The sequence below is a fragment of the Kitasatospora sp. NPDC101157 genome (genome assembly GCF_044768255.1).
GTDB lineage: Bacteria > Actinomycetota > Actinomycetes > Streptomycetales > Streptomycetaceae > Kitasatospora.
In genome coordinates this window covers 77311-129972 of sequence record NZ_JBIWPL010000009.1, presented here as the reverse complement: position 1 = coordinate 129972, position 52662 = coordinate 77311, and the positions used below count along the sequence as shown (strand labels likewise).

Here is a 52662-nt window from a genome sequence, read left to right as displayed (position 1 = left end):
GTCCCCTCTCGCTGTTCTCCCTCCGGGGGGGCCGGGGGGGGGGGGGTGGGGGGGGGGGGGGGGGGGGGCGCGGCCCCCCGCCCCCCCCCCCCCCCCGCGCGGTGACGGTGACACAGTGGGCCTCGCGCCGGGTCACAGCGCCCGGACGACATCCACGGCGGTGTCGCCGAAGGCGCGGACGCGGGCCGTGGCTCCGCCCGTGTGCCAGACCAGTCCCCACTCGACCGGCTCGGCGTCCGTGAGGCGCACGTAGGCGACATCGGGCCGGGCGAAGTACCGCCGGGCGTGCGCCCCGACGGTGAGGACGCCCTCGCCGGCGCCCACGAGTGTGAGCGCCTCGTTGAACGTCATCGTCTCCGCCCGCAGGACGGCCACCCGGGCCAGGTCCGTCACGGACACGGCCTCGCGGTGGGCGAACGGGTGCCCGGCCGGTACGGCGAGCATCCGGGCCTCGCGCACCAGTACCGGTCCCACCACGAGGTCCTCCGCCCGCAGCGGGTGGCAGGTCAGCGCGAGGTCCACCGTTCCGCTGCGCAACCACGGCAGGACGTCCGGCATTTGGGCCTCCCGGAGCTGGACGTCGCAGTCGGGGTGCCGGTCCCGGAACGCCTGTGCGACGCCGACCAGCAGCTGGCCCGCCGCGGGGTCGGTGAAGGCGACCCGCAGTCGTCCACTGAGACCGCGCCCGGCCTCGACGGCCCGGGCGACCGCGGTGGTGATGCGGGTCCACGCGGGCCGGAGCTCCTCGTACAGGTCCCGCCCCACCGGGGACAACTCCACCCGGCGGCTGGTGCGGTGGAACAGCGGGACACCGATCCGGCGCTCCAGCTTGGCGATCGTCTGGCTGATCCTGGCCGTGGAGACGTGCAGTCGTTCCGCGGTGCGCCCGAAGTGCAGTTCCTCGGTGAGCGTGAGGAAGGCCTCCAGCTCGTGCCGCTCCAGCATCCGGCTCCTTCCCCCGTCCACTTCCGATCGTCAACTGTGGCTTCACGATCGTGGCACAGACGCGCATTGATGATCCACACCGCCCACAGCATGATCAGAGCTGTCGGAAACACAGCCCCCCGGAGGAGTCCATCGTGTATGTCACCCGCGACCGCGCCCTGACCGCCCCGGCCCACGACACCGCCGCGGTCGTCGAGGAACTCCGGGACCGCGCCGAGATCGTCGACGCCCTCTACCGCTTCGGCCTCGGCCAGGACCTCAAGGACAAGGAGCTCTTCGCCTCGGCCTTCGCCGCCGACGCCGAGCTGGACTTCCGCCCGGCCGCGGCGAAGTGGGGCGCCGAGCCGCCGGTGATGTCCGGACGGGACACCATCGTCAGCACCATCCTGGCCATGTTCACCGGCCGGATCGACACCACCCACCAGGTCACCAACCCCCGGATCACGATCGACGGCGACACCGCCCACCTCACCGCCCTCGTGGAGGCGCAGCACCTGCTGATCGCCGACCCCGCCACCCACGCCCTGCTGAAGAACCCCTACGACGTCGAGCTCGTCCGCGACGGCGACCGCTGGGTCATCCGGCGGATGAGCATCGACAACACCTGGTTCACCGGCGACCCCGCCGCCATCTTCGGCTGACCGGATCGTTCCGCATCCGGCCCCGATGGTGTCTTCGGCCGAGGGCCCCGGGCCCGCCAGGATCGGGGCATGAACAGAGCACTCCTCGTCATCGACGTCCAGGAATCCTTCCGCCGGCAGGAGAACTGGGCGGCCGTCTCCAACCCCGATATCGTCACCCAGGTGAACAAGCTGGTCGCACACGCCCGCGCGGAGGGGGACCTGGTCGTCTGGGTCCTGCACGCCGAAGCGGGCAGCGGGACGGTCTTCGACCCCGCCCTGGGGTACGTGCGGATGATCGACGGGCTGGTGCCCGCCGAGGGCGAGCCCGTCCTCACCAAGACCTCCCACAACGCCTTCACCACCACCAACCTCCAGCAGCAGCTGACCGAGCGCGGCATCCGTGACCTGACCGTCAGCGGCATCCGCACCGAGCAGTGCTGCGAGACCACCACCCGGGTCGCCGCCGACCTCGGCTACGACGTCACCTTCGTCACCGACGCCACCGCGACCCACCCGATCGAGCACCGGGACGCGCCGCCCGGGCGCAGCCTCGCCGAGATCCTCGCGGACCCGCGCACGCTCTCCACGGAGGAGATCACGGCCCGCACCGAGTACGCCCTCGCGGGCCGCTTCGCCCGGGTCGCCACCGTCCGGGAGCTGACCGGATCGTGACCCGCGTCGTCTTCCTGCTCGTCCCGCAGCTGCACCTGCTGGACCTCGCCGGGCCCGCCCAGGTGTTCTCGACCGCGGCCGACCTGGGCCTCGGGTACCAGATCGGCTACGTGGCCGAGCAGGAGGACGTCCCGACGGCGCAGGGCCTGCCGCTGCGGGCCGCCACCGAGTGGCCGCCGCTGTCGGCCGGGGACCTGGTCGTCGTCCCCGGCTGGCGCGAACCCCGCTCGCCGGGCGGCGGCGGTTCCGGTGGCGGCCCCGGTGGCGCTTCCCACGGACCGTCCCCGGCGTCGCTGGAGCGGCTGGCCGCCCACCACGCGGCGGGCGGGACGGTCGCCAGCATCTGCACCGGCGCGACCGCCCTCGGCCGGGCCGGACTGCTGGACGGCCGCCGCTGCACCACCCACCACGACGCCCAGGACGAGCTCGCCCGCCGCCACCCGTCGGCGTGCGTGGTCCGCGACGTGCTGTACGTGGTGGACGGCCGGGTGGTCACCTCGGCGGGCATCGCCAGCGGCATCGACCTCGCGCTGCACCTGGTCGCCGGCCGCCACGGACCCGCGGCCGCCGCCCGGATCGCCCGCGAGATGGTCGTCTACGCCCGGCGCAACGGGGACGAGCAGCAGACCAGCGCGATGCTCAGGCACCGGGCCCACCTCGTCGACGCCGTCCACCACGTCCAGGACCTGATCGACGCCGGGTACACCACCCGGCTGCGCCTGGCGGAGCTCGCCGCCGCCTCCGGCGTCAGCGAACGCACCCTCACCCGCCACTTCACCGAGGCCACCGGCCGCACCCCGCTGCGCTACCAGCAGGAACTGCGGCTCGAACGGGCCGAACACCTCATCTCCCACGGCGCCACCGTCGAGGCCGCGGCTCGGGCTGTGGGCTTCCAGGACGCCCGGATGCTGCGCCGCCTGCGCGCGGGCGCGCCCGCGCGTCGACCTGACCGGGTCCGAGCTGCCCAGCCCCCGGCCTCCCGTCCCCCGACTCCGTAGGAAACAGGGAGAACCACTGCTATGAGCCCCGACCCCGCCGTGTTCACCACCGAGCGCCTGACCGTACGCCCCTGGGAGCGGGCCGACCGGGAGCGGGCGTTCGACCTGTACTCCCGCTGGGAGGTCGCCCGCCGGCTGGGCAGCAGCCCGGCCGTGCTGGACAGCCTCGACGCGGCCGACGCCAGGATCGAGCGTTTCCGCTCCTCCTCGGCCGATCCCCGCTTCGGCATCTGGGCGGTCCAGCGCAAGGACACCGGCGTGGTCGCCGGAACGGTGCTGCTGGTGCCCATCCCGGGCGGCGACGGCGAGGTCGAGGTCGGCTGGCACCTCCATCCCGACAGCTGGGGCCGGGGCTTCGCCACCGAAGCCGCCCGGGGCGCCGTCGCCAGGGGCTTCGCCGGCGGCCTCCCGGAGATCCACGCGGTGGTCCGGCCCGACAACGAGCCCTCCATGGCCGTCTGCCGACGGCTCGGCATGACGCCGCAGGGCCGGACCACCCGCTGGTACGGCACGGAACTGGAGTGCTTCCACCTGCCCCGCCCGTTGACCGGGCCGGCCGACGAGGGCATTCGCGCGTACGGGGCGTGAGCTGCGCCACAGTGGGCGGGTTCGGCATGCACCTGACATGAGCGTTCATATGATCGTAACGCTCCGCACAGCTTCGATTGATTGTGTGGCGCACGCAGCTGCCCGGAAACACGAGATCCGGGCAACGTAGAGGAAAGGCATCACGAATGCGACGCATCACCATGACGGTCGCCGGTCTGCTCGCGACCGGCGCGGCCTCGGCGATCCTGATGGCCGGCACCGCCCAGGCCGCTACCACGGGCACCACCCTGCTCGGCTCGGTTCACCTGACCAAGACCGATTCGACGGGCGCCACGACCTCGGCCGACCTGTCCTGTGCCGCCGTCCAGGACGGCTCCGGCTTAACCTCCGTCGTCGGCACGGGCACCGTCACCAACCCCGACGCGGCCTGCAGTGAACTGGCCCGCGTCAACGGCGACTTCAGCAAGCTGCTGGTGCACCCCACCTGGATGGTCATGGCTCTCCAGGCGCCGGTCACCGCCACGGCGCAGGGCAACTGGGGCGCGACCGGCGTCAACTGGTCGCACACCTACGTCAACGGCAGCGAGCTGACCAAGTACACGGGTGACGTCTTCGGCTTCTGAGTTCCGGTTCTGAGTTCCGGTTCTGATTTCTGAGCTCCGGTTCTGAGTTCCGAGTTCGCCGGTGTCCCTGCAGTGACGGCGTGGCCGCTCCCGGTTCGGGAGCGGCCACGCTCGTTTCGGCGCCCTCCGCGCTTCACGCGGCCGTCTTGCCGCAGAACTCCGCCTCCAGCTCCTTGGTGAAGACCGAGATCGGGCCCCACTGCTCGCCGTCGGCCCAGTCGCCGTTGACCTCGGTGGAGAGCAGGTGGCGGCCGTCGCGGGTGCCGAAGGTGTAGGACCACGAGCCGTTGATCGCGCCGCCCATGCCCCACACCTGGCCGCACGAGAGGGTGAGGGAGGCGACGCCCAGGCCGTAGCGGGAATCGGGGATCCACGCGTTGCCCGGGTCCTGCACGGTGACCATCTCGGCGGTCTGGGCGGGCGGCAGCAGGCGGCCCGCCAGGAGCGCCCGGAAGAAGGTGCTCAGGTCGCCCGTGGTGGAGATGAGGTCGCCGGAGCCGTACCCCCAGGACGGGTTGAGCTCGGTGACGTCGTACTGGGGAAGGGTGGGGGCGTTCATCGGGCCGAGCTTGGAGTAGAAGCGGCCGTGCGGGCCGTGGACGGCGGTGTCGTCGCCGGTCGGCTCGTAGGTGCTCTTCAGGTGCAGTGGCTTCACGAAGCGGTCGGTGATCTCCTGCGCGAGGTGGTGCCCGGTGGCCTGCTCGATGACCAGGCCGGCCAGCACGTAGTTGGTGTCGGAGTACCGCCAGCCGGTGCCGGGGGCGAAGTCGGGCTTCACGCTGATCCCGAGCCGGACCAGCTGGCGCGGGGTGAAGCTGTCGAAGCGGTGCTGGAGGAAGGGCTCCCCCTGGAAGTCCTTGCTGACCTGGTCGGCCACCGCGAAGTTGGCGATTCCGCTGGTGTGGTTGAGCAACTGGCGGAGGGTGATCCTCGACCCGTCGTAGCCGTTGCCGTCCACCAGGCCGGGCAGCCACCGTTCGACGCTGTCGTCCAGGCTCAGCCGGTGCTCGGCCTCCAGCTGGAGCAGCACGGTGGCCACGAAGGTCTTGGTGGTGCTGCCGATCCGGAACCGGTCCTGCGGGCGCAGCGGCCGGCCGGTGTTCCGGTCGGCGGTGCCCGCCTGCCCGAACCAGGTCGAGTCGCCGTCGTGCACCTCGGCCATCGCGCCCGGCAGGCCGGCCGTGGTGACCGCCTGGTCGAGGACGGTCTGCAGGCCCCGGTGGCCGCCGATGGAGGCGGAGTGGGAGATGGGGGCGGAGGAGGCGGCCGGGGCGGCGGTCAGCAGGGTGCAGGCCGCAACGGTGGCGGCGGTGGCGCGGGCGATGTTCTTCATGGTGGGTCCCCCTGGGTCTGTCGGGCTTTCGTCGTCGGTGAAGAACGTACGGCCGGATTCGGGATTCCCTCAACATGCGATCGCGCAAATCCGCTGAAAACCGCAGGTCAGTGACGGTCAATCATTGCAATGCGCTTGTCGGCGAATGCAATCGTGGTTGCAACCGTCCCCGGCGCCCGGATACTCGTCTGCAGGCCCGAGATCCGAGGTCCGAGATCCGAGGTTCGAGGCCCGACGAAAGGAGCCACCCGTGCCAGGCGCCAGGCTGAGCCAGCAGGACCGTGTCACGATCGCCAGCGGCCTCGCCGAAGGGCTCGACTACGCCGCGATCGCCCGGCTGATCGCCCGCCCCACCTCCACGGTGACCAGGGAGATCGCCCGCAACGGCGGCCCCGGCCGCTACCACGCGCACGCCGCCCAGCGCGCCACCGCCCGCCGGGCCCGCCGCCGACCGGGCGCGGCCCGGCCCGTCGGGGGCACCGCGACGGTGCCGGACGGCCGCGACCCGGCCGCCGTCACCGAGTTCGCCGACCGCTTCGCAGCCCTGCTGGTGCAACTCGGCCTGCCGCGCATGGTGGCCCGGGTCCTCGGCTGTCTGTACGTCACCGACAGCGGTACCCTGAGCGCCGCCGAGCTGGTGCAGCGGCTCGGCGTGAGCCCGGCCTCGGTCTCCAAGGCGGTCGGCTACCTGGAGGACCAGGAGCTGATCCGCCGCGAACGGGACGGCCACGGCCGCCGCGAGCAGTACACGATCGACTCCGACGTCTGGTACCGATCGATGCTCGCCAGCGCCCGACGCAACGCCCTGCTGGCCGAGTTCGCCCGCGACGGGGCCGACCTTCTCGGCGCGGCCACGCCCGCCGGGCAGCGGCTCGACACGGCCGCGTCCTTCCTCGCGGAGATCGGCACCGACCTGGTCCGGGCGGTCGAGCGGCGCCGGTCCGGCAACGGAATGCTCTGACCGATCGGCCTCAGGAACGTCCTCCGGGGAAGCCCCGAGGGGATCTGCGGGGCGGAACGGGATCTTCCCCGATGGTGGGGGCCGAAGCAGTCCTGACTCTTGGTCGCCCGGGCCGGTGGACGGGCCCGTCCGCATCAGCGCCGCGGTGCTCACGGGCGGCGTGGCGCACCCGCGGCGGCCACCGGAGGGGGCGAGGGCGAACGCAGGGGCACGGCTGACTCCGGGCGGCTCGGGGAACGGGCCGCCCACCAAGTCGAGCCGACACCCCCGGGCCGCCGGCCGTACCGGGCCGTACCGGGCCGTACCGGGCCGTACCGGGCCGTACCGGGCCGTACCGGGAACCCGAATCCACCGTTCGGGCCGACGGCTCAGGCGGCGGGGCGCAGCACCGCCGGGGTGGGGCCGTCGGGGCGGACGGTGATGCTGAAGGCTTCGCCGGTGGGGCGGGAGAGGAACTCCAAGCGGCCGAGGGGGAGCAGGAGGTCGAGCAGCGCGGTGGTCTCGCGGAGGGCGAACTGGGTGCCGAGGCAGGCGCGGGCGCCCAGGCCGAAGGGGAGGTAGGCGCCGAGGTGGGCGGGGCGGGTGGCGCCGGGCGTGAAGCGGGTGGGGTCGAAGCGTTCCGGGTCGGGCCACAGGGCCGGGTCGCGGTGGGTGAGGTACGGGCAGACCAGCACGTCGGTGCCGGCGGCGATGCGGTGGCCGGCGATCACGTCGTCCTCGACGGCGTGCCGGGGGAGCATCCAGGCCGAGGGGTAGAGCCGGAGGGTCTCGCCGACCAGGGCGTGCGGGTCCGCCCCGCGCGCGCCGGGGTTGCGGTCGAGCAGCAGGAACAGCCAGGTGAGGGTGGTGGCGGTGGTCTCGTGGCCGGCGACCAGCAGGGTGACCAGCTCGTCGCGGATCAACCGGTCGGTGCATTCGGGGTGTTGGTCAGCGGCGTCGACCAGGACGCGGAGCACCCCGGGTTCCGCGGTGTCCGCGGTGCGGGCCGCCTCGATCGCGGCTCGGGCGACGGCGTCGATCCGGGCGAGGTCCTCGGCGACGGCGTCCCGGGCGTCGGAGGCGTTGGTCGGCAGGGTCGGCATCGCGGCCACCACCCGTTCCACCGCCCGCAGTTCGGTGTCCGTCCGGTCGTCCAGCTCCAGTCCGGTGAGCGCCCGCCAGACGGTGTCCAGGGCGAAGCCGCGCATCTCCTCGCCGACGTCGAAGGTCTCCCCGCTGCGCCGGTACCCCTCCCAGCGCTGCGCCGTCCGGCGCGCGGCGGCGGCGATCCGCTGCTCGTAGCGGCGCATGCCCGGGCCGGTGAACTGGGACTGCAGAAGGCGCCGTTGGCGTTTCCAGGCGTCCCCGGTGGCGGACAGCACGCCGTCGCCGACCAGCATCCGGGCCCGGTGGGAGCGCTTGACGTACCGGTCGGGGTGGCGGCCCAGCACGTGCTGCACCGCGGCCGGGTCGGTGACCAGCACGGTCGGCGTCGGGCCGAGCCGGAAGGCGGCGATGCCGCCGATCCCGCGCTGCGCCCGAGCGAGCAGCTGGACCAGCTCGGCCTCCTCGGCGCGCCACTGTTCGACGGCCTCGGGGGCCAGTTCGGGTACCGGGATGGCGTCCGTGGTCACGGTGCCTCTTCCTCTCGGAGTCTCTGACGCGTCGTCCGCCCCGACTCTAGTGCCGGACGGACGCGGGCCGCGGGGGCAGAAGGGGGAGGCCGACGCGGTCTGGCTCTCCCGCAACCTCTACCCCGGCCCGCCGTTCGGCTCGACGCTCCGGAGCGGCTGTCCGTGGACTGGGCCGGGGTGCGGGAGACTGCGCTGCCGAATGCGGTGGCGGGGGCGCGCTACCGGTACCGCTACGAGGGCCTGCGGCTGTTGGCGCAGTCCGGCGACCGGATGTTCCTGATCCCGCAGTCCTGGACGGGGGACACCGGCAACGCGCCGGTCGTCCCGGTCGGCGTGGACGTCCGGGTGGTCTTCCACCCCGGATGAGCCCCCCGCCCGCACACGGCTGCGCCGCGGTCCGTCCCCCTCGACGGGCCGCGGCGCAGCGGTTCAACGGGTGTCGGTCAGTCGGTCAGTCGGTCAGTCCGTCAACGGATCCGTCGGTCGGCCGGCCGGCCGGGCAGCCGATCGGTCGGTCACACCGCCTCCCAGAGCGCCGGGACGATCGGCGGCTCCCAGCCGACCTGGGCGGTGTGGCCCTGGACGCAGCGGTAGCTGACGCCGTTGTAGGTGACGACGTCGCCCGCCTGGTAGGTGGTGCCCGGGGTCCAGGCGTTGCCGGGGTTGGGGTTCCCGCTGCCCACGACCAGGGTGAAGCTGGTGGTGTGGGTGGCGGTGCCGGTGCCGGTGACGGTGATGCCGTAGGTGCCCGGGGCGGTGGACGCCGCGGTGGCGACGGTCATCGTGGCCGAGGCGCCGGACTGCACCGAGGACGGGCTGAAGGAGACCGTCACCCCGGCGGGGGCACCGGTGGCGGTCAGGTTGACCGTCTGGGCCGAGCCGGAGGTGGTGGCGGTGCCGACGGTCGCGGTGGTGGAAGTGCCGGGTTTGACGGTGGCGGTGGCCGGGTTCACCGAGAGGGAGAAGTCGTTGGCGGGGGTGCTGCCGCCGACCGAGGTCTTCCAGATGGTGGAGGCCACGCCGTTGGCGTTGCGCTTGAGCACGGTGGCGTCGACGTTGCTCGTGGTGTCGCAGGACTGGTGGTAGCAGGAGTCGTACGACTGGCCCGCCGTGCCGCCCCACTTGGCGGCCTGCGCCGAGGTCTTGACGGCGCTGGCGCCGGCCGCGTAGCCCGAGGTCGGGATGCCGGCCTGCTGGAAGGAGTAGTCGTCGGAGCGGCCCTGGCCCTCGACGTTCTCCTCCGGCTGGAGGTTGAGCGAGTCCCAGTAGGCCTTCATCGGCGCGGAGGCCGCGGAGGTGAGGTTGTTGATGAAGTAGCCGGCGTTGGGCGAGCCGACCATGTCGAAGTTGTAGTAGGCCTTGATCGCCGAGCGCTGGGCGGAGCTCAGCTGGCCGACGTAGTACTGGGAGCCCTGGAGGCCCTGCTCCTCACCGGTCCACCAGGCGAACCGGACGTGCCGGGTCAGGGTGGGGTTCTGCTGGGCGAGCGCGAGGGCGTTCTCCAGCAGGACGGCGGAGCCGGAGCCGTTGTCGTTGATGCCGGGTCCGGCCGAGACGCTGTCCAGGTGGGCGCCGAGCACGGTGACCTGGTCGGACGGGCCGCCGGGCCAGTCGGCGATCAGGTTGTTGGACTGGTAGGTGCAGGAGGTGCAGGTCTGCTCGCTGACGGTGAAGCCGGCCGCCTGGAGCTTGCCCTTGACGTACGCCACGGACTGGCTGTGCCCGGCGCTGCCGGCCCGGCGGTTGCCGCCGTTCTGGTTGGCGATGGTGTTCAGCTGGGCCAGGTCGGCCTGGATCCTGGCGACGTCGATGTCGGGGGCGGGCCCGCCGGGCGTGCCGCCGCCGACGGTCAGGGTGTACTGGGCGGTGTGGGTGGCCGCGCCGGCGGTGCCGGTCACGGTGATCACGTACGTGCCGGCCGGGGCGCCGGAGGAGGCGGACAGGGTGAGCGTCGCGGACGAACCCGTCTGCACGGAGGAGGGGTTGACCGTCGCGGTGACTCCGGTGGGGGCGCCGGTGGCGGTCAGGCTGACGGTCTGCGCGGTGCCGGAGGTGACGGCGGTGGAGACGGTCGCGGTGGTCGACGAGCCGGGCTGGACGGAGCCGGAGGCCGGGCCGAGCGTCAGCGAGAAGTCGTTGTTGCCGGACGGCGTGCAGCTCGGGTCGCCGCTCTGCGCGGGCACGCTGACGGCGTCCCAGGCGGCCTTGGTCCGGTTGTAGAAGGTGCAGCTCGGGTCGAGGTTCTTGGCCGCGGTCAGGGTGGTGGTGCGGTACCGCTTGTACGTCATGCCGCTGGTCTTGAGCAGCATGCCGCCGTACCAGACCTGGCCGGCCTGCTTGGCGCCTATGCCGGTGACGGTGGAGCCGTTGCAGGTCGGGCTGGTGGGCTTGCCGTTGCCCGGGTTGGAGCCGTTGGACAGCAGGTAGAACCAGTGGTTCAGCGGACCGGCGGCCGCGTGCACCTCGGTGCTCGGGATCGAGGAGGAGTAGCAGTCCGGGTCGTTGTTGACCAGCGAGGGCTGGTAGAGGTTGCGGATCGGGCCCTGGCCGACCAGGTTGATCTGGCGGCCGACCTGGTAGTCGGGGTAGTCGTAGGGCGCGGGCTCGTTGTTGTACTCCTTGGTGAGCGAGCCGAAGATGTCGCCGGTGCCCTCGCCGAGGCCGTTCTCGTTGTTGGCGCCGCCGGGGGTGTACTGGTCGATGCCGTGGCCGAACTCGTGGCCGACGACGTCCTGGGCGCCGATCCACTGGCCGGCCTGGTTGTGGCCGATGGAGACCGAACTGCCGTCCCAGTAGGCGTTGACGTCGTTGAGGCCCATCTTGATCGGCCAGCTGCCGCCGTTGCCGTCGTGGCCGTTCCGGCCGAGCCAGTCGCGGAGCATGTCCCATTCCTTCTGGGCCGCCCACATGGCGTCGCCGCAGCCGGTCTCCCGGCTGGAGGGGTTGCCGTTGCCCCAGGAGTCCGAGGACTTGGTGAACACCTGGCCGGTGTCGTTGTCGGAGCAGGACAGCCCTGGCCGACTCGGGTCGCGCAGCGAGTACGAGCCGCCGGAGTTGGTGGTGCTGATGGTGAGCGGGCCGGGGCCGTTCCACTTGCTGTTGACGGTGCCCGCCTCGACGTCGTCGTAGCTGTCGACCACCTCGCCGGTGGCGGCGTCGACGAAGACGTGCAGGTGGCTGGGCGCGGTCGCGGTGCGGCCGGTCAGCACGGTCTCCCAGGCGAGCCGGCCGGCGCCGTCCTTGACCCGGACGACCAGGCGGCGGGAGTCCGCCCTCTCGACGGTCGGCAGCTTGGTGCGCGCGGTCTTCTCCGCGTCGGCCGCGCTGATCTGCGGGGTCGTGGATCCGCCGACCGGGCCGGTGGCCGCCGACTGCAGGCCGTGGACCTTGCCCTGCCCGTCGGCGAGCACCACGGCGTCGCCGCCGACCACCGGCAGGCCGCGGTAGCTGCGTTCGTAGGAGACGGAGTAGAGGCCGTTCAGCCAGGGTGTGACGGTGCGGCGCTCATAGGTCTCGCCGGGGCCCTTGGCCAGTGCGTCGGTGCCGGCCGCGGCGGCCGCGTCGGCGGCGTTGACGGCGGCGGCCAGGGCGCTGGGCGGCGCGGGGGCGGGGGTGGGAGCGGCGGTGGCCGTCCCGGCGGTGGCGCCGACCAGGCCGGCCAGCACGGTCAGGGTGGTCGCCGTGGTCAGCAGCCGTCCTGGGGAAACTCTGCGTTGCATCGAGGCTCCTCGCGTGTGGGGGTCCTCGACCGCGGACGGCAAGGCTGGTGGCGCACCGCAGGCCGCGTCCGGGGGACGGCCGGGCGGGCCGTCCGCGCTCGGGTGCCCGAACACTCACATGGCGTCATGCTCGGGTCAATGGCTGGTGCGGGCTCGGCATGGGGTTGGCAAATTCCGTCAAGGTGCGGGTGCCGTTTCGCGTCGAGCTGGGCTTTTCCTCCAGTGGTTGAGACCACGTCATGTACGGGACGGGGGTCATCGAGTACCGTCCTCCTCGTCGGACTCGTCGCAGGGCCCCGCGTCGGGGCCGGTTCCCGGGGAGGCAGCCGTGTACCGGAACCGTTCGGCCTCGGCGTCGGCACGGGAGCCGCGGGACCCGTCCGGGCGCGGGGCCCAGGGGCCGGGCGCCTGGCGGGAGTTCGGTGCCCGGCTGCGGCAGTGGCGGCGCCGGGCCGGGCTCACCCAGGCGCAGCTCGGCGCCGGTATCGGCTACGACCACACCGCGGTCAGCAAGATCGAGCACGGCGCCCGCCGGGTCACCCCGAGGACCGCCGAGCGGATCGACGAACTCCTCGGCGCCGGAGGCGATGTGCTCGCGGCGTGCCTGCGGGCCGAGACCGCCGAGCTGCCGCTGCCCGACCCCTTCGTCCCGTTCGCCGCCGTGCTGCTCCGGCCGCCGCTGCCCATCGGGGCGGAGACCGACCGGCAGGGGGCGGAGACCGCCCGGGACGGGGCGGACGCGGCCCCGGACGCGGAGGTGCTTCCCGCGCCGGCCCGGCTGCCGGACTACGGACTGCTCTGCCCGCTGCACGACGCCGAGGGCTGCGCCGTCCCGGCGCCCGACGAACTCGCCGCGCTGTACGCGCAGTTCTGCGCCGCCGACCCGGCCGCCGCGCCGCCGCTGGACGCCGCCACCGCGCACGCCCTCGCCGGGCTGCTCGCCGCCCAGCTGCGGGCCGGCGAGACCGGCGTCCCGCCGGGCCTGGTCGCCGCCGTGGAGCGCACCCTGCACGTCGTGCTGGCCCGGCTGGCCGCCGCCCCCGCCGACCGGCGCGGCCCGCTCGCCCGGCTGGCCGCCGAACACGCCCACGCCGCCGGGGCACTGCGGATGCAGGACGGCCGCAACGCCACCGCGATGGCCTGCTTCGACCGCGCGCTGACCTGGGCCGAACTCGCCGGGGACCGGGCCACCCTGGTCGGCACGCTCAGCGACCTGAGCATCCTGGCCCGGCTGGACGGCGATCCGGCGGCCGCGCTCGGCTACGCCCGGGAGATCGACCGGGTCGCCCCCGGGCGGCCCTGGGCCGGGGCGATGGGCCGGATCAGCCGGGCCCGCGCGCGTGCCCTGACCGGCGACGTGCGCGGCACCGTCCGGGAGATCGGCCTGGCCCGGACGCACGTGGAACGCCTCGACGACCGGGACGAGGCGGACGTGCCGTGGCTGTCCATCGCCTCGATGCGACTGCGGGTGGAGTCGGCCGCGGCCGCCGCCCTGCGCGACCTCGCGGCCGCCGTCGACGACCCGCGGCTGGCCCGGCGGGCACTGGCCGCCACCGAGACCGCGCTCGGCCTGCTCGGGCCGACCCAGCTGCCCTCCACCCGGCTGCTGTTCACCGTCCGGGCGGCCGACTGCCACGCCTGTGCGCACGACCCCAGGACGGCCGTCGAGCTGCTGGGGCCCGCGCTGGAGTCGGCCCCGGCGGCCGCGCTGCCCGCGCTGGTCGGGCACGAGCTGCGGGGCCTGCGGGGGCGGCTGGCGCGCTACGGGCCGCAGGCTGCGCGGCGGTTGGCGGAGCCGACCGGACCCTGACTCCGGATGCGCAGGCCGGGGGCGTGGACCAGCGGACCGCCCGGGCACCGCGCGCGCCGCGCTCCGGTGCCCGGTGAACCCGGCCGGAAATGCGCCCGGTTCGCGCCGCCCGGGCGTCAACTTCGTGTGCGGATCGTCCGTCGATCGGGTTATTCATGGCGTTAACACGTCGAATGACCGACCCTGCCGTCGGCTCCCGCTAGAGTCTCTGACGTTGCCGTTCGTTGGTCCGCGAATAATGAGGGGGAGCGTGCTGTCCGCCATCGCACGCCGGCTCGCCCATCCGCTCCTGCTCCTGGGGGTGCTGTGCACGGCCGTCGCGACACTGCGCTTCCACTGGGCGGCCGACACGGTCTCCCCGCTCGCACTGATCGCCGTCATCGGCTACCTGGCGCTGCTGGAGCGAGTGATCCCGTACCGGACCGACTGGCACCCCAGTGGCCGTGAACTCCGCTGGTACAGCGTGTACTTCGTGCTGAGCATGGTGGGCGGCGGACTGGCCCAGGGGCTGGTGACCGCACTGGTGGAGCTGATCGGCCCGGCCCGTCCGGCGCTGCCGTTCGCGCTGGAGATCCCGCTCGCGCTGCTGTTCGGCTCGCTCGGCGACTACCTGGTGCACCGCTGGTCGCACCGCAACCGGTGGCTCTGGCGGCTGCACGGCGTGCACCACGTGCCGGACAAGGTGAACGTCGCCAACAACGGCGTGAACCATTTCCTGGACGTCCTGTTCGCGCAGTCCGTGGTCCAACTCCTGCTGGCTTTGATCGGATTCTCGGCGGATTCTGTGTTCGTGGTCGGAATATTCGTCATGGCGCAGGGGTATTTCGTCCACGCCAACATCGACGTCCGCATCGGCCTCCTCGGCCACGTGCTGGCCGGCCCGGAGCTCCACCGCCTGCACCACAGCACCGACCTCGCCGAAGCCGGCCACTACGCCTCCGACCTGTCACTGTGGGACCACGTGTTCGGGAGCTTCACCTGGCGGCCCGGACGGACCCCGCGGACCGTCGGCCTCACCGACCCGGCCGTGTTCCCGACCACCGCCGAGCTCGGCGCCACCCTGCTGCACCCGTGGCGCCGGATGAAGACCACCGAGCAGTCCGTCTGACACCCCGGCCCCGACGAACACCCTCCGCGAGCTCCGCGAGGCCGCCCCCTCGCCCCCGCCCGCGCCACCCCCCTCGGATTGGACCATGACCACCTCGCCCTTCGCCGTGCCCTGCGAACGGATCGCGATCACCGGCATCGGCTGCCGCCTGCCCGGCCACGCCAACGACCACCGCACCTACTGGCGGAACCTGATCGAGGGCCGGGACTGTCTCACCGACACCCCCGCCGACCGGTACGACACCGGCACCCTGGGCAGCCGGGACCGGGCCAAGCCGGGGCGGCTGATCGGCGGCCGGGGCGGCTACATCGACGGCTTCGACACCTTCGACCCGGACTTCTTCGGGATCAGCCCGCGCGAGGCCGCCCACATGGACCCCCAGCAGCGCAAGCTCCTGGAGGTGAGCTGGGAGGCGCTGGAGGACGGCGGGCTGCGCCCCGGCGAGCTGGCCGGGCGGGACGTCGGCGTCTACATGGGCGCCTTCACCCTGGACTGGAAGATCCTGCAGTTCGCCGACCTCGACTTCACCACCATCGCCGCGCACACCGCCACCGGCACCATGATGACGATGGTCTCGAACCGGATCTCGCACTGCTTCGACTTCCGCGGCCCCAGCGTCTCGATCGACACCGCCTGCAGCTCCTCGCTGGTGGCCGTCCATCTCGCCTGCCAGAGCCTGCTCCGCGGCGAGACCGAACTCGCCCTGGCCGGCGGCGCCCTGCTGCACATGGCGCCGCAGTACACGATCGCCGAGACCAAGGGCGGCTTCCTCTCCGCCGACGGCCGCTCGCGCGCCTTCGACGCCTCCGCCGACGGCTACGTGCGGGCCGAGGGGGTCGGCGTGGTGGTGCTCAAGCGGCTCTCCGACGCGCTGCGCGACGGCGATCCGGTGCACGCCGTGATCCTCGGCAGCGGCGTCAACCAGGACGGCCGCACCAACGGCATCACCGTCCCCAGCGCCGACGCCCAGGCGGCCCTGATCGAGCGGGTCTGCGCCGAGGCCGGGGTGCTGCCCGGCAGCCTCCAGTACGTCGAGGCGCACGGCACCTCCACCCCGGTCGGCGACCCGATCGAGGCGGCCGCCCTCGGCCGGGTGCTGGGCATCGGACGCCAGGAGGGGGAGCGCTGCTACGTCGGCTCGGTGAAGACCAACATCGGGCACACCGAGGCCGCCGCCGGGGTCGCCGGGCTGATCAAGACCGCACTGGCCCTCAAGCACCGCCGCATCCCGCCGCACCTCAACCTGGAGCGGCCCAACCCCGCCATCGACCTGGCCGCACTGCCCTTCGACCTCCCCACCGCCCCCGTCGACTGGCCCGAGCACCGGGGCCCGGCCCGCGCGGGCGTCAACTCCTTCGGCTTCGGCGGCACCAACGCCCACGTCCTGCTGGAGGAAGCGCCGCCGCCCGCACCCGTGGCGCCCACGCCGCAGCCGGCCGTCACCGTGCTGCCGCTGAGCACCCGGGACGCCGCCGCCCTGCCCGAACTCGCCGCCGCCGTAAGGAAGGAGCTGGCCGCCGGAGCCTCGCCGGCTGACCTCGGCCACACCCTGGCGCGTCGCCGCCAGCACCTGCCCGAGCGGCTCGCCGTGGTCCACTCCGGACCGGCCGAGCTGGACGAGGCCCTGGCCGCCTGCGAGCGCGGCGAGGCCCACCCGAGGGTCGTCCAGGGCCGCGCCCGCGACCGCCGGGACCGGCGCCTGGCCTGGGTGTTCACCGGCATGGGCCCCCAGTGGTGGGGGATGGGCCGGGGTCTGTACGAGGCCGAACCGGTCTACCGCGAGGCCGTGCGGGCCGTGGACGCGCAGATCCGCGCCCAGGCCGGCTGGTCGCTGCTGGAGGAACTCGGACGGGACGAGGCCGACTCCCGGATGGCCGCGACCTGGCTCGCCCAGCCGGCCAACTTCGCTGTCCAGGTGGGCCTTTCGGCGCTCTGGCGGAGCCACGGACTGCGGCCCGACGCGGTGGTGGGCCACAGCACCGGCGAGGTCGCCGCCTTCCACGAGGCCGGGGTCTACGACCTGGCCGACGCCGTCCGGGTGGTGCTCGCCCGCAGCGGGCTCCAGCAGCGGCTGGCCGGGACGGGCTCGATGCTCGCCGTCGGCCTGCCGGAGGCCGAGGCCGAGCGGCGGATCCGCCCGTACCGCGGCCGGGTCTCGCTCGGCGCCGTCAACAGCCCCTCGGCGGTCACCCTCGCCGGGGACACCGAGGCGCTGCGCGAACTCGCCGCGGAACTCGAACGGGAGGGCGTCTTCGCCCGCCCGCTGGACGTCGAAGTCCCTTACCACAGCGTGCGGATGGACCCGATCCGCGACGAGCTGACCGCCGCGCTGGCCGGGATCGAGCCGCGGCGGGCACGGCTGCCGCTCTACCTGACCGCCCGGGAGGGGCTGGCCCGGGGGCCCGAGCTGGACGGCGAGTACTGGTGGCACAACGTCCGCCGCCCGGTGCGCTTCCGGGCCGCCGTCGAGCGGATGGCCGAGGACGGGCACCGGCTGTTCCTGGAGGTCGGCCCCCACCCGGTGCTCGGCCACGCGATCCGCGAGTGCGCCGAGCGGGCCCACACCCTGCCCTCGATCCGCCGCGGGCAGGACGAGCCCGAGCGCGTCGCCCGCACCCTCGCCGAACTCCACACCCTGGGCGTCGAGTTGGACTGGACGGCGCTGCACCCGGGCGGGCGCCCGGTGCCGCTGCCGGGCTACCCCTGGCGGCGCGATCGGTACTGGGCGGAGCCCGAACCGGTCGCGCGGGTCCGGCTCGGGCGGGTCGACCACCCGCTGCTCGGCCGCCGCACCGCCGCCGCCCAGCCCACCTGGACCACCGCGCTCGACCCGGAGCGGCTGCCCTACCTGGACGACCACCGGATCGAGGGCCGGGTGGTCTTCCCCGCCGCCGGGTACGTCGAGATGGCCGCCCAGGCCGTCCGGGCGCTGACCGGCGGCACCGAGGTGGTGCTCGCCGACGTCGAGCTCAACCGGGCGCTGTTCCTCTCCGACACCGAACCCGTCCCCGTGCAGCTCGGCTACGCCCCCGAGGACGCCCGCTTCACCATCGCCTCCACCCCGCCCGGCGCCGAGCCCGCCGTCCACGCCGGCGGCCGGGTCCGCACCGGCCAGCGCCGCTCCCACGGGCCCGCCGCCGACCTGGCCGCCCTGCGCGCCCGCGGCCGGCACCTCGACGGGCCCGACTGCTACCGGCGCCTGGCCGAACGCGGCTACGACTACGGCCCGGCCTTCCGCGCCGTCGCCGAGGTGTGGACCGGGCCCGGCGAGGCCCTCGCCCGGATCCGCCCCACCGAGCAGCTCGGCCCCGACGCGGCCGACCACCACCTGCACCCGGTGCTGCTCGACGCCTGCTTCCAGACCCTGCTCACCACCCGGCCGGACGCCCCCGAGGACGGCGGCGTCCGGCTGCCGGTCTCCATCGGGGAGCTCCGGCTCGACGCGATCGGCGCCCGCCCGCTGTGGGTGCACGCCACCGTCACCCGGGACAACGGCGAGGAACTCCTCGGCGACCTCGCCCTGTACGCCGAGGACGGCGCCCCGCTCGGCCGGATCACCGGCTTCCGGGCCACCGACGTCGCCCGGGCGGCCGCCACCGTCAGCCTGGCCACCATCGACGGCTGGCTCACCGAACTCGCCTGGCGGGACGCCCCGGCACCCCCGCACGAGCGGCCCACCGGCGACCTGCTGCTCTTCGCGGACGACGACGGCCTCGCCGAACGGCTCGCCGAACTGGCCGCCGACCGCGGCGCCCGCTGCCACCTGGTCCGGCCCGGCGGCGCCTACGCCCTCGCGGACGGGACGGCGACCGTACGGCCCGACTCGGCCGAGGACCTCCGCCGACTGTTCGCCGACCTCCACCCGGCCCCGCGGAACGTCGTCCACCTGTGGAACCTCGACCTGCCCACCCTGGACACCACCGACCCCGGGCAGCTCCACCGGCTCGCCACCCACGGCGCCTACTCGCTGATCACCCTCGCCCAGGTGCTGCCCGCCGCCCACCCGGACGGGCGGCTGCACATCGTCACCCGGGGTGCCCAGGCCACCGGGCCGCAGGACCGGGTCGAACCGCTCGGCGCACCCGCCTGGGGCATCGGCCGGGTGCTGTGGCAGCAGGAACTCGTCGCCCAGCGCGGCCGGCTGATCGACCTCGATCCGGCGGTACCGGCCGGCGACCAGGCCGCGGTGCTGCTCCCCGAGCTGACGGCCGACCCCGCCGCCGACGACGAGCAGGAGCTCGCCCTGCGGGCCGGCCGCCGGCTCACCGGCCGGCTGCGCCCCGCCGAGGGCCTCACCCGGCCGCTGCCGCCCGTGCTGCGCCCCGACGGCAGCTACCTGGTCACCGGTGGCTTCGGCGCGCTCGGCCGACTGCTCTGCCGCACCCTGGTGCGGCGCGGCGCCCGCCGGCTGATCCTGGTCGGCCGCACCCCCCTGCCCGCGCGAGCCGAGTGGCACACCGTCGGACCCGCCACGCCCGCCGGGGAGCGGATCGCCTTCCTGCGCGAACTGGAGGCGCTCGGCGCCGAACCCCTGCTCGCCCCGGTGGACGTCACCGACGGAACCGCCCTCGAAGCCTGGCTCGCCGGCTACCGCGAGCGCGAACTCCCGCCGATCCGCGGCGCGTTCCACCTCGCCGGGCAGGTCAGGGACACCCTGCTGACCCAGATGGCCCGCCCGGCCTTCGACGCCGGATACGCCCCCAAGGTGGTCGGCGCCCACCTGCTGCACCGGCTGCTGCACGCCGAACCGCTCGACCACTTCGTGCTGTTCGCCTCCGTCGCCTCGCTGCTCACCACCGCCGGACAGACCAACTACGCGGCCGGCAACGCCTTCCTGGACGCCCTGGCCCACCACCGCCGGGCCGCCGGCCTGCCCGCGCTCAGCCTGGACTGGGGGCCCTGGGCCACCGGCATGATCGAGGAACTGGGACTGGTCGCCCACTACCGCGACGCCCGCGGCATGAGCTCGCTGCCGCCGGAGGCCGGCACCGCCGTGCTGGAACGCGTCCTCGGGCAGGACCGCGCCCAGCTGGTGGTCGCCACGGTGGTCGACTGGCCGACCTTCCTCGCCTGGTACCCGTCCCCGCCGCCGCTGGTCGCCGAGCTGGCGGCCGGCGCCGCCGAACAGGCCCCGGCCGGGACCGGCGGCTTCCTGGACGACTACCGCACCGCCGACCCGGACACCCGCCGCCGGCTCGCCACCGAGCGGTTCACCGCCGCCGCGGCGGCCGTGCTGCGCGCCGGCACCGACCGGATCACCCCGGACACCGGACTCGGCGCGCACGGCCTGGACTCGCTGCTCGCCATGGAGCTGCGCGCCCGGGTGCACGGCGAACTCGGCGTCGCCCTGCCGGTGGTGGCCCTGCTCAGCAACGGCAGCGTCGCCGACCTGGTCGACCTGCTCACCGAGGGCCTGGACGCGCTGCTCGCCGCCGAGGGCGGCCCCGAGCGGGCCGAGGTCGAGCTGCACACGGACGAGACCCGCTACCCGCTCACCCACAACCAGCAGGCGCTGTGGTTCCTGCGCCAGCTGCACCCGGACGGCTTCGCGTACAACATCGGCGGCGCGGTCGAGGTGCGGGCCGAACTCGACCCGGAGCTGGTGTTCGCCGCCTTCGCCTTCCTGGTCGCCCGGCACCCCGGGCTGCGCGCCGCCTTCACCGCCGAGGAGGGGCGGCCGGTCCAGCGGATCCGGGCCGAAGTGGTCCCCGACACCGGGCTGTTCGACGTCGAGGGGCGCCCGTGGGAGGAGATCCGCGAGCTGATCGTCCGCGAGTACCGGCGGCCGTACGACCTGGCGGAGGACCCGCTGGTCCGGCTGCGGCTGTTCCGGCGCGGGCCGGACCGCTGGGTGCTGATGAAGGCCGTCCACCACATCGTCTCGGACGCGATCTCCACCTTCACCTTCATCGAGGAGCTGTTCGAGGTCTACCGGGCGCTGAGCCGCGGCCGCACCCCCGAACTGCCCCCGGTGGCCGCCCGCTACCTGGACTTCCTCAACCACCAGAACCGCTTCCTGGCCGGGCCGCAGGCCCAGAAGATGCTGGACTACTGGCGCGGCCACCTGCCCGCCGGGATGCCGGTGCTGGAGCTGCCCACCGACCGGCCGCGCCCGGCGGTGCAGACCCACAACGGGGCCTCCGAGTTCTTCCAGCTGGACGCCGAACTCACCGCGCGGGTCCACGCCCTGGCCCGGGCGCACAACGCCACCCCGTTCATGGTGCTGCTCGGCGCCTACTACCTGCTGCTGCACCGCTGGTCCGGACAGCAGGACATCGTGGTCGGCAGCCCCGTCACCGGCCGCACCGAGGAGGAGTTCGCCTCCGTCTACGGCTACTTCGTCAACCCGCTGCCGCTGCACGTCAGCCTGGCCGGGGAGCCGACGGTGACCGAGCTGCTGGCCCGGGTGCGGGAGAGCGTGCTCGGCGGGCTGGACCACCAGGAGTACCCGTTCCCGCTGCTGGTCGAGCAGTTGGGCCTCCAGCACGACCCGAGCCGCTCCGCGGTGTTCCAGGCGATGTTCATCCTGCTCACCCACAAGGTCGCCGTCGAACGCTTCGGCTACCGGTTGGAGTACATCGAACTCCCCGAGGAAGAAGGCCAGTTCGACCTCACGCTGTCCGCCTACGAGGACCGCTCGGACGGCCGCTTCCACTGCGTCCTCAAGTACAACTCGGACCTCTTCGAGCCCGCCACCGTACGGCGCCTCGCCGCGCACTACCGCAACCTGCTGGACGCCATGACCCGGGCCGACGAGGCCGAACCGGTCGGCCGGCTGCGGATGCTGGACGCGGCCGAGCGGCAGCGCATCCTCACCGCCTTCAGCGGCGCCGAGCGGCGGATCGACCACGACGTGCCGCTGCCCGACCTGATCGCCAAGGCCGCCGCCGAACACCCGGAGGCGATCGCGGTGGTCGCCCCCGGCCGGGACTCCGTGCGGCGGCTCGGCTACGGCGAGCTGGACCGCCGCTCCCAGCGCGCCGCCGCCCGTCTGCGCGAACTGGGCGTCGGCGAGGGGTCGGTGGTCGCCGTCTGCCTGGACAAGTCGCCCGAACTGGTCACCACCCTGCTGGCCGTCTGGCGGGCCGGGGCCGCCTACCTGCCGCTCGACCCGGGGCACCCGGCCGACCGGCTCGCGTACCAGGTGGCCGACGCCGGGGCGGCCCTGGTCGTAGTGGACGAGCGGCGACCCGCCCCGGCCGAACTCCCGGCCCGGCCGGTCACCCTGGAGGAGCTGGACCGGCCGGCCGCCGGGGCCGCACCGCTGCCCGCCGCCGACCCCGACCGGCCCGCCTACGTGATCCACACCTCCGGCTCCACCGGCCGCCCCAAGGGCGTACGGGTCTCCCACCGCAACCTGGCCGCCGTGACGGCCGGCTGGCGGGCCGAGTACCGGCTGGACACCGAGGCCCGGGTGCACCTGCAGATGGCCGGAACGGCCTTCGACGTGTTCACCGGCGACCTCGCCCGGGCGCTCGGCACCGGCGGCACGCTCGTCCTGGTCGACCGCGAACTGCTCTTCGACACCGCCCGGCTGTACCGGGTGATGCGCGAGGAGGCCGTGGACTGCGGCGAGTTCGTGCCCGCCGTGGCCCGCGCCCTGCTGGCGCACTGCGAACGCGAGGGACTGCGGCTGGACTTCCTGCGGCTGCTGGTCGTCGGCTCCGACTCCTGGAGGGCCGCCGAGCACCAGCGACTGCGCGCCCTCTGCGGCCCGACGACCAGGCTGGTCAACTCCTACGGCCTGACCGAGGCCACCGTGGACAGCAGCTACTACGAGGGCGCCGCCGAGGCGCTGGAGCCCGGCCGGATGGTCCCGATCGGGCGGCCCTTCCCGAACAGCGCGCTGTACGTCCTCGACCGCTACGGCGAGCCCGTCCCCGCCGGGGTGCCCGGCGAGCTGTGGATCGGCGGTGCGGGCGTGGCGGCCGGCTACCCGAACGACCCGGAGCAGACCGAACGGCGCTTCCGCACCCTCGACCTGGACGGCACCCCCGTCCGGCTCTACCGCACCGGCGACCTCGGCCACTGGGACGCCGACGGCACCGCGCACCTGCTCGGCCGGATCGACAACCAGGTCAAGGTGCGCGGCCACCGGATCGAACCGGGCGAGATCGAGGCCCACCTCACCGCCCGTCCCGGCATCGCCGAGGCCTGTGTGACGGTCCGTCAGGACGCCACCGGCGAGGCGGTACTGGCCGCCTACCTGGTGCCCGCCGACGGCGTCCGGCTGGACCGCCGCGAACTGCGCCGCCACCTCGCCGAGCACCTGCCCACCGTGATGATCCCCTCCCACCTCGCCGAACTGCCCGCCCTGCCGCTCACCCCGAACGGCAAGGTCGACCTGGCCGCGCTGCCCGAGCCCGCGGCCGACACCGGCCGCGAGCCGCCCGAACCGCCCGTCACCCTCTACGAGAAGCGGGTCGCCGAGCACTGGTGCACGCTCCTCGGCCTGGCCGAGGCCGGCCTCCAGCACGACTTCTTCGAGCTCGGCGGCAGCTCCATCCGGCTGATCGAACTGATCCACCACCTGCAGACCGAGTTCGCGATCAGCATCCCGGTCGGCCAGCTGTTCAAGGTCACCACCCTGCACGGGATGGCCCGCACCGTCGAGCAGATCGTCACCGGCGAACTGGCCGGCGGCCAGCCCCACCTGTGGTTCAACCCCGCCGCGCCCGAGAACCGCACGGTGTTCTGCTTCCCGCCGGCCGGCGGGCACGGCCTGGTCTACCGGCAGCTCGCCGCCCACCTGCCCGAGCACCGGATCGCCGCCTTCAACTACCTGACCGGCGACGACAAGACCGCCCGCTACGCCGACCAGGTCGAGGCACTGCACCCGGTCGGCCCGTACCTGCTGCTCGGCTACTCGCTCGGCGGCAACCTGGCCTTCGAGGTGGCCAAGGAGCTGGAACGGCGCGGCCGCACCGTCACCTCGGTGCTGCTGCTCGACGCCTACCGGTCGACGGAGGCCTTCGACCTCGGCGAGGAGCACGTGGCCGTGTTCGAGCGCGAACTCCAGGAGCACCTGCACCGCCACACCGGCTCGCGGATCGTTGCCCGCGAGACGCTCGAACAGGCCCGTGAGTACCTGGAGTTCTGCAGCCGCACCCCCAACACCGGCACCGTACGGGCCCAGCTGGACGTGGTCTGCGAACCCGAGCGCCTCGCCGTGCACGTCGGCGACGAGCCGGGCTCCTGGCACGGCGCCTCCACCACCGGCACCGCCGTGTACGCCGGCCACGGCGGCCACGCCGAGATGCTCGACGGCGAGTTCGCCGCCCGCAACGCCGAACTGGCGGCCGCGATCCTGGCCGGAGGCACCACCGATGGCCGGGGCTGAGCGCGGGCCGGACTGGTCCGCCCGTCAGCGGCCGGCCGGCGGCCCGCCCAGGGTGATCGTGATCGGGGCCGGCCTGGCCGGCCTCGCCACCGGCTGCTACGCCCAGATGAGCGGCCTGGAGACCCGGATCTTCGAGAAGCACGTGCTGCCCGGCGGCTGCTGCACCGCCTGGTCCCGGCACGGCTACCTGTTCGACTACTGCATCGACTGGCTGATCGGCACCGCCGAGGGCACCGGAGCCCACCAGGTCTGGCGCGAACTCGGTGCCCTCGACGGCAAGTCCGTGACCCACTTCGACACCTTCAACCGGGTCGTCGACGAACACGGCCGGTCCGTCACCTTCCACACCGACCCGGACCGGCTGGAGGCCCACCTGCTGGCCCTCGCCCCCGGCGACGCCAAGCCGATCCGGGCCTTCTGCCGGGACCTGCGCCGCTTCACCGCGATCGACCTGCCCTGGGACCTCACCCCGCCGCCGCTGCGGACCACCCGCGAACGGCTGCGCACCCTGCGCGCCGTACTCCCCGCCTTCCGGCTGTTCTGGCGCACCGCGACCACCCCGATGAGCGGCTTCGCCGAGCGCTTCCAGGACCCGCTGCTGCGCCGGGCCTTCCCGACCATGTTCCTCCAGGAGCCGGCCGGCTTCCCGCTGCTGCCGTACCTGTACACCCTGGCCGCCGCCCACACCGGCAACGCGGGCTTCCCGCAGGGCGGTTCGCTCGGACTGGCCCGCTCGGTGGAGGCGCGGTACACCTCACTGGGCGGGGTGATCGGCTACCGCTGCCGGGTCGACCGGATCCTGGTCGAGGAGGGACGCGCCGTCGGCGTCGAACTGCGGGACGGCTCCCGGCACTTCGCCGACCACGTGGTGGCCGCCTGCGACGGACCGACGGTGCTCGACCGGCTGCTGCGGGGCCGCTACTCCAGCCCCGCCACCGACCGGCTGTACGGCGAACTGCTGGAGAAGCCGGGCAACCTCTACCCGGCCGTGGTCTCCGCCTTCGTCGGGGTAGACGGTCCGCTGCCGCCGGGCGAACCGCACTGCACCACCTACCTGCTGGCGCCCCACGACGCCGGGCGGCTGCCCGGCTCGCTCCAGCGCAGCCTGGTGGTGCAGCTGCGCTCCGCCTACGCGGAGGGCTTCGCCCCGCCCGGCAAGTCGGTGCTGCACTGCACCTACTTCAGCGACTACCGCACCTGGAAGGAGCTGCGGGTCCGCGACCGCCGGGCCTACCGGGCCCTCAAGCAGGAAGTCGCCTCCTTCGTGCGGGAGTTCCTGGACCGGATGCATCCCGGGCTCGGCGCGCGGATCGAACTGGTCGACGTCGCCTCCCCGGTGACCACCGAGCGGTTCACCGGCAACACCCGCGGCAGCATCCTCGCCTGGCAGGCCTTCTCCGAGGCCGAGGACACCGCCAACCGGCTGGTCAACCGGGACCGGATGCGGCTGCCCGGGCTCGGCGGCTTCTCCATGGCCGGGCAGTGGGCCTCGCTCGGCGGGCTGATCCGGGCCGCCACCAGCGGCCGCTACGCGGCCCAGTACCTCTGCCGGGAACTCGGCCGGCCGTTCCGGGCCTGGCCCAGCGACAACCGGGAGCCCTGGCACCCGGGCAAGTGGGGCCGGCTACCGCAACTCGACCGGGTCACCGTCGGGGCACCGGAGTCGTCGGGAGTGGGCGAATGAACCCCAGGCAGAGCATGGTCATCATCGGCGGCGGGCTCGGCGGCCTGTCCACCGGCTGCTACGCGCGGATGAACGGCTACCGCACCCGGATCCTGGAGATGCACGAGCTGCCCGGCGGCTGCTGCACCGCCTGGGACCGCGGCGAGTTCACCTTCGACTGCTGCATCAGCTGGCTGCTGGGCAGCGGGCCGGGCAACGAGATGCACCGGATCTGGCTCGAACTCGGCGCACTGCAGGGCAAGCGGGTGCGCAACTTCGACGTCTTCAACGTGGTGCGCACCCGGGACGGCCGGGCGGTCTACTTCTACTCCGACCCGGACCGGCTGGAGGCCCACCTGCTGGACCTCGCCCCCGAGGACGCCCGGCGGATCCGGCAGTTCTGCGACGGCCTGCGCACGTTCCGTCTGGCGCTGGCCCGTTACCCGTTCCTCAAGCCGGTCGGGCTGATGGGCCGCCGGGAGCGCTGGCGGATGCTCGCCTCCTTCCTGCCGTACTTCAACGTGATCCGGCGCTCGATCTCGGTGCTGATGAGCGACTACTCGGCGCGGTTCCGCAGCCCGCTGCTGCGCGAGGCGTTCAACTTCGTGCTGTACGAGAAGCACCCCAACTTCCCGGTGCTGCCAACCTACTTCCAACTCGCCTCGCACGCGGGGCAGTCGGCCGGGGTGCCGGAGGGCGGCTCGCTCGGCCTGGCCCGTTCGATCGAGCAGCGCTACCGGCGGCTCGGCGGGGAGATCACCTACAACGCGAGGGTGACCGAGATCCTGGTCGAGCGGGACACCGCCGTCGGGGTGCGGCTGAGCGACGGGCAGGAGGTACGCGCCGACATCGTGGTGGCCGCCTGCGACGGCCGCACCACGATGATGGACCTGCTCAAGGGACGCTACCTGAACGACACCTACCGTCGGCTCTACACCAGGACGCTGACCGAGCCGGGCATGGTCTTCCCCGGCTACCTGACCGTCTTCCTCGGGCTGCGCCGCCCCTTCCCGGCGGGTGACCCGTGCACCACCTACCTGCTGGAGGAGGAGTTCGCGGCGAGGCTCACCGGCATCCGCCACCCCAGCATCAACATCCAGTTCCGCAGCCGCCACTACCCGGAGCTGTCGCCGGCCGGAACCACCGTGGTCTACGCCAGCTACTTCTGCGACATCGCCCCCTGGCGGCAGCTGAGCACCGGCCCCGAGCAGGCCCCCCGGCTGCGGCGCGGCGAGGAGCTGCACACCCTGCCGGTCGGCCGGGGCCGGGAGTACCAGCGGGAGAAGCGCCGGGTGCGCGACGCCGTCATCGAGTTCCTGGACGGCCACCACCCCGGGCTGCGGGAGGCGGTCGCCGTCCGGGACGTCTCCACCCCGCTGACCCAGGTCCGCTACACCGGCAACTACGACGGCACGGTGCTCGGCTGGCAGCCCTTCGTGGAGGGCGGGGAGACCCTGGAGGAGGAGATCAAGCGCAACGGCCCGGGACTGCCGGGGCTGGCGAACTTCTACCTCTCCGGCGTCTGGGCGACCACCGGCGGACTGATCCGCGCGGCCGCCGCCGGCCGGCACGTCGTCCAGTTCATCTGCCGCGACGACGGCCGGCGGTTCACCGCCGAAGTGGACGACTCGGCCCCGCCGCCCATCCTGATCACCGAACCGGTCGGCCCCGACGACCGGCAGTTTGGAGTCACCTCGTGAGTGATGTGGTTCGGATCGAGAAGTGGATCGTCAGCGAGCACGCGGACGGCGTCCCGGACGTGGACCGGATGTACCGCAAGGTCGCGGAGGAGGTGCCCGTCCGGCTCGCCGAGGACGAGATGCTGCTGCGCACCCGGTGGGTGTCGGTGGACCCGTACCTCCAGGGGATCGCGCTGGACACCCCGGTCGGCGACCACATGGGCGCCGACTCGATCATGGAGGTGGTGCGGGCCGGTCCCGCCGCGCGGTTCGCGGTCGGCGACCTGGTGCAGGGCTTCGGCGGCTGGCGCAGCCACGTGATCGGCAACGGGGAGTCCTGGCTCTGGCAGACCGGGACCTTCCCGATGGTCTTCCCCGCCTACCGGCGGCTGGACCGCGCGGACCACGACGAGGCGCTGCCGGTCACCACGGCGCTCGGGCTGCTGGGCGGCCCGGGGATGACGGCCTGGGGCACGGTGGAGAAGTTCCTGGACGTCCGCCCCGGCCAGACGGTGCTGGTGAGCGGGGCCAGCGGGGCGGTCGGCTCGGTGGTCGGCCAGCTCGCCAAGCTGAGGGGTGCCAGGGTCATCGGAACCACGGCGACCCCGGCGAAGGCCGAGTGGCTGGAGGAGCTGGGCTTCGACGCGGTGCTGAACTACCTCGACGGCGACGACCCGGAGCGGCTGGCGAAGGAGCTGGCCGGGCTCGCCCCGGACGGCGTCGACCGCTACTTCGACAGCCTGGGCGGCACGCTCACCGACGCGGTGTTCGGGATGCTCGCGGTGGACAGCCGGGTGGCGGTCTGCTGGCAGTGGGGGAGCCAGGTGGGCGGCGAGTGGGCGGGTCCCCGGCTGCTGCCGATGATCATGTTCCCGCGCACCCTGATCCGCGGGATCTTCGCGCTGGAGTGGTTCACCGAGGAGAACTGGTCCGCGCTGCGGCGGGACCTCGGCGCTCTGGTGCGCAGCGGGAAACTGCGCTACCGGCAGACCGTCCACCAGGGGTTCGACAGTATCCCGGCGGCCTACCGCAGCCTCTACACCGACCGGTCGGCGAGCCGGGGGAAGGTGCTGGTCGAGCTGTGAGGGGCCGCGCGGGGTGAGGACGAGCCGCCGGCCGGGCTCGGCCCCGTCGCCCGCAAGGCCGTCACCGGCTGAACCTCACCGTGTCCGCGCTGTCGCTGGTGGCCGCCTGGTGGCGGGCGAGGCGGGCGCGGACGGCGGCGTGAGGTCCGGGAGCCCGCAGGAGGGGCCCCTCGGCCTGGCGGCGCCGAGGGGCCGGTCTGCTGCCGGTCCGGGGGTCAGCCCAGGGTGAACCAGGTGCTGCGGGACTTCTTCCACTCCGGGTGGGTGAGGTCCTTGGCAGCGGTGCCGTCGCCGTACAGGTCGGCGGAGCCGTTGTCGGTGATCAGCTGGGCGCGGGCGCCGGGGGCGTCCAGGTCCGGCACGTCCGGGACGGCCTCCCAGGCGCCGGCGTCGCCGGTCGGCAGGTCGATCAGCTTGACCGGCGCGGAGGCCGGGCGGCCGTCCCAGCGGTACAGCGCGTACGGGGCGGAGTTGTCCTCGGCCGCCCAGGAACCGGCCACGATCAGGTACTGGCCGAGCGCGTTGCGCCGCAGGTCGCGGACGGACAGTCCGCCGAGGTCCAGCTCGACCGGCTCGCCGATGGTCGCGTGGGCGGCCGAGCCGTCGAGCAGGGACGGGAAGTTGGTGACCGGTACCAGCAGCGCCCGGCCGCCGGGCACCGCCGGGGCGAGCGGCGCGCGGAAGCCGATGTAGGCGGTGGTGCCGCTGCCCGGGGCGAACTCCAGCCCCTCGACGTTGAATCCGTCGATCTGCTTGGGCGCCTGCCCGTCCGCGGCGCCGGCCGCGAAGCCGTAGCGGTCGCCGTGGGCGGAGTCCCAGGCGATCAGGTCGTCGCGCAGCCCGTGGTACGAACCGACCAGCGACAGCTGGGTGTCGGCACCCGATCCGGTCACCCTGGTGGCGAACTGGGTCTGCCGGTCGGGCTTGACCTTGCCGTCCTTGTTGTTGCCGAGCGAGCCGGTCCAGTAGATCGTGTCGCCGACCCGGGCGGCGGCCTCGATGTCGATCTCCCTGTCGACGCCCAGCGCGCTGCTGAAGTCCCAGGTGCGCACCGGGGCACCGGAGTTGTTGCGGTCGTACAGCCGCAGGGTGTTGGTCTCGTCGTCGCCGACCACGATGTAGCCGCCGCCCGCGTCCACCGCCGCCGAGGCGTCGCTGGAGCCGGTCAGGTACCGGCTCGCGGCGGAGTCCCGGACGGCGGCGGAGGCGGCGTAGTGCAGCGTGCGGGTGGCGGTCCTGCCGCCCAAGCCGGTGACCTTGACGGTCAGGTCGGTGTAGCCGACGCCCTGGGCGGCGACCGCCAGGGTGCGGCTGCCGCCGCTGCCGGTCACCGTGACGTCGCCGGTGCGCGCCACGCTGCTGCGGGTGCTGGCCGAGGCGGCGACGGTCAACGCCGAGGCGGGCGCGCCGCTCTGGGCGACCGTGACTCCGACCGTCGGGTCGCCGACGGCGCCGACCGCGCCGGACAGGTAGCCCGCCGAGAGGGTGATCGTCGGGGTGCCGTACGAGGCCGCGGCGGACGGCACCGCCGGGAGCGCGAGCACGGGCACCGCCGCGACGGCGACGGCCAGCGGCAGCAGACGACGGGAGGAACGGATCACGGTGAGAGCCCTTCGACACGGGGGAGTTGGGGCGGAGCCAGCCTGCTGTGCGTGAGCGAACACCGACCCTACGTCAGCGAACGGTGCGACGAACAGCAGGCTGCCGGAAGCGATCTCCCCTTGCCGCGCGGCGGGTCAGCCGGTGATCCCCGCCGCGCGCAGCCGGCGCTCGACCTCCTCCCAGGTCGGGGCGGCCGGGGCGGTTCGGTGGGAGCCCATGCCCTTGTCCTTGAAGCCGCTGGAGGTGGAGACGCACACCACCGGGCCGTCGTCCGGCGCCTGGGCGCCGAGGCTGCGCAGCCCGGCCAGACCGGCCGCCGCGGACAGCTCGGCCCACAGCCCGGCCCGGGCCAGCTCACCCTGGGCGTCGGCGAGTTGACGGTCGTCCACGGTCAGTGCCCGGCCGCCGCTCTCGCGTACCGCCAGCACGCCCCGGTAGCCGCTCACCGGCGAGGCGATCGAGTACGCCTCGCTCGGGCCGACCGTCACGTGCGCGGCCGGCGCGCCCTCGGCGAACGCCCGGTGCAGCGCGCCGGAGGCCGCGGACTCGCAGGCGTACACCCGCGGCACCCGGTCGGCCAGGCCCAGCCGGCGCAGCTCCTCGAAGCCCTTCCAGACCCCGAAGAGCAGCTCCCCGTACCCGGTCGGGACGAACACCGCGCTCGGTACGCCGACGTCCTGGAAGATCTCGTACGCCACGGTCTTGTAGCCCTCGGGGCCGTAGGCGTGGCCGGTGTGGGTGGTGGTCAGGTTGCTGACCGGGTGCAGCCCGAGGCGCTCCACCACCTGGCGCAGCAGCGGCCAGCGGGCCTCCCACGGCACGGGCAGGACGACGGCGCCGTAGGCGTTGAGGAAGGCGTCCACGGCGGGCGGCGCGTCCGGGCCGGTGAACACCACGCAGGGGAGCCCGGCCCGGGCGGCGTAGGCGGCCGCCGAGGCGCCGTGGTTGCCGGAGGAGGCCACCGCGATGCCGGGCGCGCCGGCGCCGACGGCGGCGCTGGTGGTGCAGCGGTTCAGCCGGTCCTTGTGGCTCCAGGTCGGGTTGCGGGACTCGTCCTTGACGTACACGCCCGACTCGATCTCGACCAGCGGGGTGGCGCCCTCGCCGAGGCCGGGCGCGTGCAGCGGCGGCAGCAGCGGCGCCCAGCGCTCCAGGCCGCCGCGGGCCCGCACCGGGGCGAACAGGGCGGCCGGGTCCACCTTGTCGTAGGCGTAGCCGACCTCGACGGGGTAGGAGACGTCCTCCGTGCTGGTGCGCGGGCAGCCCGAGGTCAGCGGGGGCCAGAGGGGGTAGTCGAGGGCGGGGTCGCCGAGTGAGCGCTGTCCGGTCGCGAGGGAGTCGTCGGTTGCCATGTAAGCAGCCTAAGGGGGTTTCAGGTGCTACAGGGTGGATTTCCGAATCCTCGGTTCCGGTCGGCGGCCGTGGCGAGCCGTCGGACCGCTACCCGGTCGGCCCGTCCTGGCGGACGGCGGAGACGTCGAACTCCAGGACGACCTTCTCGCCGACCAGGACGCCGCCGCCCTCCAGCGCCGCGTTCCAGGTCACCCCGAAGTCCTTGCGGTTGATCGTGACCGAGCCCTCCAGTCCGACGCGCAGGTTGCCCTGGGGGTCGACGGCGTGGCCGGTGTACTCGACGTCGATGGGGACCGGGCGGGTGGTCCCCTTGACGGTGAGGTCCCCGGTGACCCGGTACTCGCCCTCCCCGTGCGGCTCGACCGCCGTGGCGGTGAAGGTGATGGTCGGGAAGGTGGGGACGTCCAGGAAGTCGTTGGTGCGCAGGTGCTGGTCGCGCTGGGCGACGCCGGTGTCGATGCTTCCGGCCTGGATCGTGACCCGGGCGGAGGAGCGGCTCGGGTCCTCGCCGTCCAGGTGGGCGCTGCCCTCGAACTCGGTGAAGGAGCCGCGGACCTTGGTCACCATGGCGTGCCGGGCGACGAAGCCGATCCGGGTGTGGGCGGGGTCGAGGACGTAGTCCCCGGTGAGGTCGGAGAGGTCGGCGGTCATGGTCGGGGTTCCTCCTGATGTGGGTCTCGGGACTCGGCCCGGGCGCGTCCGGGCGGTCCCCGGCCCCCACGCTAGGGGCTGCCGCGTACCGGGGCCCGTCGGATTGCGCCGTCCGTCGGGTGTGGCGGGGGCGGCCGGATGGGAAGGCTGGCCGGAACACCAGGGGGGGTCGGGCCGGATCGTCGGGCCGGATTGTCGGACGGGAGCGGAGGCGTGATGGACAGCGGGATGAGGGCGATGGTCGACGCGGTCGAGGAGGCGCGGCGGCAGCTGCGGGAGAACGCGCTGCCCAAGTCGAAGGAGGGGTGGCGGGACAGGGTCCCGGCCGCGGAGGAGGGAGTGATGCTGGGCGTGCTCGCCGATCTGGTGGAGGTCACCGCCGAACTGGCGACGGCCCTCTCGGACCGGATGGCCACGATCGAGAGCCCGCAGTTCTACAAGGGGGCGGGCACCCGGCTCGGGGACCAGGCCCGCTATCTGCGGGAGGCCGAGCAGAAGGTCGCCAAGCGGCTGGGCTGAGCGCACGTCGGTCGCCGTGCGGCGGCGGTGCGGTGGCCGTACGGTCGCCGTGCGGTGGCCGCCGTGCCGCGGTCGCCGACGCCTCCGGGGGCGCCGGCGACCGCTTCGCCGCTCAGCGGTGGCCGGAGAACTGCACCACCTGCTGGTAGGTCGGGCGGTTCTGCCAGGTGGTCCTGTCGTCCGTCACCCCGCCCAGCGGGCGCTGGATCACGGTGTCGGCGCACCACTGGTCGCCCGCCGCGCAGTCCGCGTCGCCCGGGTAGACCTGGGCGGGGGGCTGGGCGGCGGCCTGGCTCAGGGTGGTGAGCAGGACGTTCCGGCAGGCCGCGAGATCGCCCCCGCCGCAGAAGGGGCGGGCCAGCGGTCCGGCGACCGGGTCGCCGAGGACGGACCGCAGGTCCTTGTCCAGGTAGCTCCACCAGCCGTACTGGAAGGCCGAACCCTTGTGCGGAATCGACTCGTTGGCGCTGACCGGCCCGCCGGCGGAGGCGCCGGTCTGCCCGCCGGAGGGCGACTCGTTGATCTGCAGCGCGCCGGTCAGGGCGGTGAACAGCTGGTCGCCGAGCCCGGGCCGCATCACGCCGTCGGCGAGCAGCGGCCACCAGGCGTCCAGCACCCGGATCGCGGTCGCGTCCGCGTAGGTGTGGCTGCCCGGCGAGGTCTCCTTCCGCTGGGCGCCGTCGGCGAGCCAGGCCTCCAGCTGCTGGAGGGCGGTGGCGGCCGTCGGGTCGGTGACCGGTGCGCTGCGCAGCACCCGGATCAGGTCGGGCAGCACGTCCTCGGCCCGCAGGTCGGCCAGTGCCGCGCTCTCCATGGCCTGGGTGAGCGAGACCCTGCTCGCCCTGCCGCCGTTCCGCAGCAGCGCCTTGACCCGGTCGTCGAGCAGGTTGGCGCGGTGCACCGAGCCGTTGCCGAAGCCCGCGGCGGTGTAGCCGTCCGCCTGCTTGTTGTTCCAGGAGACGTAGTAGTCCTGGTTCACGGACTGCGGGTGCTCGGCCGGCGGGGTGTACCGGGCGGTGTTGGTGGCGGGGTCGAAGTCGGCCCACTCGTAGGCGGGGCGGGCGAGGACGGGCAGTCCCGGGTCGACGCCGGGAGCGCGGACCGGGTTGCTGCCGGAGTTGTAGTACGCGATGTCGCGGGAGTCGGCGTAGAACCAGTTGAAGGTGTAGTTGATGTCCTGCGCCGCCCGCTGGAAGCTCGGCGCGTCGTGCACCGCGCCGGGGTCGTTCAACTCCTGGAAGCCGATGATGGAATCGGCCTCGTGGCGGTAGGTGGAGCGCAGCGAGGTGAAGGCGACGGGGGCGCCGCCGACGGTGCCGCGGGCCGTCACCAGGCCGTAGTCGGAGCGGTACATCACCAGGGTGTACGAGCCGGCCGGGGTGGAGTCGGCGGTGGTCGGGCTCCACGCGTCCTTGCGTTCCAGCCGGTCGAAGGGCACGCAACTTCCGTGCCAGAGGTAGGAGTTCGATGCCGTGGTGGCCGGTGAGCCGTCGGTGGTGCAGAGCGGGACGGCGTAGGTGTCGGTGATGTCCTGCCCGGCCGAGGTGGCGCTCCAGGCGTAGTCCTGGCCGCGGCCGAGCTGCACGTAGAAGCTGAGGCCCGCGAAGGCCGCGCCGCGGGCGCTGATCCCCGGGCCCTGGAGCTCCTCCAGCATCAGCAGCTGCGGCGCGAAGTAGCCGGTCTGCGGGCCGAACACGGCGACGGGGTGGCCGTCGTCGGTGTGCGCGCCGGAGACCAGCAGGGCGTTGGACATGCCGTGCTTGGCGGTCAGCAGGTTGCCGGGCAGGACCCCGTCCGCCTTCGTGGCCGCGGTGTTCGCCGAGCCGGTGGCGTCGTAGACCATCCGCTCGGGCACCACCGAGCCGGGGTCGGGCAGCGCCTGGCCCTGCGGGTCGTCGGGCACGGTCGCGTACGGGAAGCGCTGCCCGTCGTGCAGGGTCCGTACGGCCTCCGGGTCGTCCGACTCGCGCAGCGACCGCCACACCGCGTCCCCGGCGTCCTTGCCGTAGCGGGCCTCGGCGGCCGACCTGACCTGGGCGGAGGCGAGTTCACCCCCGCCGCCGGATCCGAACAGCGCGCCGACCACCGAGGCCAGGGCGACCAGGTCGGTGAGCTTGAAGGGCGCGATCGAACCGGCGTTGGTGATCGGGTCGATGTGCCCGGTCAGGTCGTACTCGCCGGGGAAGGTGCGGCCGTTGTACGCCTCCGTGACGTACCGGTTGATGCCGTCCAGGTAGGCGTTGGCGTCGGCGAGCGCCTGGGTGGCCCGGCCGCCGCGGGCGGCGAGCGCGTCGATCTGCTGCTGCAACTCGGCCTCGGCGTACGGCGCGGCCTGCCAGAAGCTCTGCTCCAGCTGCCGGTTGGCGGCCGCGCCGCCCGCGAAGCCGGACAGCTCGCCGCGGCCGACGTGCCGGAACAGGTCCATCACCCAGAGCCGGTCCTGTGCGGCGGCGTAGCCCGCGCCGAACTCGGTCCCGTACCGGGTGGTGCCGGTGACGTGCGGCACGCCGGTGGCCTTGTCGCGCACGATCGTCACGTCCGGACGCGGACTGGCGGTACTGGCCACCTGGTCGGCGGGCACCCCGAAGGACGCGTCGTTGAAGAAGTTCCGCAACCCGGCCTCGGTGAGCCCCGGGTACCCGGAGGCGAGGGCGGCGTACGGCCCGAGCTGGTCGTCGGTGTGCGCGGGGCGGCTGCCGAACACCCGGTTCAGCAGGATCTCGGCGAGCGTGGCGTTGCCGTTCTCGCCGGGCGGGAGGATGTCGGTGCAGCGGCCGCCGCAGTAGTCGGGGGCGGCGGTGGCGGCGGTCGCGGCCGCCGGAGCGGTCAGGGCGGCGGTGACGAACAGGGCCGACGCGAGGGCGACGGCGGCGGACCGGAGGCGGTGGGGGCGTGAGCGTGGGCGCAATGCGAGCTCCTCCGTCGAAGCCACGGGGAGTCGACGGTAGGGGCGCTACTGGACGGTTGGCTAGTGGCGTGCATGCCATTTCGGTGGCGCCCCGCAGCGAGCTGACGGTTCGTGGACCCGGGGGCCGGGCCGGTTGTCAGCGGGGTCGGTTATGGTCGCTCGCGTCGGTGGAAGATCGTCCGTCGTGGATCGGCGGGGCAGGGGGGCGTGCGGTGACGGGGACTGGTGTGGAGGCCGGGCCGCTTCGGGTCGTGCCCGAGGGGGTCACCCACAGGCCGAGCCGGGAGCTGCTCGCGGCCGGGGAGCTGTGCTGGTCGTACGCGTACCTGGACCTGGAGGCCTCGGGGGACGAGCCGCTGCAGTCCGCGACCTCCTGGTACGAGCGGCAGGGCGTCCGGGGCACCGAGGGGCTGTACGTACTGGGAGAGGCCCGGTACGAGGCCTTCGAGGGGCCGGTCACCGTGCTGCTGGACGGCGCGAGCGGTGAGGTCTTCCTGGCCCGGCCGGACGATGACGACGTGCTCCAGCGGGATCTGCTGGCCAGCAGCCCGCAGTGCCTGATCGCGCTGGCCGCGGAGATCGAGGCCGTCAGCGCTGCCGCCGCGGGCGAGCACGGCCTGGCGGCGGGCGAGGTGCGGCCCTACGGCCCGGCCACCGTCGCCGAGGTGGAGCAGCTGGGGCGGCTGTTGCTGCGGGAGGCCGACCCGGAGCTGTTCCGGCGGACGGACGACCGGCCCGCGCACTGGGAGACGGCGCTGACGATCCGTGCCCTCGCCTGGGGCGCCGAGGCGGGCGGGCCGGGCGAGCAGGCGTACGCGGTCTCCGCGGCCCTGGTCGAGGACCTCGCGACGCTGGAGGGCGAGGGTGGCGTCCGGCGGTTCGAGGAGGCCGAACTGCCCGCGAGCATCAGCCACGGCCCGACCCGCCGGCTGCTGACCGAGACCGGCCTGCCGGTCACCGAGCGGTGCTTGCTCGACGTCGACGCCGAGCGGCCGCTGCGCACCCTGGCGGAGTCGTACCCGGAGGACTTCGGGTCCGGGGGCGAGGACGAGGAGGGGCCGTCGACTCGCCCGCAGCAGGGCGGGCACCTGGTCGTCGGCGGCTGGATGTACGACTTCGTGGTCCTGCTGGACGGGGCGACGGGCCGGGTCGAGCTCCCCGACTTCTGGGACGACGGCGAACCGGCCGCCTACCTGCACCGGGACCTGTCGACGCTGCTGTACGTCCTGTGGACCTTCGAGCGCCTCCGGGCCGTGCACCGCGAGACGGAACACCCGTGGAGGCCGGGCCCCTGGTCGGTGTTCGAGCCGTCCGAACTCCTCGACGGCGCGGCCGAAGCGGTGATGCGGGCCCTCGACCCGGAGGCCTTCGAGAGCGAGAGCCACTTCTGGCCGCTACGGATCGACGACGGGCACATGGGCAGCCTGCTGGAGTAGCAGCGGGGGTCGGGATGACGAACGGGGCAGGGCGTTGAGCGGGAGCGGGTCCGTGCGGGCGTTGGTGGGGGTGGTGTGGCGGCGGAAGAAGCTGCTGCTCCTTTCCGGGATCACGGTGGCGGTCGTGGGCGGGGCCGCCGCGCTGGTGGTGTGGGCGGAGGTGCTGCTCGGGGGGAGCCTGGTGCTCGGGGCCACCGGACTGGTGGGGCTGTCGTTCCTCGCCGTGTTCGGCACTTCGGCGGTGCTCGTTGCCGCTGCCGACGCCCTGCGGGGGCGGCCGGTGGCGATCAGGGCCGCCTACCGGCGGGTCGCCGGCAGGGTGCGGGCGATCGCCGGGTGGGCGCCGATCGGGCTGGTACAGGTGCTCGGCGTGCTGTCGCTGGTCGGCATGACGTGGGCGCTCGGGAACTACCTGGTGGTGCCGGCGTTGGTGGTCGACGGGGTGGGGGTGCGCGAGGCGGTGCGGAGCTCGCGGGAGGTGTACCGGCGGGACCGCAGCGAGTTCATGCGCGGCTCGACCTGGATGGCCTTGCCGTCCCTGCTGTCGTTGCTGCCTTCCGTGGTGCTGCTCGTGCTCGGGCTCATGGCGACGGGCCGGGGGCTCGGGGCGCTGCTGATGGCCGCTGCGGCGCTGTGCCTGTGGGCCGGTACGACGGTGACGGCGAGTCTGTCGGGGGTGTTCCGGGCGCGTCTGTACCTGGAGTCGAAGGAGGCGGCGGCCGCGGAGCCGGTGGGCCGGGTGCTGCACGTGTCGCCGGTGGAGTAGTGGTCAGCGGCCTGTGCCGATGCGGGCCGTCGACCCGGAGGCGTCGGAACCGAGGGCCACTTCCGGCCGGTACGGTCCGAGGCCTCGGGGTCCGGTCGGGCGGGCCGGCGCCGGGGCGGTCGGGTGCCTGTGGGCCGTGCACAGTCGGGGGGGGGGGGGGGCGCCCGGGGCGCCCCCCCCCCCCCCCCCCCGGCCGCCCCCCCCGGGGCCGGGGGGGGGGGGGGGGGGGGGGCCCCCGGGCGGCGGGCGTGCCCGCGGGGGCCCCCGGGGGGGGGGGGCCCCCCCCCCCCCGGGGGCCCCCCCCCCCCCCCCCGGTGCCGTGCCCGGCTCAGACGGGCAGGTGCGGGGCAGGGGCCGCGGACCCCTGGGTGTGGCGGGTAGGCGGAACCGGAGGCCGGCGCAGCGCGGCCGTGGGTCCGGTCAGGGCTTGAGGATCAGGCGGATCGGGTTGCCCTCCTTGCGTTCCAGCGCCTCGACGGCGCGGGCGGCCTCGGCCAGCGGGAAGGTGCCGCTCACCGAGCGGGAGAAGTCCAGGCGGCCGCCGTGGACCAGGTCGACCAGGTCGATGACGTCCTGGCCGTCGGAGCCGTAGTGGCCGAGGATCTGCTGGCGCAGGTAGCTGACCCGGGTGCCGTCGGTGACGGTCAGCGGCTTGTCGGTGAGGCCGACGAGCACCAGGCGACCGCGTTCGCCGAGGGTGGCCATGGCCTGCTCGCGCACCGGGGCGACGCCCGCGAAGTCGAAGGCGGCGGCGAGCGGCCGACCGCCGGTGGCCGCGCGCAGGTGGGCGGTGAACTGCGGGTCGGCCGGGTCCAGGGCGGCGTCGGCGCCGAAGGCGAGAGCGCGTTCGCGGGCCGCCGGGAGGGGGTCGACGGCGACGATCGGGAAGGCGCCGATGGCGCGCAGCAGCTGGACGCCGTGGGCGCCGAGCCCGCCGACACCCCAGACGCCGACGGCCTCGGCCGGGCGGACCGCGCCGGTGGCGGTGATGGCGGCCCAGGGGGTGGAGACCGCATCGGGGATGAAGCAGGCCTGCTCGAAGGGGAGTTCGTCCGGGATCGGCACCAGGGTCGTGGCCGTGGCGAGCGCGTACTCGGCCCAGCCGCCGTCGTAGTCCACGCCGCGGGTGAACACCCGGCCGTCGCGGGTCTCGCCGGCCTGGAGCAGGACCCGGTCGCCGACGGCGGCGCCGGTCACGCCCGGGCCGAGGGTGTGGACGGTGCCCGCCACCTCGTGGCCGAGGGTGACCTTGTCGCCCTTGAGGAGGAACGGCTTGAGCGTGCCGTCGATCAGGTGGACGTCGGAGAGGCAGACACCGGCGGCCTCGACCTTGATCAGCACCTCGCCCGGACCGGGCGCCGGGACGGGTACCTCCTCGACGGCGAACGCACCCTTGGTGAGGTCGAGGCGGCCCGCGAGCATGGTGGCGGTCATCGGGGTGTCCCTTCTGCCGGGGCGGCGGGGCCGGGGGAGCCTGGGAGTGCCCTGTCGCCACAAACTTGCTTGTTAGCCAACAAGCAAGTTCGACCCTAGCATGGGGCCATGCCCACGCACGATGAAACGGCCGCCACTCCCGGCGCACCTCCGCAGGAGGCGCCGTCCCGCCGCACCCAGGCCGAGCGCCGTGCCCACGCGGAGCGCGCGCTGCTCGCCGCCGCAGCCCGGCTGATCGCCGAGCACGGCAGCACCGGGGTCACGCTGGCCAGGGTGGGGGAGGAGGCGGGCTTCAGTCGAGGCCTGGCCAGCCACTACTTCGGCTCCAAGGCCGCGCTGCTCGCCCGGCTCCAGGAGGAGGCGCTGGCCGAGGCGATGGCGGCGGCCGCACCCGAGCGCAGTGGCGCCGGGGCCGCGGAGGAGCTGTGCCGCTTCGCCCGGGGCTGTCTGGAGGGCGTGCGGAACCCGACGGACCTGGGTCGGGCGTTCGTGGTGCTGGGTGCCGAGGCGCTCGCCGGAGCCTCCGAACTGACACCCGGGGTGGCCGAGTTGGACGAACGGACGCGCGGCTGGGCGGCGGAGGTGGTGGGCCAGGGACTGACCGAGGGGCAGGTGCGGGCCGGGGTGGACGCGCGGGCCTTCGCGTTCGCCTTCGTGGGGCTGCTCAAGGGGCTGGTGGTGCAGGCGGCGGCCGCGCCCGGGGCCTTCGACGTGGCGGTGGCCACGGCGGAGGCGGAGCGCTGGATCCGACTGGCGCTCGTCGCGGGTTGACCAGCGGACCGATCGCAGGTTGGTCAGCGGGCTGACCACGGCTGAGCGCGGGCCGACCACGGGCCGGCCGCGAACCGACCGGCGAACCGATCGAGGGGCCGACCGGTGCCCGGGCGGCGGCCGGAAACGCCGCGCCCCGCGCCGGAGGCCGGCGCGGGGCGGGTGCCATGGCGAGTGCGGGGCAAGGTCAGGCTGCGGGCTCCAGCCGGGCCGCGAGGGCATCGGTGTCCGCGAGGAACCAGATGTGGGAGCCCCGGTTCGACTCGACGACGAGCGAGCGAAGCGCCGAACTGGCCTCCAGGTGGCGGGAGATGTCGCCGAGGATGACCAGCCGGACGTGGTAGTTGACGAACTTCTGCATCACCTCGCCGGCGAACCCGGTGCTCAGGGAGAAGAAGGTGTCGTCCAGCCGCTCGGCGGGCACGGCGACCAGCTCGGCGCCCTCGTACGTCGCGCCGATGAGATCCAGTGCGTCCTGCACGGTGGTGATCACGGGCCCGGCGGGGTCGCACACGAGCACCTTCACCCCGCTCAGTTCCTGCACTGTGTCTGCCATGGCGCGCTCTCCTGTCGGTCGGGCGTGATCGATGGCTCACGATCATCTGTGTACCGAGCCTCAATGTAGGTGACGAACCCCGGTGCCAGGTACCGAATAACGGCTCGCCGGCCGGCGGGGACCGGGTGCGGACGCCGAGGAAGGCCTCGGAGGCGAACACGGACGGCCGCAGGTAGGGGCCGACCTCGCCGTCGGCGGCCGGCACCCAGGCCTCGTGCGCGCGCAGCAGCCCCTGGACGCCCGGAGTCCTCCTCGGACAAGGGTGGACCGACGAACGCACGGGCGGCGGGACGGACGGGCGCGGCCGCTGCTCGGCGCCGACTCGGCCTGCCGGCGCCGGTCCGGGCGGGTCGTGGACGGACCGAGCCCGGCCGCCCCGGCCCCCGCGCGGGTGGGCTGCACCCGTCCGGTGGCGCCGCGCGAGGCGTGGCCGGATAAGCCAATGCGACTTCCCGGTGAGTTGCGCCCCCGATTCCCCGCCGGGGTGGGCCGGTTGTCGAATCGGCCCATTCAGGAGGGGGGTGCTGCCGCTCGGTTGGCCGGTTATCGCCAACTATTGAGCGTGCTCACTCAGCTGAGGTACAGTCGTCAGCGGTTGATCGGCACACTATTCATCATCCTCGATGGCAGAACCGACCAGGCGGCACAACCGGCCTCCGCAGAGCGGCGATCCAGTGACGGGTCGAATGAGTTCTGGCATCTTTTCCAGAAAGGCCGCTTCGGAGACCATGGACTTTCCGGACGACCTCGGGCCAAAAGCCGGACTTCCTGGACGGCGCCCGTGAACGGCCAGATACTCCCCGACAAATGGTTCGTTTCCCGAGAATTGCGTCCGGAGGCGCCGGTCAGGCTCGTCTGCTTCCCCTATGCCGGTGGCGCCACGTCCGTCTACACCCGTTGGCCCGCCGCGCTCGGTCCCGAGGTCGAGGTCGCCGCACTGGCCCTGCCGGGTAGGGAGCGCCGCATCGGTGAGCCCGCGGCCGTGGAGGTGGAGCTGATCGCGGAGGCCGTGGCGGCTTCCGCCGACCGGCCGTACGCGCTCTTCGGGCACTCGATGGGGGCCCTCCTCGCGTTCGAGGTGGTCCGCCGGCTGCGCCGGTACGGGGCCGAACTGCCCGTCCACCTCTTCGTGTCGGGGTGCCCGCGGCCGGACCAGCCGCGTGGCGGCGACATCTTCGACGGCCTGTCGGCACTGCCCGACGCCGAGATGCTGGAGCGGCTGGTCCGCGGCGGCGGCCTGCCCGCCTTCGTGCTGGACGAGCCGGAGCTGCTGGAACTCGTCCTGCCGGTCTGCCGGGCCGACTTCGGCTGGCTGGACGCGTACGACTGCGGCGACGAACCGCCGGTGCCGGTGCCGATCACCGCCTTCGTCGGCACCGAGGACGCCTCGGCCCGGCCCGAGGACGCGGCCGGCTGGGCCGCGCACACGACCGGGCCGTTCACCCAACACCTGGTCCCGGGCGGCCACTTCTTCCTCGACGACAACCTGGACGCCATCAGCCGGGCGATTCGCACCGGGCTCGGGAGCCCGGTGGCATGACCGCCGGCTCGGTCCACCGGGTCCGGTCCGCCCCGCGGGGCGGGCCCGGTTCGCGACGGGTTGGCACGACGAGGTCAGGAACCTCGACCTCCTCCCCTGGCCGGAGCCGGGGGCTTCCGGCCGCGCGCGCGGCGCGAGGCTTGCGCCCCGCTCCGCAGTCGTTCCGGTGGGTTCCTGTTCCAACTGGCTGTGCCTGGCACGGGATCGCCGCACCGGGTCGTACCGGCCCTCCGCAGGCGTTCGGCCTGTCCGCCCGTCCGGCGGCCAGGATGTTACGAGAGGCGTTGAGATCACGGTCATGGAGTGCGCCGCATGCCTCGCACGTCCACTCGCGTACGGCGAGCGGCTTCGGCCCGTCCAGGAGGCCACACGCGGAGCAGATCCGAGAGGTCGGCTCGTACCGGCCGATGACGCCGACGTGGCGGCCGTGGCGGGCGGCTCTCTCTCGATGCGGGCGCCGGAGCGTGGACCGTCCGGCGTCGCGGACGGACGCGGCCGCCGACCCGAACGTCCGGGCCGGCGCGACGCCCTGACCGGTTGCGGGGTCCCTGCGGTAGGAGCACCGCAGGTGGACGGGACCGCCCTGGCGAAGGCCACCGACAACGAGCGCCGTCCGAACGTGCGGGGATCGCTCCGGGGCGTCGCGGCTCCGGTCCGAGCAGCCGTTCCCGCTCGTCCCGAGGCCAGGGCCGTCCTGGGAGAACTCCGGTGACGGCGGACGGAACCACCGGGTCGGCCGCGTTCGGCGCGGGCGGGGAGCGCGTTGCCCGCGCCGAACGCGGCCAGGAACTGGTCTGGCTGACCGGCCGCCGCTCCCGGGGCCTGCTGCTCCAGCACGTGGCCGACACCTTCCGGATCGGCGCGGCGGTCGACGAGCCACGACTGCGCGCCGCCCTCGGCGAACTGGCCGGCCGGCACGCCGCCCTGCGCACCTCGCTACGGGTGCTCGACGGTGAGCTGCGGCAGGTCGTGCACCCGCGGATCGACCTCCCGGTGGAGTTCACCGACCTCGGCGGGCCGGACGACGGCAAGCGGGCCGAGCGGCTGGCCGAACTCGCCGACCGCGCGGGGGCGCAGCCCTTCGACCCGGGCCGGGCGCCGCTGTGGCGGGCGGTCGCGGTCCGGCTCGGCGAGGCGGACTGGGCGGTGGTGCTGGTCGCCCACCAACTGGTCTGCGACCAGGCCTCGTTGTTCCTGCTCAACGCCGAACTCGTCGAGCTGTGCGCCGCGTCCGAACAGGGCCGCCCGCCCGTGCTGCCGGAGCTGCCGGCGGACCTCGCCGACCACGCCGACAGCCGGAGGGGCCGCCCAGCCGCCGAGCCCCGGAGTGAGCAGCCGACCGGCCCGCCGGCCGGCCACGGCATCCGGCTGGACCGGCCACGCCCGGCCGTACCGGCCTTCGCGGGCGCCGAGGTGCGCGCCGTGCTCCCGCCCGGCCTCCGGGCCGCGCTGCGGACGTTCGCCGACCGGCGGGGCGCGGCGCCCGCCGTGGTGCTGCTGGCCGCCTGCGCGGCGCTGCTGCACGGCCGGTCCGGCCGGACGGATCACGGGATCGGCGTACCCGTCTCCGGGCGGCACCGGCCGGAGACACTGACGCTGGTCGGCGCCCTGGCCGGCACGGCGGTGCTGCGCCTGGACACCTCCGGCGACCCGGCCTTCGCCGAGCTGGTCGACCGGGTGCAGGGCGTCGCCTCGGCCGCCCGGGAGCACCAGGAGCTGCCGGACCCGCACCCGGGGCGGCTCGTCTTCGCCCTGGCGGAGGGCCCGGACCCCGGCCCCCCGTGCGGCTTCGCCGAGGACGACCTGCTGCTCGAAGTCGCCGGCCGCGCCGCCCGGTTGGTGTACGACAGCGAGCTGTTCGCCCCCGCCACCGCCCGCGACCTGCTCGACGACTACCTGGCGCTGCTCGGCGCCGCCCTCGCCGAGCCGGCCACGCCGCTGTCCACGCTGTTGTCCCTGCTGCCCGGAGCCGCCGGAACCCGGCCGCCCCGACCGGCCCACGACGAGCGGACCGCCGGTTCTCCCGCCGGCGCCCGCGGACCGTCCGGACCGGACGCCCCCCGCGGGGGCCGGGCCGCCCCATCGGTTCTTCTGAGGAGCACGACATGACGGTGACCGGTCGGATCGTCGGCATACCGAGCGAGGTGTGGCACGAGGAGGTGCTGGCACCGCAGTTCGCGTACGAGGCCGAGCACCTGCTGCGGCACTACGTGGCGATCGAGAAGGTACTGCTGCTGGAGTACCGGCGGATGGAGCTGGTCGACGACGCGGGGACCGCCGCGATCGCGGACCGGCTGGACGGGGTGTCCCCGGAGACCGTCCGGGCGAACCCGCGGGAGAACATGTCGGACATCTCCTTCGCCCTGGAGCGGCACGTGGCGGCCGGCCCGGTCGCGCCCTTCGCGGCCTGGCACGTCGACCGCAGCCGCAACGACCTCCAGGTCTGCGCCCAACTGCTGTCCGCCCGCGAGCAGGTCCGGGCGCTGGCCGCCGACCTGCTCGCCTTCGACGCGGCGGTCCGCGAGCTGGCGGCGGGCGCGGTCGAGGTGCCGATGCCCGGCTACACCCACGCCCAGGCCGCCCAGGTCGTCAGCCCCGGCTTCTACCTGGCCGCGCTGTCCAGCGAGACGCTCACCGCGGTGCGCCGGCTGCTGGCGGCGTACGACGAGATCGACGCCTCGCCGCTGGGCGCGGGCAGCATGGCCGGCCAGGAACTCGCCTGGGACCGCACCAGGATGGCCGAGTTGCTCGGCTTCGCCCGCCCCCAGCCGCACGCCCTGGTGGCCGTCGCCTCGCGCGGCTGGGCACTGGCGATCGCGGCCGAGGCGGCGAACTTCGCCGTCGCGCTCAGCCGCTTCACCACCGACCTGATGGCCTGGGGCGGCAGCGCCCACGGCTTCCTGGACCTCCCGGACGAGCTCTCCGGGATCTCCGCCGCGATGCCGCAGAAGAAGAACTTCCCCGTGCTGGAGCGGATCCGCGGCCGCTGCGCGCTGGTGGCGGGCAGCGCGGCCGAGCTGGCGGCGGCGCAGCGCAACACCCCGTACACCAACACCGTGGAGGTCTCCAAGGAGGCCGGCGCGCACCTGCGGGTGCAGACCGAGGCGCTGCGCTCGACGCTGCGGCTGGCGCACGCGGTGGTCACCGGGCTGGAGTTCCGCACCGACCGGATGCGCGCGGCCTGCGAGGGGGAGTTCCTCGGCGGCTTCACCCTCGCCAACCGGCTGACCCTGGACGAGGGCGTGCCCTGGCGCACGGCGCAGATCATCGCGGGCCGCTACGTCAGGGCCGCGCTGGACAAGGGCCTGGCCCCGGCCGACGGGGACGCCGCGCTGCTCGCGGGGATCGCGGAGGAGGCCGGGCACCGCCTGGCCGGGCCCGAGGCGCTGCTGGCCGCGTCGTTGAGCGTCGAGGCGGGGCTGCGCGCCAAGACCTCGGTCGGCTCGACCCACCCCGACCAGGTCCGCGCGACCCTCGCCGAACTCCTCGGCGAGCACCAGCGCCTGACCGGGCGGTGGGCGGAGCGGGACGCCGCCGTCCGGGCGGCGGCGGAGCGGGTCGCGGCGCTGCTCGCGCCGTCGGCGGAGGCGGACACCCCGGCGGAACGGCCTTGACCCCGCCGCCCCGGTTCGTACCTGCGGCCGGCACTCCGGCCGAGACCGCGACGCAGACCCCGGCCGAGCCCCCGCGCCGCCCGTCCCTCGCCGCCGCCCGCCCCGGCGTCGACCTGCGCACCGGTTCGGCCCGCGCCTTCGGCACCTTCGGTGAACTCCTCCAGGGCGCGCTGCCCGGCGGCCCGGAGTTCCTGGTGACGCTGCCGGTCGACCGCTGGGCCCGGGCCCGCTTCCGCCTCGACCCGGACGGCCCGCTGCGGGTGTTCCCCTCGCACAAGACCAAGACCCGCCGGGTGGCCGAGGCGATGCTCGCCTCCTGCGGCCGGCCGGCCGGCGGGGTGCTGCTGCTGGACGGCGACCTGCCGGTCGGCAAGGGGATGGCCAGTTCCTCGGCCGACCTGGTCGCCACCGTACGGGCGGTCGGCGCCGCGGTGGGCCTGGACACCTCCCCGGCCGCGGTGGAGCGCTGGCTGCGCCCGATCGAGCCGACCGACGGGGTGATGCACCCCGGCGTGGTGGCCTTCGAGCACCGCGAGGTGCGGCTGCGCGAGCGCCTCGGCGGCCTCCCGGCGGCGACCGTGGTCGCGGTGGACGAGGGCGGGCTGCTCGACACGGTGGCCTTCAACCGGGTGCCCAAGGTGTTCTCCCCGGCGCACTGCGCCGAGTACGCGGACCTGCTGGCGGAGCTCTCCGCGGCGGTGCGGGCCGGCGACCTGGCCCGGGTGGGGGCGGTGACGACCCGCAGCGCGGTGCTGAACCAGCGCCTGGCGCCCAAGCGCAACCTCGACGCGATGCTCGCGATCGCCGAACGGATCGGTGCCCAGGGGGTGGTGTGCGCGCACAGCGGCACCCTGCTGGGCCTGCTGCTGGACGACAACGACGCCGACCACGGGCCCCGCCTGGCCGCCGCCGTGGCGGCCTGTTCGACCCTGCCCGGCACCACCACCACGGTCCGGGCCCTCAACCTTCAGGACATGGAGCTGGCTCATGCGGCATGAATCGATCGTCGAGGCCATCGGCCACACCCCGCTGGTCCGGTTACGGGTGCCCGCGCCGGAGGGCGTCGAGGTCTACGCGAAGCTGGAGCTGGCGAACAACTTCGCGATGAAGGACCGGGTGGCCCGGCAGGTCGTCACCGAGGCCCGCCGCTCCGGGGCGCTGAAGCCGGGCGCGCCGATCGTGGAGAGCTCCTCGGGGACGATGGCGCTCGGCCTGGCGCTGGTGGGCACCCACCTGGGCCATCCGGTGCACATCGTCACCGATCCGCGGATCGACCCGATCACCCTGGCCAAGCTGCGCACCCTGGGCTGCGAGGTGCACGTGGTGTCGGCGATGGGCGACCAGGGCTGGCAGTCGGCCCGGCTGGACCTGCTGGCCGAGCTGATGACCGGTCTGCCGGGCGCGTTCTGGCCCCAGCAGTACTCCAACCCGCAGAACCCGGCGGCCTACCGCGGGCTGGCCGAGGAGCTGGTCGCCGATCTCGGGACGGTGGACGTGGTGGTGGGCTCGGTGGGCAGCGGCGGTTCGCTGTGCGGGACGTCCCGGGCGCTGCTGGAACGTTTCCCCGAGCTGAAGGTGGTCGGCGTCGACGCGGTCGGCAGCGTGCTGTTCGGCCAGCCCGACGTACCGACCCGCCGCCAGTCCGGCCTGGGCAACAGCCTCTACCCGGACAACATCGACTACCGGCTGATCGACGAGGTGCACTGGCTCTCCGACAACGAGGCCTTCGCCGCGACCAGGGCGCTGGCCCGGGAGCAGAAGATCTTCGCCGGGAACACCTCCGGCTCGGTCTACCGGGTGCTGACCCACCTGGCGGCGAACGCCGCGCCGGGCACCCGGCTGGTCGGCATCATGCCGGACCGCGGCGACCGCTACGTCGACACCGTGTACGCCGCCGAGGCCTCCGTCACCGCCGGCGCCTCCGTCACCCCCGCGGCCGTCGAGTCCGAGGTGGCGACCGAGCCGGCACTCGTCCGCTACGGCGAGCTGGTGCACAGCTGGTCGTACGCCGAGATCTCCCGCCGGGAGCGCCCGCTGCTGCTGTTCGTGGAGTCCAACACCACGGGCACCGGCATGCTGGCGCTCACCACGGCCGTTCGGCTCGGCCTGGAGCCGGTGCTGTTCGTGGTGGACCCGGCCCGCTACCAGGGGCTGGCGGAGACCGGCTGCCGGGTGGTGGTCTGCGACACCGACGACCCGCAGGCGCTGCGCAAGGCGGCCGAGGAGGCGGCCGGCGGCCGCGAGGTGGCGGGGGTGACCACGACCAGCGAGTACTACCTGGTCCAGGCGGCCGCGCTGGCCGAGGGGCTGGGCGTGGCGGCCAACCCGGCGTCGGCGCTGGCGGCCTGCCGGGACAAGTCGGCGACCCGCCGCACCCTGCTCGCGCACGGGGTGCGCCAGCCCCGGTTCGCCGAGGTCCGCGATCCGGCCGAGGTCGAGGCGGCGGTCGCCGCGGTGGGCCTGCCCTGCGTGGTCAAACCGGTGGACGAGTCCGGCTCGCACGAGGTGCTGTGGTGCGGGGACGTCGCGACCGCCACCGAGCAGGCCCGCAAGCTGCTGGCGGTCACCCGCAACGTGCGCGGCCAGGCCAGCGCCGGGACGGTGCTGGTGGAGGAGTTCCTGACCGGGCCGGAGTTCAGCGCGGAGATGTTCTGGGCGGACGGCGAGGCGGTCTGCGTCGGCATCACCCAGCGCACCGTCAGTGAGCTCCCGTACTTCGTGGAGACCGGGCACCTGTTCCCGGCGGTGCTCCCCGCCGAGACCGCAGCGGCGATGGCCGGCACCGCCCGGCGCAGCCTGGAGGCCGTCGGCCTGAACCGCGGCCCGGCGCACGTCGAACTGCGGCTGACCGCCGACGGGCCGGCCGTCATCGAGATCAACGCCCGGCTGGCCGGCGGCATGATCCCGGAGCTGATCCGGCCCGCGACCGGCATCGACCTGCTGGACCAGCAGATCCGCGCCGCCGCCGGCCTGCCGCTGAACCTGACTCCCGAGCGGGAGCGCTCCGCCGGGATCCGCTTCCTGATCGCCGACGCGGCGGGCCGGCTGGCCGCGGTCGAGGGCGTCGAGCGGGCGGGCGCGGTCACCGGGGTGGAGCGGATCACCGTGACGGCGGCGGTGGGCCGCCCGGTGCGGCCGGTCCGGGAGGCGTACGACCGGCTGGGCCACGTGATCGCGGTCGGGGACGGCCCCGAGCAGGTGGGCGCGGCCCTGGACGCCGCGCTGGCCGAACTCTCCGTCGTGGTCGAGCCCGAGCAGCAGTAGCCGGGTACGGGAGAGGGAGCGCCGGCAGCCCGCCGGCGCTCCCTCCTCCGTGCTCAGGCCCCCTGCGCGGGTCGGCGCCGGCGCACCACGGCCGGCTCCGCGGCGTCCGACCGTGGCGTCCGGTCGATCAGGGCCGCCAGCGCCGCGACGGTCGGGTGCTCGAAGCAGGCGCTCAACGGCAGTTCGACGCCGAGGCCCTGGTGGATCTCGGCGAGCATCCGCACCGCCGCCAGCGAGTGGCCGCCGAGGACGAAGAAGTCGTCGTCGATGCCGATCCGCTCGGTCCCGAACAGCCGCTGCCAGATCCCGGTCAGCACCCGCTCGGTGGCGGTGCCCGGCGGGGTGCGGAAGCCCTCGGCGCCCTCCTCCGGCGGGACCCGCAGCGCCTTGCGGTCGGTCTTGCCCGACGGCAGGGTCGGCATCGTGCCGAGCACCACGAACCGCGCGGGGGTCATGGCCCGGGGCAGCGAGCGGGCGCAGTGCGCCCGCAGCTCGGCCGGGGTCGGCCGGGCGGCCTGGTCGGCCGGGTCCACCGGGGTGACGAAGGCGACCAGGCGCGGCCCGGCCTGCGCCGAACCGTCCACCACCACCGCCGAGTCGGCGACCTTGCGGTGCGCGCCGAGGACGGCCTCGATCTCGCCGAGCTCGATCCGCACCCCGTGGATCTTCACCTGTCCGTCGCCCCGGCCCAGGTACCGCAGCTCACCGTCGGCCGTCCACCGGGCCAGGTCGCCGGTGCGGTACATCCGCTCACCGGGCGCGCCGTACGGGCAGGGCAGGAAGCGGTCCGCGGTCAGGTCGGGGCGGCCCAGGTAGCCGCGGGCCAGAGCGGCCCCGGCGAGGTAGAGCTCGCCGGTGACACCGGGCGGGACGGGCCGCAGGGCCTCGTCCAGGACGAACAGCCGGGAGCCGGTGATCGGCTCGCCGAGCGGCGGGCTCACCGCGCCGTCCAGCGGGCCGGACAGGGTGCCGAGCACGGTCGTCTCGGTCGGGCCGTAGGCGTTGTGCAGCCGCCGCCCGCGCCCCCACCGGGCCGCCAGGTCGGTGCCCATCGCCTCGCCGCCGCTGACCACCGCCCGCAACGCGGGGAACGCGCGGGCGGGCAGCGCGGCCAGGGCGGTCGGGGTCAGCACGGCGTGGCTGATCCGCCGCTGTTCGAGCAGGACGGCCAGTTCCTCGCCCAGCACCGGGTGCGCGGGCGCCACCACCAGGGTGGCCCGGGAGCGGAAGGCCATCAGGAGTTCCATGACGTACATGTCGAAGGTGGGGGACACCTGCTGGAGCACCCGGGGCTGCTTGCCCTGGCCGTCCGCCATGACCACCTCGTGCAGCCGTTCGCAGAGCGGCGCCAGCCCGGTGTGGGTGACCACGACGCCCTTGGGCCGCCCGGTCGAGCCGGAGGTGTACAGCACGTAGGCGGCGTTGGCCGGGTCGACCGGGGCGGTGGCCGGGCGTTCGCCGGAGTGGTCGGCGAGCGTGTCCAGCAGGTCCGGGTCGTCCAGCAGCAGCGCCGTCGGGGCGCCGACGGGCAGGGCGGAGGCACCGGCCGAGTCGGTCAGCACCAGCGCGGGCCGCGCGTCGGACAGGATGAACGACAGCCGCTCGACCGGGAAATGGACGTCCAGCGGCAGGAACGCGCCGCCGGCCTTGGCGACCGCCAGCACCGCGAGCACCAGCTCGCCGCTGCGCGGCAGGGCCAGCGCGACCGTGCGCTCCGGGCCGATCCCGCGGGCGACCAGTTCGGCGGCCAGCCGGTTCGCCTGCTCGTCCAGTTCGGCGTAGCCGAGGGTGATGTCGCCGGTCTCCAGGGCCGGCGCGTCCGGTGCCGCCGCCACCGCCCGCTCGAACAGCTCGGCGAAGGTGGCCGGTCGGGGCGCGGCCGCACCGGTGCTCCACCCGCCGAGGACGGCCTCGCGCTCGCCCGGGAGCAGCAGCTCCCAGTGGGAGATCGGCAGGTCGGGCTGCTCGGTCGCGACGGCCAGCGCGAGCAGCAGCCGCTGCGCCAGGGCCTGACCGGCCGCCTCGTCGAACCGGTCGGCGCTGACCGTCAGGACGCCGCTGATGGTGGCGCGGGCCCGGTCCTCGGTCAGCTCGAAGGTCAGGTCGAAGGGGGTCGCGGGGGTGCCCAGGTCGAAGGGTTCGGTGGGCAGCCCGCCGAGGGCGGGCACCGGCTCGGGCTCGCCGTTGAGGCTCGCCATCACCTGGAACAGCGGGTTGCGGCCGTGCCGGCGGGGCGGGTTGAGGGCGGTGACGATCTCGTCGAAGGGCAGCTCCATGTGGTCGTGCGCGGCGAGGTTGGTCTCCCGCACCCGGGCGATCAGGGTGCGGAAGCTCGGGTCGCCGGAGGTGTCGGCGCGCAGCACGGCGGTGTTGATGAAGCAGCCGATCAGGTCGTCCAGGGCCTGGTCGGAGCGGCCCGCGGTGGGGGTGCCCAGCGGGATGTCGGTGCCGGCGCCCAGGCAGGTGAGCATCGCGGCGATCGCGGCCTGCAGCACGATGAAGACGCTGGCGCCGTGCTCGTGGGCCGCGGCGGTGATCCGCCGGTACAGCTCGGGGCCGGCCTCCACCCGGGTGGGCAGGCCGCGGAAGGTCGGCGTCGCGGGGCGGGGCCGGGCGCCCGGCAGGGCGAGCTCCTCGGGCAGCCCGGCCAGCGCCTCGGCCCAGAACCGCAGGCTGCGTCCGAACGGGCTGCCCGGATCCTCGGCGCGGCCCAGCTGCTGGGCCTGCCAGAGGGCGAAGTCGGCGTACTGGATGGGCAGTTCGTGCCAGTCCGGGGCACGGCCTGCGGCCCGGGCGGCGTAGGCGGTGGCCAGGTCGCGGCAGAGCGGCGCCAGCGAGAGGCCGTCGCAGGCGATGTGGTGGACGTCCACCAGCAGGACGTGGGAGCGCGGCCCGGTGCTGAACACATGGAGTCGCAGCGGGACTTCGACGGTCAGGTCGAACGGGGTCTCCAGCGCGTCCCGCAGGGCCTGCTGGAGGCCGTTGGGGTGGATGGCGCTCGCCCGGACGACCTGGGCGACGGCCTCCGGAGGCTGCACCGACTGGCGCGGCACTCCGGCGTCGGCGGGGAAGACCGTGCGCAGGATCTCGTGCCGCCGGCCGAGGTCGGACGCGGCCGCGGCGAGCGCGGCGAGGTCCAGCTCGCCGTCGATCCGCACCGCCAACGGCATGTGGTAGAAGGCCTGTTGCTGCCCGAGCCGGTTGACGATCCAGATCCCGCGCTGGGCCATGGACAGCGGGAGCACCTCGGGCCTCGGGCCGGAGGCGGCCGGGATCGCGCTGCGGGCGGGCGCCTCGGCGGGGGTCGCGGAGGCCTCGTCCAGCAGCTTGGCCAGGTCGGCGAGCACCGGGGTCTTGAGGATGTGGCGGACGGAGAGCTTGACCGACCACTGCCGCCGGATCCGGGCGACCAGCCGGGTGGCCAGCAGAGAGTCCCCGCCGTCGCGCAGGAAGTCGGTGTGCCGGCCGACCGTCTCGGTGCCCAGCAGCCGGGACCAGATCGCGGCGAGGGCCCGTTCGGTCGCGGT

General features: G+C 74.3%; 34 protein-coding genes (1 of these 34 only partly in view). 22 read left to right on the top strand and 12 right to left on the bottom strand.

Annotation, left to right across the window (positions count from 1 at the left end):
• Nucleotides 1-132: 132 nt before the first annotated feature.
• Complete coding sequence (locus ACIRVF_RS20425; protein ID WP_402819395.1) at nucleotides 133-945, bottom strand: LysR family transcriptional regulator; 813 nt, start codon at nucleotides 943-945, stop codon at nucleotides 133-135.
• Nucleotides 946-1079: 134 nt separating this feature from the next.
• Between ACIRVF_RS20425 and ACIRVF_RS20420 the strand changes: the two genes are divergently transcribed.
• The 5 genes from ACIRVF_RS20420 to ACIRVF_RS20400 all read left to right on the top strand — a co-directional run bounded on the left by ACIRVF_RS20420 (nucleotide 1080) and on the right by ACIRVF_RS20400 (nucleotide 4410).
• Nucleotides 1080-1586, top strand: coding sequence for a nuclear transport factor 2 family protein (locus tag ACIRVF_RS20420; RefSeq protein ID WP_402819392.1), 507 nt, complete (start codon nucleotides 1080-1082; stop codon nucleotides 1584-1586).
• Nucleotides 1587-1655: 69 nt separating this feature from the next.
• On the top strand, nucleotides 1656-2240 hold the full coding sequence (locus ACIRVF_RS20415) for a cysteine hydrolase family protein (RefSeq protein ID WP_402819389.1): 585 nt from the start codon (nucleotides 1656-1658) through the stop codon (nucleotides 2238-2240).
• Nucleotides 2237-3238 carry a GlxA family transcriptional regulator gene (locus tag ACIRVF_RS20410; RefSeq protein ID WP_402819386.1) on the top strand — a complete coding sequence of 334 codons (1002 nt, stop codon included), beginning with the start codon at nucleotides 2237-2239 and terminating at the stop codon, nucleotides 3236-3238. The genes ACIRVF_RS20415 and ACIRVF_RS20410 overlap by 4 nt, the downstream gene beginning before the upstream one ends.
• A 21-nt stretch (nucleotides 3239-3259) precedes the next feature.
• Nucleotides 3260-3826: a GNAT family N-acetyltransferase gene (locus ACIRVF_RS20405; protein WP_402819383.1), complete on the top strand. Its 567-nt coding sequence runs from the start codon at nucleotides 3260-3262 to the stop codon at nucleotides 3824-3826.
• A gap of 146 nt (nucleotides 3827-3972) precedes the next feature.
• On the top strand, nucleotides 3973-4410 hold the full coding sequence (locus ACIRVF_RS20400; protein WP_402819381.1) for an SSI family serine proteinase inhibitor: 438 nt from the start codon (nucleotides 3973-3975) through the stop codon (nucleotides 4408-4410).
• A gap of 133 nt (nucleotides 4411-4543) precedes the next feature.
• On the opposite strand, the gene ACIRVF_RS20395 is transcribed toward ACIRVF_RS20400, so the two are convergent.
• Entirely contained in the window at nucleotides 4544-5743 is a 1200-nt protein-coding gene (locus ACIRVF_RS20395) for a serine hydrolase domain-containing protein (protein WP_402819378.1), read from the bottom strand.
• Between the two features lie 250 nt (nucleotides 5744-5993).
• Here ACIRVF_RS20395 and ACIRVF_RS20390 point away from each other — a divergent pair, with 250 nt between their 5' ends.
• The gene (locus ACIRVF_RS20390; RefSeq protein WP_402819375.1) at nucleotides 5994-6704 is read left to right on the top strand and encodes a MarR family transcriptional regulator; all 711 of its coding nucleotides are present in this window, start codon (nucleotides 5994-5996) and stop codon (nucleotides 6702-6704) included.
• A gap of 368 nt (nucleotides 6705-7072) precedes the next feature.
• Here the strand turns inward: ACIRVF_RS20390 and ACIRVF_RS20385 are convergent, their stop codons facing one another.
• Complete coding sequence (locus ACIRVF_RS20385; protein WP_402819373.1) at nucleotides 7073-8317, bottom strand: cytochrome P450; 1245 nt, start codon at nucleotides 8315-8317, stop codon at nucleotides 7073-7075.
• A gap of 162 nt (nucleotides 8318-8479) precedes the next feature.
• On the opposite strand from ACIRVF_RS20385, the gene ACIRVF_RS20380 reads away from it, so the two are divergent.
• Entirely contained in the window at nucleotides 8480-8683 is a 204-nt protein-coding gene (locus tag ACIRVF_RS20380; protein ID WP_402819370.1) for a hypothetical protein, read from the top strand.
• Between the two features lie 149 nt (nucleotides 8684-8832).
• On the opposite strand, the gene ACIRVF_RS20375 is transcribed toward ACIRVF_RS20380, so the two are convergent.
• Nucleotides 8833-12036: a M28 family peptidase gene (locus ACIRVF_RS20375; RefSeq protein WP_402819367.1), complete on the bottom strand. Its 3204-nt coding sequence runs from the start codon at nucleotides 12034-12036 to the stop codon at nucleotides 8833-8835.
• Between the two features lie 328 nt (nucleotides 12037-12364).
• On the opposite strand from ACIRVF_RS20375, the gene ACIRVF_RS20370 reads away from it, so the two are divergent.
• The 6 genes from ACIRVF_RS20370 to ACIRVF_RS20345 all read left to right on the top strand — a co-directional run bounded on the left by ACIRVF_RS20370 (nucleotide 12365) and on the right by ACIRVF_RS20345 (nucleotide 28721).
• Nucleotides 12365-13846 carry a helix-turn-helix domain-containing protein gene (locus ACIRVF_RS20370; RefSeq protein WP_402819364.1) on the top strand — a complete coding sequence of 494 codons (1482 nt, stop codon included), beginning with the start codon at nucleotides 12365-12367 and terminating at the stop codon, nucleotides 13844-13846.
• Between the two features lie 238 nt (nucleotides 13847-14084).
• Nucleotides 14085-14954 carry a sterol desaturase family protein gene (locus ACIRVF_RS20365; RefSeq protein ID WP_402819659.1) on the top strand — a complete coding sequence of 290 codons (870 nt, stop codon included), beginning with the start codon at nucleotides 14085-14087 and terminating at the stop codon, nucleotides 14952-14954.
• Between the two features lie 85 nt (nucleotides 14955-15039).
• On the top strand, nucleotides 15040-24294 hold the full coding sequence (locus ACIRVF_RS20360; protein WP_402819361.1) for an amino acid adenylation domain-containing protein: 9255 nt from the start codon (nucleotides 15040-15042) through the stop codon (nucleotides 24292-24294).
• Complete coding sequence (locus ACIRVF_RS20355) at nucleotides 24281-25978, top strand: phytoene desaturase family protein (protein WP_402819358.1); 1698 nt, start codon at nucleotides 24281-24283, stop codon at nucleotides 25976-25978. The genes ACIRVF_RS20360 and ACIRVF_RS20355 overlap by 14 nt, the downstream gene beginning before the upstream one ends.
• A 14-nt stretch (nucleotides 25979-25992) precedes the next feature.
• A complete protein-coding gene (locus ACIRVF_RS20350; protein ID WP_402819657.1) occupies nucleotides 25993-27657 on the top strand; it encodes a phytoene desaturase family protein in 1665 nt (554 codons plus the stop codon).
• Nucleotides 27654-28721 (top strand): zinc-binding dehydrogenase, encoded by a 1068-nt coding sequence (locus tag ACIRVF_RS20345; RefSeq protein WP_402819355.1) that lies wholly within the window; start codon nucleotides 27654-27656, stop codon nucleotides 28719-28721. Before ACIRVF_RS20350 ends, ACIRVF_RS20345 begins: the two co-directional genes overlap by 4 nt.
• Before the next feature lie 215 nt (nucleotides 28722-28936).
• Here ACIRVF_RS20345 and ACIRVF_RS20340 read toward each other — a convergent pair whose 3' ends face one another.
• The 3 genes from ACIRVF_RS20340 to ACIRVF_RS20330 form a co-directional block, all read right to left on the bottom strand.
• Nucleotides 28937-30271: a hypothetical protein gene (locus ACIRVF_RS20340; protein ID WP_402819655.1), complete on the bottom strand. Its 1335-nt coding sequence runs from the start codon at nucleotides 30269-30271 to the stop codon at nucleotides 28937-28939.
• Between the two features lie 186 nt (nucleotides 30272-30457).
• Complete coding sequence (locus tag ACIRVF_RS20335; RefSeq protein ID WP_402819352.1) at nucleotides 30458-31675, bottom strand: pyridoxal-phosphate dependent enzyme; 1218 nt, start codon at nucleotides 31673-31675, stop codon at nucleotides 30458-30460.
• Between the two features lie 88 nt (nucleotides 31676-31763).
• A complete protein-coding gene (locus ACIRVF_RS20330) occupies nucleotides 31764-32327 on the bottom strand; it encodes a YceI family protein (RefSeq protein WP_402819349.1) in 564 nt (187 codons plus the stop codon).
• A gap of 216 nt (nucleotides 32328-32543) precedes the next feature.
• Here ACIRVF_RS20330 and ACIRVF_RS20325 point away from each other — a divergent pair, with 216 nt between their 5' ends.
• On the top strand, nucleotides 32544-32846 hold the full coding sequence (locus ACIRVF_RS20325; RefSeq protein ID WP_402819346.1) for a hypothetical protein: 303 nt from the start codon (nucleotides 32544-32546) through the stop codon (nucleotides 32844-32846).
• A 112-nt stretch (nucleotides 32847-32958) separates the two neighbouring features.
• On the opposite strand, the gene ACIRVF_RS20320 is transcribed toward ACIRVF_RS20325, so the two are convergent.
• Nucleotides 32959-35754 carry a penicillin acylase family protein gene (locus tag ACIRVF_RS20320; protein WP_402819343.1) on the bottom strand — a complete coding sequence of 932 codons (2796 nt, stop codon included), beginning with the start codon at nucleotides 35752-35754 and terminating at the stop codon, nucleotides 32959-32961.
• Nucleotides 35755-35966: 212 nt separating this feature from the next.
• On the opposite strand from ACIRVF_RS20320, the gene ACIRVF_RS20315 reads away from it, so the two are divergent.
• Together ACIRVF_RS20315 and ACIRVF_RS20310 are read left to right on the top strand one after the other, a co-directional pair.
• A complete protein-coding gene (locus tag ACIRVF_RS20315) occupies nucleotides 35967-37190 on the top strand; it encodes an SUKH-4 family immunity protein (protein WP_402819340.1) in 1224 nt (407 codons plus the stop codon).
• Between the two features lie 52 nt (nucleotides 37191-37242).
• Entirely contained in the window at nucleotides 37243-37956 is a 714-nt protein-coding gene (locus ACIRVF_RS20310) for a hypothetical protein (RefSeq protein WP_402819337.1), read from the top strand.
• A 420-nt stretch (nucleotides 37957-38376) separates the two neighbouring features.
• On the opposite strand, the gene ACIRVF_RS20305 is transcribed toward ACIRVF_RS20310, so the two are convergent.
• A complete protein-coding gene (locus ACIRVF_RS20305) occupies nucleotides 38377-39390 on the bottom strand; it encodes a zinc-binding dehydrogenase (RefSeq protein ID WP_402819334.1) in 1014 nt (337 codons plus the stop codon).
• Nucleotides 39391-39498: 108 nt separating this feature from the next.
• Here ACIRVF_RS20305 and ACIRVF_RS20300 point away from each other — a divergent pair, with 108 nt between their 5' ends.
• A complete protein-coding gene (locus ACIRVF_RS20300) occupies nucleotides 39499-40161 on the top strand; it encodes a TetR/AcrR family transcriptional regulator (RefSeq protein WP_402819331.1) in 663 nt (220 codons plus the stop codon).
• 187 nt (nucleotides 40162-40348) lie between these two features.
• On the opposite strand, the gene ACIRVF_RS20295 is transcribed toward ACIRVF_RS20300, so the two are convergent.
• Nucleotides 40349-40717, bottom strand: coding sequence for a DUF4180 domain-containing protein (locus tag ACIRVF_RS20295; RefSeq protein ID WP_402819328.1), 369 nt, complete (start codon nucleotides 40715-40717; stop codon nucleotides 40349-40351).
• A 781-nt stretch (nucleotides 40718-41498) separates the two neighbouring features.
• Between ACIRVF_RS20295 and ACIRVF_RS20290 the strand changes: the two genes are divergently transcribed.
• Complete coding sequence (locus ACIRVF_RS20290; protein ID WP_402819325.1) at nucleotides 41499-42257, top strand: thioesterase II family protein; 759 nt, start codon at nucleotides 41499-41501, stop codon at nucleotides 42255-42257.
• Here the strand turns inward: ACIRVF_RS20290 and ACIRVF_RS20285 are convergent.
• The gene (locus ACIRVF_RS20285) at nucleotides 42214-42825 is read right to left on the bottom strand and encodes a zinc ribbon domain-containing protein (protein WP_402819653.1); all 612 of its coding nucleotides are present in this window, start codon (nucleotides 42823-42825) and stop codon (nucleotides 42214-42216) included. The genes ACIRVF_RS20290 and ACIRVF_RS20285 overlap by 44 nt on opposite strands.
• Nucleotides 42826-42965: 140 nt before the next feature.
• On the opposite strand from ACIRVF_RS20285, the gene ACIRVF_RS20280 reads away from it, so the two are divergent.
• From ACIRVF_RS20280 to ACIRVF_RS20265, 4 genes are read left to right on the top strand one after another with little or no spacing between them, the layout of a single operon-like run.
• Nucleotides 42966-44366 carry a condensation domain-containing protein gene (locus ACIRVF_RS20280; RefSeq protein ID WP_402819322.1) on the top strand — a complete coding sequence of 467 codons (1401 nt, stop codon included), beginning with the start codon at nucleotides 42966-42968 and terminating at the stop codon, nucleotides 44364-44366.
• Nucleotides 44363-45871 carry a lyase family protein gene (locus ACIRVF_RS20275; RefSeq protein WP_402819319.1) on the top strand — a complete coding sequence of 503 codons (1509 nt, stop codon included), beginning with the start codon at nucleotides 44363-44365 and terminating at the stop codon, nucleotides 45869-45871. Before ACIRVF_RS20280 ends, ACIRVF_RS20275 begins: the two co-directional genes overlap by 4 nt.
• On the top strand, nucleotides 45868-46869 hold the full coding sequence (locus tag ACIRVF_RS20270) for a kinase (protein WP_402819316.1): 1002 nt from the start codon (nucleotides 45868-45870) through the stop codon (nucleotides 46867-46869). The genes ACIRVF_RS20275 and ACIRVF_RS20270 overlap by 4 nt, the downstream gene beginning before the upstream one ends.
• Nucleotides 46859-49135, top strand: a complete 2277-nt coding sequence (locus tag ACIRVF_RS20265) for a pyridoxal-phosphate dependent enzyme (protein WP_402819313.1) — start codon at nucleotides 46859-46861, stop codon at nucleotides 49133-49135. The genes ACIRVF_RS20270 and ACIRVF_RS20265 overlap by 11 nt, the downstream gene beginning before the upstream one ends.
• 53 nt (nucleotides 49136-49188) lie before the next feature.
• Here ACIRVF_RS20265 and ACIRVF_RS20260 read toward each other — a convergent pair whose 3' ends face one another.
• Nucleotides 49189-52662, bottom strand: the 3' portion of a protein-coding gene (locus ACIRVF_RS20260; protein WP_402819311.1) for an amino acid adenylation domain-containing protein. Its footprint extends 1674 nt past the window's final position; only the last 3474 of its 5148 coding nucleotides appear in the window; its start codon lies beyond the right edge, outside the window; the stop codon is at nucleotides 49189-49191.

What these genes read in the sequence shown, in the direction of transcription:
- ACIRVF_RS20425 (WP_402819395.1), bottom strand. Translation starts at nt 945, where the DNA reads ATGCTGGAGCGGCACGAGCTGGAGGCCTTCCTCACGCTCACCGAGGAA.
- ACIRVF_RS20415 (WP_402819389.1), top strand. Translation starts at nt 1,656, where the DNA reads ATGAACAGAGCACTCCTCGTCATCGACGTCCAGGAATCCTTCCGCCGG.
- ACIRVF_RS20405 (WP_402819383.1), top strand. Translation starts at nt 3,260, where the DNA reads ATGAGCCCCGACCCCGCCGTGTTCACCACCGAGCGCCTGACCGTACGC.
- ACIRVF_RS20400 (WP_402819381.1), top strand. Translation starts at nt 3,973, where the DNA reads ATGCGACGCATCACCATGACGGTCGCCGGTCTGCTCGCGACCGGCGCG.
- ACIRVF_RS20395 (WP_402819378.1), bottom strand. Translation starts at nt 5,743, where the DNA reads ATGAAGAACATCGCCCGCGCCACCGCCGCCACCGTTGCGGCCTGCACC.
- ACIRVF_RS20375 (WP_402819367.1), bottom strand. Translation starts at nt 12,036, where the DNA reads ATGCAACGCAGAGTTTCCCCAGGACGGCTGCTGACCACGGCGACCACC.
- ACIRVF_RS20365 (WP_402819659.1), top strand. Translation starts at nt 14,085, where the DNA reads ATGAGGGGGAGCGTGCTGTCCGCCATCGCACGCCGGCTCGCCCATCCG.
- ACIRVF_RS20360 (WP_402819361.1), top strand. Translation starts at nt 15,040, where the DNA reads ATGACCACCTCGCCCTTCGCCGTGCCCTGCGAACGGATCGCGATCACC.
- ACIRVF_RS20355 (WP_402819358.1), top strand. Translation starts at nt 24,281, where the DNA reads ATGGCCGGGGCTGAGCGCGGGCCGGACTGGTCCGCCCGTCAGCGGCCG.
- ACIRVF_RS20350 (WP_402819657.1), top strand. Translation starts at nt 25,993, where the DNA reads ATGGTCATCATCGGCGGCGGGCTCGGCGGCCTGTCCACCGGCTGCTAC.
- ACIRVF_RS20335 (WP_402819352.1), bottom strand. Translation starts at nt 31,675, where the DNA reads ATGGCAACCGACGACTCCCTCGCGACCGGACAGCGCTCACTCGGCGAC.
- ACIRVF_RS20330 (WP_402819349.1), bottom strand. Translation starts at nt 32,327, where the DNA reads ATGACCGCCGACCTCTCCGACCTCACCGGGGACTACGTCCTCGACCCC.
- ACIRVF_RS20325 (WP_402819346.1), top strand. Translation starts at nt 32,544, where the DNA reads ATGGACAGCGGGATGAGGGCGATGGTCGACGCGGTCGAGGAGGCGCGG.
- ACIRVF_RS20305 (WP_402819334.1), bottom strand. Translation starts at nt 39,390, where the DNA reads ATGACCGCCACCATGCTCGCGGGCCGCCTCGACCTCACCAAGGGTGCG.
- ACIRVF_RS20300 (WP_402819331.1), top strand. Translation starts at nt 39,499, where the DNA reads ATGCCCACGCACGATGAAACGGCCGCCACTCCCGGCGCACCTCCGCAG.
- ACIRVF_RS20295 (WP_402819328.1), bottom strand. Translation starts at nt 40,717, where the DNA reads ATGGCAGACACAGTGCAGGAACTGAGCGGGGTGAAGGTGCTCGTGTGC.
- ACIRVF_RS20275 (WP_402819319.1), top strand. Translation starts at nt 44,363, where the DNA reads ATGACGGTGACCGGTCGGATCGTCGGCATACCGAGCGAGGTGTGGCAC.
- ACIRVF_RS20265 (WP_402819313.1), top strand. Translation starts at nt 46,859, where the DNA reads ATGCGGCATGAATCGATCGTCGAGGCCATCGGCCACACCCCGCTGGTC.